This is a genomic window from Microbacterium sp. C-MGS6 (assembly GCF_058140415.1).
This window is the reverse complement of the sequence record NZ_JBYLRT010000002.1, coordinates 1-52365: the sequence shown is the minus strand read 5'-3', so window position 1 is coordinate 52365 and position 52365 is coordinate 1. Positions and strand designations below refer to the sequence as shown.

69 protein-coding genes and 2 pseudogenes (1 of these 71 only partly in view) are annotated in these 52365 nt (G+C 66.4%); 26 read left to right on the top strand and 45 right to left on the bottom strand.

The annotated features are described in order from the left end of the window. From AC3B5L_RS17545 to AC3B5L_RS17530, 4 genes are all read right to left on the bottom strand, one after another. Positions 1-2380: the 5' portion of a helicase-related protein gene (locus tag AC3B5L_RS17545; protein WP_490096483.1), read on the bottom strand. Its footprint begins 908 nt before the window's first position; only the first 2380 of its 3288 coding nucleotides appear in the window; the start codon lies at positions 2378-2380; the stop codon falls past the left edge of the window. A 149-nt stretch (positions 2381-2529) separates the two neighbouring features. Beyond that, the gene (locus tag AC3B5L_RS17540) at positions 2530-2994 is read right to left on the bottom strand and encodes a hypothetical protein (protein WP_490096482.1); all 465 of its coding nucleotides are present in this window, start codon (positions 2992-2994) and stop codon (positions 2530-2532) included. A 128-nt stretch (positions 2995-3122) separates the two neighbouring features. Further along, positions 3123-3356 carry a hypothetical protein gene (locus tag AC3B5L_RS17535; RefSeq protein ID WP_490096481.1) on the bottom strand — a complete coding sequence of 78 codons (234 nt, stop codon included), beginning with the start codon at positions 3354-3356 and terminating at the stop codon, positions 3123-3125. Then, entirely contained in the window at positions 3346-3885 is a 540-nt protein-coding gene (locus tag AC3B5L_RS17530; RefSeq protein WP_490096480.1) for a hypothetical protein, read from the bottom strand. Before AC3B5L_RS17530 ends, AC3B5L_RS17535 begins: the two co-directional genes overlap by 11 nt. Before the next feature lie 152 nt (positions 3886-4037). Between AC3B5L_RS17530 and AC3B5L_RS17525 the strand changes: the two genes are divergently transcribed. The 3 genes from AC3B5L_RS17525 (at position 4038) to AC3B5L_RS17515 (ending at position 5843) form a co-directional block, all read left to right on the top strand. Beyond that, the gene (locus AC3B5L_RS17525) at positions 4038-4361 is read left to right on the top strand and encodes a histone-like nucleoid-structuring protein Lsr2 (RefSeq protein WP_490096479.1); all 324 of its coding nucleotides are present in this window, start codon (positions 4038-4040) and stop codon (positions 4359-4361) included. After that, on the top strand, positions 4361-4846 hold the full coding sequence (locus AC3B5L_RS17520) for a hypothetical protein (RefSeq protein WP_490096478.1): 486 nt from the start codon (positions 4361-4363) through the stop codon (positions 4844-4846). Before AC3B5L_RS17525 ends, AC3B5L_RS17520 begins: the two co-directional genes overlap by 1 nt. A gap of 85 nt (positions 4847-4931) precedes the next feature. After that, entirely contained in the window at positions 4932-5843 is a 912-nt protein-coding gene (locus tag AC3B5L_RS17515; protein ID WP_490096477.1) for a hypothetical protein, read from the top strand. Between the two features lie 21 nt (positions 5844-5864). Here AC3B5L_RS17515 and AC3B5L_RS17510 read toward each other — a convergent pair whose 3' ends face one another. Continuing rightward, on the bottom strand, positions 5865-7088 hold the full coding sequence (locus AC3B5L_RS17510) for a hypothetical protein (RefSeq protein WP_490096476.1): 1224 nt from the start codon (positions 7086-7088) through the stop codon (positions 5865-5867). Beyond that, positions 7085-7873 carry an HNH endonuclease family protein gene (locus AC3B5L_RS17505; protein WP_490096475.1) on the bottom strand — a complete coding sequence of 263 codons (789 nt, stop codon included), beginning with the start codon at positions 7871-7873 and terminating at the stop codon, positions 7085-7087. The genes AC3B5L_RS17510 and AC3B5L_RS17505 overlap by 4 nt, the downstream gene beginning before the upstream one ends. Before the next feature lie 388 nt (positions 7874-8261). Between AC3B5L_RS17505 and AC3B5L_RS17500 the strand changes: the two genes are divergently transcribed. Together AC3B5L_RS17500 and AC3B5L_RS17495 are read left to right on the top strand one after the other, a co-directional pair. Then, positions 8262-8657: a LexA family protein gene (locus AC3B5L_RS17500; protein WP_490096474.1), complete on the top strand. Its 396-nt coding sequence runs from the start codon at positions 8262-8264 to the stop codon at positions 8655-8657. Between the two features lie 308 nt (positions 8658-8965). Beyond that, positions 8966-9226: a hypothetical protein gene (locus AC3B5L_RS17495; protein ID WP_490096473.1), complete on the top strand. Its 261-nt coding sequence runs from the start codon at positions 8966-8968 to the stop codon at positions 9224-9226. Positions 9227-9228: 2 nt separating this feature from the next. Here AC3B5L_RS17495 and AC3B5L_RS17490 read toward each other — a convergent pair whose 3' ends face one another. The 4 genes from AC3B5L_RS17490 to AC3B5L_RS17475 all read right to left on the bottom strand — a co-directional run bounded on the left by AC3B5L_RS17490 (position 9229) and on the right by AC3B5L_RS17475 (position 12005). Further along, positions 9229-10086, bottom strand: a complete 858-nt coding sequence (locus tag AC3B5L_RS17490; protein WP_490096472.1) for an SDR family oxidoreductase — start codon at positions 10084-10086, stop codon at positions 9229-9231. Then, positions 10086-10526 carry a MarR family winged helix-turn-helix transcriptional regulator gene (locus tag AC3B5L_RS17485; RefSeq protein WP_490096471.1) on the bottom strand — a complete coding sequence of 147 codons (441 nt, stop codon included), beginning with the start codon at positions 10524-10526 and terminating at the stop codon, positions 10086-10088. The genes AC3B5L_RS17490 and AC3B5L_RS17485 overlap by 1 nt, the downstream gene beginning before the upstream one ends. Before the next feature lie 7 nt (positions 10527-10533). Further along, on the bottom strand, positions 10534-11166 hold the full coding sequence (locus AC3B5L_RS17480) for an NAD(P)-dependent oxidoreductase (protein WP_490096470.1): 633 nt from the start codon (positions 11164-11166) through the stop codon (positions 10534-10536). Between the two features lie 134 nt (positions 11167-11300). Further along, entirely contained in the window at positions 11301-12005 is a 705-nt protein-coding gene (locus AC3B5L_RS17475; RefSeq protein WP_490096469.1) for a TetR/AcrR family transcriptional regulator C-terminal domain-containing protein, read from the bottom strand. Between the two features lie 424 nt (positions 12006-12429). On the opposite strand from AC3B5L_RS17475, the gene AC3B5L_RS17470 reads away from it, so the two are divergent. The 5 genes from AC3B5L_RS17470 (at position 12430) to AC3B5L_RS17450 (ending at position 15914) form a co-directional block, all read left to right on the top strand. Then, positions 12430-12813 (top strand): hypothetical protein, encoded by a 384-nt coding sequence (locus AC3B5L_RS17470; protein WP_490096468.1) that lies wholly within the window; start codon positions 12430-12432, stop codon positions 12811-12813. Positions 12814-12870: 57 nt separating this feature from the next. Then, positions 12871-13680 carry a DUF2382 domain-containing protein gene (locus AC3B5L_RS17465; RefSeq protein ID WP_490096467.1) on the top strand — a complete coding sequence of 270 codons (810 nt, stop codon included), beginning with the start codon at positions 12871-12873 and terminating at the stop codon, positions 13678-13680. A gap of 150 nt (positions 13681-13830) precedes the next feature. After that, entirely contained in the window at positions 13831-14607 is a 777-nt protein-coding gene (locus AC3B5L_RS17460) for a mechanosensitive ion channel family protein (RefSeq protein ID WP_113680280.1), read from the top strand. A gap of 181 nt (positions 14608-14788) precedes the next feature. Continuing rightward, positions 14789-15211 (top strand): YsnF/AvaK domain-containing protein, encoded by a 423-nt coding sequence (locus AC3B5L_RS17455; protein WP_113680279.1) that lies wholly within the window; start codon positions 14789-14791, stop codon positions 15209-15211. Positions 15212-15227: 16 nt separating this feature from the next. After that, on the top strand, positions 15228-15914 hold the full coding sequence (locus tag AC3B5L_RS17450) for an HAD family hydrolase (protein WP_113680278.1): 687 nt from the start codon (positions 15228-15230) through the stop codon (positions 15912-15914). 63 nt (positions 15915-15977) lie between these two features. Here the strand turns inward: AC3B5L_RS17450 and AC3B5L_RS17445 are convergent, their stop codons facing one another. From AC3B5L_RS17445 to AC3B5L_RS17375, 15 genes are all read right to left on the bottom strand, one after another. After that, positions 15978-16850 carry a phosphatase PAP2 family protein gene (locus AC3B5L_RS17445; protein WP_490096466.1) on the bottom strand — a complete coding sequence of 291 codons (873 nt, stop codon included), beginning with the start codon at positions 16848-16850 and terminating at the stop codon, positions 15978-15980. Continuing rightward, on the bottom strand, positions 16847-17266 hold the full coding sequence (locus AC3B5L_RS17440) for a DUF7882 family protein (RefSeq protein WP_490096465.1): 420 nt from the start codon (positions 17264-17266) through the stop codon (positions 16847-16849). The genes AC3B5L_RS17445 and AC3B5L_RS17440 overlap by 4 nt, the downstream gene beginning before the upstream one ends. 86 nt (positions 17267-17352) lie before the next feature. After that, complete coding sequence (locus tag AC3B5L_RS17435; RefSeq protein WP_490096464.1) at positions 17353-18294, bottom strand: diacylglycerol/lipid kinase family protein; 942 nt, start codon at positions 18292-18294, stop codon at positions 17353-17355. A 79-nt stretch (positions 18295-18373) separates the two neighbouring features. Beyond that, positions 18374-18580, bottom strand: coding sequence for a hypothetical protein (locus tag AC3B5L_RS17430; RefSeq protein WP_490096463.1), 207 nt, complete (start codon positions 18578-18580; stop codon positions 18374-18376). An 84-nt stretch (positions 18581-18664) separates the two neighbouring features. Continuing rightward, entirely contained in the window at positions 18665-18835 is a 171-nt protein-coding gene (locus AC3B5L_RS17425; protein ID WP_490096462.1) for a CsbD family protein, read from the bottom strand. A 56-nt stretch (positions 18836-18891) separates the two neighbouring features. After that, positions 18892-19053 (bottom strand): hypothetical protein, encoded by a 162-nt coding sequence (locus AC3B5L_RS17420; RefSeq protein ID WP_490096461.1) that lies wholly within the window; start codon positions 19051-19053, stop codon positions 18892-18894. 186 nt (positions 19054-19239) lie between these two features. Next, positions 19240-19788 (bottom strand): hypothetical protein, encoded by a 549-nt coding sequence (locus AC3B5L_RS17415; RefSeq protein WP_490096460.1) that lies wholly within the window; start codon positions 19786-19788, stop codon positions 19240-19242. Between the two features lie 51 nt (positions 19789-19839). Further along, entirely contained in the window at positions 19840-20106 is a 267-nt protein-coding gene (locus tag AC3B5L_RS17410; protein WP_061015498.1) for a GlsB/YeaQ/YmgE family stress response membrane protein, read from the bottom strand. A gap of 33 nt (positions 20107-20139) precedes the next feature. Further along, the gene (locus AC3B5L_RS17405) at positions 20140-20409 is read right to left on the bottom strand and encodes a hypothetical protein (protein ID WP_484992180.1); all 270 of its coding nucleotides are present in this window, start codon (positions 20407-20409) and stop codon (positions 20140-20142) included. A gap of 14 nt (positions 20410-20423) precedes the next feature. Then, positions 20424-20618 carry a hypothetical protein gene (locus AC3B5L_RS17400; protein WP_484992178.1) on the bottom strand — a complete coding sequence of 65 codons (195 nt, stop codon included), beginning with the start codon at positions 20616-20618 and terminating at the stop codon, positions 20424-20426. Positions 20619-20637: 19 nt separating this feature from the next. Further along, positions 20638-21252, bottom strand: a complete 615-nt coding sequence (locus AC3B5L_RS17395) for a hypothetical protein (protein ID WP_490096459.1) — start codon at positions 21250-21252, stop codon at positions 20638-20640. Next, entirely contained in the window at positions 21249-21833 is a 585-nt protein-coding gene (locus AC3B5L_RS17390; protein WP_490096458.1) for a DUF6286 domain-containing protein, read from the bottom strand. The genes AC3B5L_RS17395 and AC3B5L_RS17390 overlap by 4 nt, the downstream gene beginning before the upstream one ends. Beyond that, positions 21830-22132: a hypothetical protein gene (locus tag AC3B5L_RS17385; RefSeq protein ID WP_490096457.1), complete on the bottom strand. Its 303-nt coding sequence runs from the start codon at positions 22130-22132 to the stop codon at positions 21830-21832. The genes AC3B5L_RS17390 and AC3B5L_RS17385 overlap by 4 nt, the downstream gene beginning before the upstream one ends. Before the next feature lie 107 nt (positions 22133-22239). Beyond that, positions 22240-22428, bottom strand: a complete 189-nt coding sequence (locus AC3B5L_RS17380) for a DUF2273 domain-containing protein (protein ID WP_490096456.1) — start codon at positions 22426-22428, stop codon at positions 22240-22242. Beyond that, a complete protein-coding gene (locus tag AC3B5L_RS17375; protein WP_490096455.1) occupies positions 22425-22907 on the bottom strand; it encodes an Asp23/Gls24 family envelope stress response protein in 483 nt (160 codons plus the stop codon). The genes AC3B5L_RS17380 and AC3B5L_RS17375 overlap by 4 nt, the downstream gene beginning before the upstream one ends. Positions 22908-23046: 139 nt before the next feature. Here AC3B5L_RS17375 and AC3B5L_RS17370 point away from each other — a divergent pair, with 139 nt between their 5' ends. From AC3B5L_RS17370 to istB, 6 genes and pseudogenes are all read left to right on the top strand, one after another. Then, positions 23047-23610, top strand: coding sequence for an RNA polymerase sigma factor (locus tag AC3B5L_RS17370; RefSeq protein WP_490096454.1), 564 nt, complete (start codon positions 23047-23049; stop codon positions 23608-23610). Next, on the top strand, positions 23601-24200 hold the full coding sequence (locus AC3B5L_RS17365) for an Asp23/Gls24 family envelope stress response protein (RefSeq protein ID WP_490096453.1): 600 nt from the start codon (positions 23601-23603) through the stop codon (positions 24198-24200). Before AC3B5L_RS17370 ends, AC3B5L_RS17365 begins: the two co-directional genes overlap by 10 nt. Further along, positions 24197-24541, top strand: a complete 345-nt coding sequence (locus AC3B5L_RS17360) for a hypothetical protein (RefSeq protein WP_490096452.1) — start codon at positions 24197-24199, stop codon at positions 24539-24541. Before AC3B5L_RS17365 ends, AC3B5L_RS17360 begins: the two co-directional genes overlap by 4 nt. Before the next feature lie 78 nt (positions 24542-24619). Continuing rightward, positions 24620-25852 (top strand): annotated as a pseudogene (locus AC3B5L_RS17355) (cation:proton antiporter). A 993-nt stretch (positions 25853-26845) separates the two neighbouring features. Next, positions 26846-28174, top strand: coding sequence for an IS21 family transposase (gene istA / locus AC3B5L_RS17350; RefSeq protein ID WP_490096451.1), 1329 nt, complete (start codon positions 26846-26848; stop codon positions 28172-28174). Then, entirely contained in the window at positions 28171-28977 is an 807-nt protein-coding gene (gene istB, locus AC3B5L_RS17345) for an IS21-like element helper ATPase IstB (protein WP_490096450.1), read from the top strand. The genes istA and istB overlap by 4 nt, the downstream gene beginning before the upstream one ends. 417 nt (positions 28978-29394) lie before the next feature. On the opposite strand, the gene AC3B5L_RS17340 is transcribed toward istB, so the two are convergent. Next, positions 29395-30135, bottom strand: coding sequence for a TetR/AcrR family transcriptional regulator C-terminal domain-containing protein (locus AC3B5L_RS17340; protein WP_490096449.1), 741 nt, complete (start codon positions 30133-30135; stop codon positions 29395-29397). 115 nt (positions 30136-30250) lie between these two features. Between AC3B5L_RS17340 and AC3B5L_RS17335 the strand changes: the two genes are divergently transcribed. From AC3B5L_RS17335 to AC3B5L_RS17315, 5 genes and pseudogenes are all read left to right on the top strand, one after another. After that, the gene (locus AC3B5L_RS17335; protein ID WP_490096448.1) at positions 30251-31987 is read left to right on the top strand and encodes a DUF2306 domain-containing protein; all 1737 of its coding nucleotides are present in this window, start codon (positions 30251-30253) and stop codon (positions 31985-31987) included. 18 nt (positions 31988-32005) lie between these two features. Beyond that, positions 32006-32185: pseudogene (locus AC3B5L_RS17330) on the top strand (Y-family DNA polymerase); the annotation flags it as partial. Positions 32186-32345: 160 nt separating this feature from the next. Beyond that, the gene (locus tag AC3B5L_RS17325; RefSeq protein WP_259981722.1) at positions 32346-33464 is read left to right on the top strand and encodes a tyrosine-type recombinase/integrase; all 1119 of its coding nucleotides are present in this window, start codon (positions 32346-32348) and stop codon (positions 33462-33464) included. Beyond that, positions 33454-33789: a helix-turn-helix domain-containing protein gene (locus AC3B5L_RS17320; RefSeq protein WP_058631822.1), complete on the top strand. Its 336-nt coding sequence runs from the start codon at positions 33454-33456 to the stop codon at positions 33787-33789. Before AC3B5L_RS17325 ends, AC3B5L_RS17320 begins: the two co-directional genes overlap by 11 nt. Before the next feature lie 683 nt (positions 33790-34472). Continuing rightward, positions 34473-35744, top strand: a complete 1272-nt coding sequence (locus AC3B5L_RS17315) for a hypothetical protein (protein WP_490096447.1) — start codon at positions 34473-34475, stop codon at positions 35742-35744. Here the strand turns inward: AC3B5L_RS17315 and AC3B5L_RS17310 are convergent, their stop codons facing one another. Genes AC3B5L_RS17310 through cmtR form a run of 5 tightly spaced genes read right to left on the bottom strand, consistent with a single transcriptional unit; the run spans position 35745 to position 39481 of the window. Beyond that, on the bottom strand, positions 35745-36062 hold the full coding sequence (locus tag AC3B5L_RS17310) for a hypothetical protein (RefSeq protein ID WP_058631820.1): 318 nt from the start codon (positions 36060-36062) through the stop codon (positions 35745-35747). Positions 36063-36073: 11 nt separating this feature from the next. Beyond that, positions 36074-36604: a signal peptidase II gene (locus tag AC3B5L_RS17305; RefSeq protein WP_036297873.1), complete on the bottom strand. Its 531-nt coding sequence runs from the start codon at positions 36602-36604 to the stop codon at positions 36074-36076. Next, positions 36601-37209: a cadmium resistance transporter gene (locus AC3B5L_RS17300; protein ID WP_036297875.1), complete on the bottom strand. Its 609-nt coding sequence runs from the start codon at positions 37207-37209 to the stop codon at positions 36601-36603. Before AC3B5L_RS17300 ends, AC3B5L_RS17305 begins: the two co-directional genes overlap by 4 nt. Beyond that, positions 37209-39125, bottom strand: a complete 1917-nt coding sequence (locus tag AC3B5L_RS17295; RefSeq protein WP_490096446.1) for a heavy metal translocating P-type ATPase — start codon at positions 39123-39125, stop codon at positions 37209-37211. Before AC3B5L_RS17295 ends, AC3B5L_RS17300 begins: the two co-directional genes overlap by 1 nt. Further along, positions 39122-39481 carry a Cd(II)/Pb(II)-sensing metalloregulatory transcriptional regulator CmtR gene (gene cmtR / locus AC3B5L_RS17290; protein WP_036297877.1) on the bottom strand — a complete coding sequence of 120 codons (360 nt, stop codon included), beginning with the start codon at positions 39479-39481 and terminating at the stop codon, positions 39122-39124. Before cmtR ends, AC3B5L_RS17295 begins: the two co-directional genes overlap by 4 nt. 43 nt (positions 39482-39524) lie before the next feature. Between cmtR and AC3B5L_RS17285 the strand changes: the two genes are divergently transcribed. Beyond that, positions 39525-40625, top strand: a complete 1101-nt coding sequence (locus AC3B5L_RS17285; RefSeq protein ID WP_490096445.1) for a DinB/UmuC family translesion DNA polymerase — start codon at positions 39525-39527, stop codon at positions 40623-40625. A gap of 72 nt (positions 40626-40697) precedes the next feature. Here the strand turns inward: AC3B5L_RS17285 and AC3B5L_RS17280 are convergent, their stop codons facing one another. Both AC3B5L_RS17280 and AC3B5L_RS17275 read right to left on the bottom strand, forming a co-directional pair. Beyond that, on the bottom strand, positions 40698-41189 hold the full coding sequence (locus AC3B5L_RS17280) for a hypothetical protein (RefSeq protein ID WP_490096444.1): 492 nt from the start codon (positions 41187-41189) through the stop codon (positions 40698-40700). 401 nt (positions 41190-41590) lie between these two features. Then, entirely contained in the window at positions 41591-43174 is a 1584-nt protein-coding gene (locus AC3B5L_RS17275) for a hypothetical protein (protein ID WP_490096443.1), read from the bottom strand. A gap of 157 nt (positions 43175-43331) precedes the next feature. Between AC3B5L_RS17275 and AC3B5L_RS17270 the strand changes: the two genes are divergently transcribed. From AC3B5L_RS17270 to AC3B5L_RS17255, 4 genes are read left to right on the top strand one after another with little or no spacing between them, the layout of a single operon-like run. Beyond that, a complete protein-coding gene (locus AC3B5L_RS17270; protein WP_490096442.1) occupies positions 43332-43988 on the top strand; it encodes a hypothetical protein in 657 nt (218 codons plus the stop codon). 11 nt (positions 43989-43999) lie between these two features. Next, positions 44000-44404 carry a hypothetical protein gene (locus AC3B5L_RS17265; protein ID WP_490096441.1) on the top strand — a complete coding sequence of 135 codons (405 nt, stop codon included), beginning with the start codon at positions 44000-44002 and terminating at the stop codon, positions 44402-44404. Between the two features lie 37 nt (positions 44405-44441). Beyond that, a complete protein-coding gene (locus AC3B5L_RS17260) occupies positions 44442-44906 on the top strand; it encodes a hypothetical protein (RefSeq protein WP_490096440.1) in 465 nt (154 codons plus the stop codon). An 8-nt stretch (positions 44907-44914) separates the two neighbouring features. Continuing rightward, positions 44915-45439, top strand: coding sequence for a hypothetical protein (locus AC3B5L_RS17255; RefSeq protein ID WP_490096439.1), 525 nt, complete (start codon positions 44915-44917; stop codon positions 45437-45439). A gap of 17 nt (positions 45440-45456) precedes the next feature. Here AC3B5L_RS17255 and AC3B5L_RS17250 read toward each other — a convergent pair whose 3' ends face one another. The 12 genes from AC3B5L_RS17250 to AC3B5L_RS17195 all read right to left on the bottom strand — a co-directional run bounded on the left by AC3B5L_RS17250 (position 45457) and on the right by AC3B5L_RS17195 (position 51960). Further along, positions 45457-45984, bottom strand: coding sequence for a hypothetical protein (locus AC3B5L_RS17250; RefSeq protein ID WP_490096438.1), 528 nt, complete (start codon positions 45982-45984; stop codon positions 45457-45459). A 196-nt stretch (positions 45985-46180) separates the two neighbouring features. Beyond that, complete coding sequence (locus AC3B5L_RS17245) at positions 46181-46405, bottom strand: hypothetical protein (protein WP_490096437.1); 225 nt, start codon at positions 46403-46405, stop codon at positions 46181-46183. Between the two features lie 2 nt (positions 46406-46407). Next, entirely contained in the window at positions 46408-46596 is a 189-nt protein-coding gene (locus tag AC3B5L_RS17240) for a hypothetical protein (RefSeq protein ID WP_490096436.1), read from the bottom strand. After that, positions 46593-46865, bottom strand: coding sequence for a hypothetical protein (locus tag AC3B5L_RS17235; protein ID WP_490096435.1), 273 nt, complete (start codon positions 46863-46865; stop codon positions 46593-46595). The genes AC3B5L_RS17240 and AC3B5L_RS17235 overlap by 4 nt, the downstream gene beginning before the upstream one ends. Continuing rightward, positions 46862-47014: a hypothetical protein gene (locus AC3B5L_RS17230; protein WP_490096434.1), complete on the bottom strand. Its 153-nt coding sequence runs from the start codon at positions 47012-47014 to the stop codon at positions 46862-46864. The genes AC3B5L_RS17235 and AC3B5L_RS17230 overlap by 4 nt, the downstream gene beginning before the upstream one ends. Positions 47015-47192: 178 nt before the next feature. Next, a complete protein-coding gene (gene dprA / locus AC3B5L_RS17225) occupies positions 47193-48116 on the bottom strand; it encodes a DNA-processing protein DprA (RefSeq protein WP_490096433.1) in 924 nt (307 codons plus the stop codon). Positions 48117-48284: 168 nt separating this feature from the next. Next, on the bottom strand, positions 48285-48488 hold the full coding sequence (locus AC3B5L_RS17220; protein ID WP_490096432.1) for a hypothetical protein: 204 nt from the start codon (positions 48486-48488) through the stop codon (positions 48285-48287). Next, positions 48485-48835 carry a hypothetical protein gene (locus AC3B5L_RS17215; RefSeq protein ID WP_490096431.1) on the bottom strand — a complete coding sequence of 117 codons (351 nt, stop codon included), beginning with the start codon at positions 48833-48835 and terminating at the stop codon, positions 48485-48487. The genes AC3B5L_RS17220 and AC3B5L_RS17215 overlap by 4 nt, the downstream gene beginning before the upstream one ends. A 54-nt stretch (positions 48836-48889) precedes the next feature. Next, positions 48890-49897: a DUF4192 family protein gene (locus AC3B5L_RS17210; RefSeq protein ID WP_490096430.1), complete on the bottom strand. Its 1008-nt coding sequence runs from the start codon at positions 49895-49897 to the stop codon at positions 48890-48892. 167 nt (positions 49898-50064) lie between these two features. Next, positions 50065-50625 (bottom strand): hypothetical protein, encoded by a 561-nt coding sequence (locus tag AC3B5L_RS17205; protein WP_490096429.1) that lies wholly within the window; start codon positions 50623-50625, stop codon positions 50065-50067. 70 nt (positions 50626-50695) lie between these two features. Beyond that, positions 50696-51181 (bottom strand): hypothetical protein, encoded by a 486-nt coding sequence (locus AC3B5L_RS17200; RefSeq protein ID WP_490096428.1) that lies wholly within the window; start codon positions 51179-51181, stop codon positions 50696-50698. Between the two features lie 149 nt (positions 51182-51330). Further along, positions 51331-51960 carry a hypothetical protein gene (locus AC3B5L_RS17195; RefSeq protein WP_490096427.1) on the bottom strand — a complete coding sequence of 210 codons (630 nt, stop codon included), beginning with the start codon at positions 51958-51960 and terminating at the stop codon, positions 51331-51333. Between the last annotated feature and the right edge of the window lie 405 nt (positions 51961-52365).

The window sequence follows — 52365 nt, the reverse complement described above, 5'->3', positions numbered from 1 at the left end:
CCTGGAGGTTCTGCCCTTCGGAGAGCACGTCGGTGGCGACCAGCACGCGGTACTCGGCGCTCGGGTCGATAACCTTCGCCGGGTCGATGGCCTCGAGGGCTGCGGATCCGAGCATGTTGGACAGGGGGGAGAAGCGGCGTGCGATCTCGGTCGGGTTGTTCGTTTCGCCGCTGGCGATGCCCACCCGGTTGATGCCTGCGGCCTGGAGGGCGGAGGCGACGTAGTTGGCCGTGTCCTTGTACTCGGTGAAGATCAGCACCTTGTCGTTGGGGTGTGTTTCCGTGAGCAGCTTGACGAGCTCGTCGAGCTTGGAGTCGACTGCGGGGGTCCATTCGCCGAAGTCGGCCATCAGCGCCGTCAGCGCCTCAGTGTCGGCGCGGAGGTCATCGAGCAGCTGGGGTGTGAACACGCTTGAGCGGATCCACCTCACGGACTTTGGTGCGGAAGCCCGCAGCGCCTCGTACTCGCTCTTGCCGTCGCCGACGACCGGGGGCTCGGCACCCTCGTAGTCCTCCTCGGCATCGTCATCGGTTTCGCTGGCAGTCAGCATCACGTCGAGGAGGGTTCCCAAGGGCACCTCGAGGTCGTTCTCGACGGCGTAGAGGTAGAGGTTGTTGCGCGCGATGTGCCGCTGCAGGGAGAGCATGAACGAGTAGCCGCAGCTCGACAGGCGCTTGTAGAGGCCGCTGCGGACGAATCCGATCAGGTGGCCGCTGCCGCGCTCGAAGCGCTCGATGATCCGCTTCTCCTCCGGCGTCGGCGTGAGCGCCTTCTTGAGGTACGCAGCCAGGTTGTATCGCGGCAGCAGCAGGTGGTCGATGGTGTCCAGGGTCTCGACCGACTCCATCTTCGCGGCGGGGTCGTTGGCGCCGAAGGAATGTACGAGCGGCTTGGGTACTCGGGCGGGGAAGGTGAAGCGGGCCCCGTTGGCGAAGGTCAGATACTCCTTGCCGTTCTCGTCGACGAGGGCGTAGTTCTTGCGGACGAATGAGCGGGTGCGGCGGATGAGGTGCTCGCTCATCAGTCGCTTCCAGTCGTCCGGCTCTTCGCTGCGCTTGAACGCCTCGAGCGTGCTGGTTTTGCCGTCCAGGCGCTCGGCGAACCGGTCATCTTTGGACATCGCCACGACGGGCTGCAGCCCGAGGTCGTCATCCGGGTCGATGTAGAGCCCGAGCTGGTTGCCGACGTCCTTGAACCGGATGTTGTAGGGCGTGGCTGTCAGCAGCAGCACCCGGCAGTCGTAGTTGCGGATGTACTCGGCCATGGCCTGGTAGTCCTGCCGGGTGTCGTTGCGCAGCGTGTGCGACTCGTCGACGATGACGAACTGGTAGCGACCGAGCTCGGGGAGTCGCTTCGCGGCCATGCTGTAGGGCACGACTGTGGCGTTCAGCTCGTACCGCTCTCGGTAGTCCTCCCACATCTTGACGAGGTTCACGGGACACACGATCAGCGTGCGGTAGCCCTCAGCCTCGTTGAGCATCATCGCGGTCGCGGTGGCAGTGATCGTCTTGCCGAGACCAACGACATCGCCGAGCATCGCCCCACCCTTGGTCATGATGCGGCGAGACAGTGTCTTGACGGCGCTCTCCTGGTACTCGAGCAACTGATTCCGCATCGACGGCGGCAGCGTGTACTCGATGAGTCCCTCGCGAACGTCGCGAGAGAGGTGCCAGCACACCTTGAGATAGACCTCGTAGGGAGTCAGCGGGGTCTCGCTGGCCCACGACTCATCGATGACCTCGATCAGATCCTCTGTGACATCGATCGAGAACTTATCGTTCCAGCGCTCCTCGAACCAGTCGTCCAGTTTCGCAGCGCCGCCGGAATCGACGACATCCACGTTGAGCTCGTAATTGTTCGATAGACCGGCGGTGGTGAGATTTGACGATCCGACGTAGGCGACGATGGGCGTGACATTGTCCGTACGGTGGCAGATGTAGGTCTTGCCATGAAGAGGTCGGCGAGTGAAGAGCTTGATAGCTACACGGCCATCGGAGAGCTGCTCTCGGAGTTCGCGAATGGTCGCCTCATCTTGGGCCGAGGGCGCTCCGCGCATTAGTTGCTGGCGGAACTTGAGCTTCGCCTGCTGCTGACGAGCCTGAGCTGTCTTCCGGTCGATCGGATCCTCGAGCGGCGCCCCCTCCAGTGTGCGCTGGAGGTAGTCGAGCACCTGATCCTCCGGCTCCCCATGCACCATTCCGATGAGCACCCGTGCGATAGGTGTCTTTTGTGGTTCCCGCTCTGTGATGACGTCGCCAAACAGCTTCCATCCACGGATGTTGAAGTAGCCAACGGCCGCGTCGATGCGGTTGGACTCTCGGAAGGTCTCAACGAGTTGGCCACCGAGACTCAACTCGATGTTGTCGAAGATGCGGGTCACAGCTCTCCTTGCTCAGCGGTGCGAACCGCACCCGGCGCTCGCGCCTCTCAGGCTAGCGGCCCCCGAGGACCTCGATAGCTAGCACCAAAGGGGATAGGCATCGCGGGCGATCTCTCCACGTTCATAAGCCCCCCATAGCACCAGCTGTCTCACTTCGTTTTCAGGAGCCGCCGGATCCACTCGGAAGAGATCCCCGCATCATCGGCCACGTCCTGCTGCGGCAGCTTGTACCGCCCCATCGCCGGCGCCAATGCCCGGATGAGATCATCCCGCAGCGTCCGTGCCTCGGCGAGCTCCGGCTCGTGCCGCTCCAGCGCTTCGCGGATCTCGCGGATCCTCGTGACGGCAGCCTCACGCCGCCTTGGGTCCTTCTGTGTGGCAGGAAGCTCCGGGAGGCGCGGTGTCGCCTGCAGCAACCATGTGCGGCTCAGGCCGCTCTCGCGTGCCGCCTGGCTGACGCTTTCTCCGTGCTGCAGAGCCACGACGACCTGGTCGAGCTGCTCCTGCCGGAGCTGCGCACGATCGGCCTCCGCGCGTGCGATCGAGCTCGCGACGTCGCGAAGGCGTCCTCGCAGCGCGTCGATCTCTTCGGTCGACAGCTCTTGTGCAGTCATCGTCACTCCCTGATCCAATCGTGCCCTGTCCCGGGGCTGCGGCTTTCATATATGAGACAATGGGGTGGTGCGACGCCCCCCGTCGCCAGGCCCCGGAGGTGCTGCATCCTCCGGGGCCTTTCTCGTCTTCAGCGGTCCTGGAGGGCATCCACGATCGAGGCGATCGCGATCACCAAGAGCACCGCCGTGGACACGGTCAGCAGCAGCAGCACGGTGAAGTGCCAGAGCCACTCTCGAGCGAACCACGCGAAGGCGATCGCTCCCGCGCTGATGAGCAAGAAGACCAGCGTGCGGATGACCTTCTGCGAGCGGCGCACAAGCTCGTCGAGCTCAGGGTCGTCCTGAAGGATCTCAACGGTCATCGCGGCCTCCGGCGTTCGTGGCGCCAGCCGCTTGCGATGAGCCCGAGGTGCGGGTCCAGCGACCGTCGAGCTCACTGAGGCCGCGGTGCTCGAGCACGCCGGCGTTCTCCGGATCCGGCTCCAGCGGCCAGTCGCGCAGGCGTCCCGACAGCGCGGAAGCCAGGCGATCCATGAACCGCTCGGCGAGGCTGCCCTCCCAGCCATCGTGCTCGCGCGAGTTCTCCACGACGAGCAGCTGACTGCGCTCGAGCTGCAGCGCCTGTTCGTCGGTGACCAGGTCGGCACGGTCCTCTCGCCAGAGAAGATCGAAGACCGGAGTCCACTGATATCGGGGCGCCGGGAACGGGACGCCTCGCGCCGCTGACACCGATGCGTGATTCTCGTCGACGAGGCTCTGGCCGTACCTGTCGGCCAGCTCAAGGATCTGCTGGGGCTGCGCGGCCGCACGCGAATCATCGGGGCGGAACCCGAGCATGGCCGCGGTGATCAGCAGATCGATCGTGTCCGTGGGGACGATGACGACTTCCATCTCAACCTCCTGTGAAATGTGTAACCTGACAGCGCTAAATATACGGGTTTGGGAGATGTGCTGTCAACACAGTTGGGGTAAAGGTCTCGACATCGGTCTTGTGGCCGGTATGGATGCCGAGCGGGGGTTGCGCGCTGGGATATCGTGACCGCATGGCGCGCCAGATCATTCACCAGCTCATTGACGACCTCGACGGTGCAGAACTTGGAGTCGAAGGGCGGACCGTTCGTTTCGGGCTCGACGGCCGCGACTACGAGATCGACCTGAGCGCCGCGCATACCGACGAGCTCGCCGCCGCGCTCGCTCCGTATGTTGAAGCAGGCCGTCGTCTGACAAAGGCCCGCTCCGCCGAGTCGGCGAAGTTCATGGCCGGCCAGCTCGAGGAGATCCGGCAGTGGGCGCGCGCCAACGGCTACACGGTCGCGGACAAGGGCCGCATCTCCCGGGAGATCAAGATCGCCTACGCGACCCGCTGATGGTCGTCGACGCGCTGCCGCTGCCGGCGTCCTGGGATCGGGCGTCGCTCGAAGCAGTCGGGTTCAAAGGCTTCGTCGCCTTCGGAGATCTCGCGAGCTCAGAGGTGCCTCGGGAGGCGGGGATCTACATCGTGCTGCGCACGGCTCTCACGCCGCCGGAGATCCTCGAGGTGACGCGCGCTCGAGCGGGCTCGGCATACCCGTTGGACGATCTCGAGGCGCGATGGGTGCCAGGGACTCCCGTGATGTACATCGGCAAGGCTGAGGCCAAGGTCGGCGGCCTTCGCAAGCGCCTGGGCCAATACGCCCGGAAGGGGTCGAGTCATCAGGGCGGGCGCTCGATCTGGCAGCTGGCGGATCAGGACGAGCTCCTCGTGGCGTGGGCGCTGACGCCCGGTGAGTCCGCCGAAGACGTCGAGATCCGCTACCGGTCGGCATTCGCAGACGTCTATGAGCGATGGCCGTTCGCGAACAGGAAGCGTTAGACCCCCATACGCCCCGCTGCCGAACCCCTGGATCCTCGGTCACAATGAGGGTGTTCGTGCCCCCGGAGTAGAACGGCCGCTGCATATGACTGCTGGACCCGAAAAGAAACTCGGCGCCGCCGAGCTCGCAGACCTGAGCGATACCCTCGTGGCCGCCTGGCGCCTCCTCGCCCAGCAGGTCGGCACGGGCGCCCGCCCGGGTTCGCCGGCGGCCCGCGACGCGGAAGAGGCCCAGCGTGAGCTGCGGCCGGACGTGCCGCACGTCGGGCATGCGGCCGGGCAGATAGCGGGCCGGATGGTCGATGCGATCGCGCTGCTGCTTCATGCGGTCGGGACCCAGTTGCGCGCCGAGCCGATGGTGCCGTTGGCGGTGTGGCCGCTGGTGCGTGCCGAGCTCGAGCATGCTGGTCGCGTGGCGTGGCTGCTTGAGCCGATGACGGGCAGCGGCACCGCGTCGCGTCGAGCGGCCCGGGCGCTGCTGGAGCATGCCTCGGCGCTGCAGCGGGAGAAGTACACCGCGAGCAAGTATTCAGGTCCGCGCGAGAAGGCCCTTAAGCGCCTGCGAGACGACCTGCTGCGCCGGATCGGTGTGCTGTACGCCGACGTGCACACGCCTCTCGAAAAGCCCGACCAGATCGGGGAGTGGAGGATCGGCGGCCAGTCGATGCTGGGTCTGGGGCAGGCGATTGATCTCTTCATCTCGCTCAACTTCACCAAGGGCAGCGGCATCTACGACGTCCTATCTGACCGGTCGCACCCGTCGGTAGTCTCGCTGGCGACGCAATCGATGGCGGAGGAGTCCGAGGGCGTGACGTCATGGTCATACCCGGTCGACCTCGACATCCTCGACTTCCAAGTGCGACTCGGATGCCTGATCCTCTACAAGAGCGCCCACGCGATCGCCGAGTACTACGGCCTCGATGCGACCGTGCTCGAGGTCTGGGCAGACAGGACTCCCGCGCACTGGCTCGATGAAGATCCAGCTGCAGCTGCGTGAGGGGTTCGGCCGGTCGAGCAATCAGGTGAGATCGAGGAGTTGCGTCGCCTTTGTGGCGTCGATCTTCACCGCCAACTCGCCCTTGCGTGCGCCCGAGCGCCCGTACAGCAGCGTGCCGAGTCCGGACAGGGAGATCTCCGCCTTCGCAGCGATCGTCTTGAGGCTGTAGCCGTTGCTCATGAGCGCTCGAACGTGCTCCCGCACCGGTTGCGCGTCGACGCGGGGCGGCTGCTCCGGGATTCCGGCTTCACGCCGCCGGCGCCGTTCCTCTGCGATCGATGCGTCGGAGCAGGTCGGGGACGCGGGGCAGCGCTCGCGGTCGTGGCAGCCCAGCTGGTATCCATACGCGGTTCCGTGATTCTCCGCGGGGATCCCCTCGGACCGCCGCCGCGCGACATACTCCCGGTGATAGGTCCGATGCGCCTCCTCGCAGGCGTCGCAATGGCAACCGCGTACGTAGGCGGCATTCGTCCCGCAGGGCTGCAGTTCGACGCCGTCCCACTTCGAGCGGGTGCGGCGATGCGGCTGGAGCTTGAGCTCACGACGCAATGCGCCGATCCAAGGGGCCGAGACTCCGAGCTCGGCCGCGATCTCAGCATCCGTGTACCGGAGCCCGTGCAGCCGGCTGATCTCGCCGCGCATGTCGACGCGCCGCGCGCGAGGCGCCTCAGCGGCTTTCGGCCTCCGGGCTCTGTTGGCGGAGAGCTGCAGCCTCCGTCGTCGGCTCGCTGCCGTGCTCGTTGCGACTCCGAGCGCCGCGGCGATCTCCGGGTCCGTGCGCTTGTCCGCGTGGAGCTGCCTCAGCTGCGGAGCCCAGGCCGGCTCCCCGCCGGCAATAGAGCCGCCTGTGCCAGATGCCGGCGCGGAGGACCTCGGCGCCGGCGTAGCCCGGTGCGGCCGCACTGGCTTCCGCGTGGCCTCGGCGGTGGTGCGCTGGGGTGAGGGCTTCCGTACCGGCGCCGACGCCCGCTGCGGAGCATCTCCGCTCTCCTCATGCCGTAGAGCACGAGCGGCTTCGCGGTCGCCCGCACGCCAGGCGGCACGACGCTCCTCGTCGCCCTGCAGGATCTCGTCGAGCGTGGCGCCGGCATCGATCGCCTTCTTGAACGCGAAGTCGCCGCTGTACCTGCGGTGGACGTCGCGGCAGGAGATCAGGGCCGGGCACTGCGAGCTCCGGCATCCGTCACGGTATCCGTCGAGGGTGCCGTGCGGGAACGAGTCCTCGAGCCGGTCCGCGGCGTTCATGACGGGTCTCCGCAGGCGATGAGGGTGCGCACCAGGGCGTCCCGATCGGCACCGTCCACCGCGAGACCCCAGTGCTGAACGATCTGGGTGTACTTGAGCACGTACGTGCAGAGATAGCCGGTCTCTGCCGGCGGAAGCCATTCGGCCGGGCCGTCGTCGCCCTTCGACTCATTGGCGCTGCCGTCGACGGCGATCACGTTCTCCAGGGTGTTCGCGAACTCGAGGCGCTGCTCCGGGTTCCACGCCCAGGCGCCGCCGACGTGTGCAGCCTTGAGGCTGACGATGTGCTCGATCTGCACGCCCTGCGAGCCTCGGTTGCCTGGCTGGGTAACCCGATCGTGCTGGAAGGTGATCCGCTGACCTGTGTACGGATCGTGCTCCAGCACGCCGGAGAGGACTGTGCACCCCTTCGCGTCCCGGACCACGTCGACCAGGTCACGAGCGAGAACGTCGTCACGCTGCCGGCATCCGTTCCCGTCGATATCGATCCAGGCGTCGCCGAAGGACGCCCGGCGGTACTCGGGAACCATGGCGAGCTCCTCCGGGGTGATGAGGGGCAGCGCCGCGGCGGAAGCTGCCGCCGCGGTGTACTCGTTCGCCGGCGAGGAGGGTTCCGCTGCGGCCGGCGGTGCTGGGGTGGCCGTCGGCGTCGAGGTCGACGAGGGAGTGATCGGGCTCGGCGCGGGCGCGGGGGAAGGCGCCCAACTTGGCAGCAGCACGGTGGTTGCCACCACGGCGATCGTGAGCGGGATGAGGGCTGCGAGGCTGGTCTTCTTGCGAGACATGGAACTCCGTTCGTCACTCACCATGGGTGAGCGGGCGCGGAAAGATCGGACGGCGAACCCGCAAACCTGCTGAGGGGCGGCAGTGTCCGTACTCTCCTATTGTGTAACCTGACAACACTAAATATACGGTATCGGAACCCGCCCATGCAAGGGAAAAGGCGCCCAGCCGGATTGTGGATGTCAGGTCACACAAACATTGGAGTTCATCTGGAAGACCAACGGGCTGGACGCCACGAGCCATGATACCGAGCCACCCCTTGGGCGAGCCGGGGGCAGTTGATGGCGCAGGGTCACCGATTACACTTATCGGATACTCGTTCGAGTATGAGAGGAGATAGACGCAATGAATGTAGTACATGCGTACCCTCTCCGAAACCCGCCGACGACGATGGAGCTCCGTGAACTGCTCGACGCTGTCGCGTGCGGTTTCCCCAGCCCTGCGCAGGACTATGAGCAGGGGCCGATCGACCTGACAGAGCTGCTCGTCGAGGACGCGGCCGCGACCTTCTTGGTGAGGGTGTCCGGCACCTCCATGATCCTCGCAGGCATCGACGACGGCGACGTGGTCCTCGTCGACCGCTCGAAGGTGCCGCGGGCTGGCGACATCGTCGTCGCCGTCCTGGACGGCGATTTCACGATCAAGCGGTTGATCCGGGAGCGGGGGACCTGGGCGCTGCACGCGGAGAGTTCTGAGTGGCCGGATATCGTCGTCGACGAGCTCTCAGAGCTCGTCATCTGGGGTGTCGTCACCGTTAGCTTCCGGTTCCACAGGCCACGGAAATGATCGGTCACGTCGACGTCAATTCCGCTTACGTCAGCTTCGAGCGAGTGTTCGATCCGACCCTCGAGGGAGTGCCCGCCGTCGTTGTCGGGAACGCATTGCGATGACACAAACCGACGTTGGGTGACACAGGTGGGAGCGTCCGTGACACACGGTGTCAACACAGCCCATGGCTCTTAGGGCTTGATGCGATGAGTTGGAGCTGGGTGACCGCTGTTCGACGCCCGGCTCGGTCCGGATCTGGTTTCCCAGGGTCGCCGCGCGGAAGCCCTCGTTGAAGAAGCCGCCGACATGACCGACCGGTGGGAGGCATGATCACCGCCGAGCTCGGGGACCCGATCCTTGCCCGAGTGGTGCGGCTGGTCGGTGACGAGCTGATCGTCAACGCCATCGTCTCCCCCGGTGCGCCCACGATGACGCCGAAATCGATGAGTCCTCGTGGCGCGTCTCAGCACCGGTACCGTAAAGAGATCGATCCTCCTCTGCATCACCCTGATCTTGATCGGAGTCGGTGTGATGTCGGTGCCGTTGTGGATCGAGAGTGTCGTGTAGGCGTGCTCGTCTGCGGTTGAGCTCAGGCTTCCCAGATGTCGGCGTAGTCGTTGACGAACTGCCGCAGGGTGGTTGCGGGGTGCCCGGTGAGCTTCTGGATGGAGCGGTTCGGGAACGCTGAGAGGTTCAGCCGTACCACCTTGTGGATCATCTTCTGGACAGCGATGTAGTCCTCGGGGGCGCCGTCCTGTCTGAGTTGCGCTAAGTAGGCGGCTTCTGTGGGACGTTCGTATCGGATAGGTCGGCCGAGCACGTCGGTCATGATCGTGGCGACATTCCGGTAGCTGAGGCTCTGCTCGCCTGACAGGGTGTAGGCCTTTCCGATGTGTCCCGGCGTGGTGAGGGTGGCCGCGGCGGCTCGGCCGACGTCGCGTGCGTCGATGAACGCGGTGCGGGAGCGGCCGGCGGGGACGAAGATCTCGCCGCGTTCGCGAATCGTGCCGGCGTACGTGGTGGACAGGTTCTGCATGAAGAAGTTCGGCCGCAGGAACGTGTACGGGCTGCGCACCTGCCGCATGTATTTTTCCACCGCATGGTGGGGGGTGTTCCGGTTCGCCTGTACCCCCTGGAGCGAGAGGAACACGATCTGACGGATACCGCGGCGCACTGCTGCGCCGATGACCGGGAACAGCTTCGCCTGCACATCCGCGATCGCCGGTGGACGCATCAGGAACAGCCGATCTGCCCCCTCCAGGGCGTGCTCGATCACGTCCGGTGCGTCATCGAACGAGAACGACCGCGCCTCCACCGCGCCCGGCACCGACTTGTCGTCGTGCAGGTCACGGATGCCCGTGATCACCGGCTGCCCTCGCTGAAGGAGGTGTTCAACGACGGCGGAGCCCACCGTACCGGTTGCGCCGGTCACGAACACCGCGCCCATCAGTCGGCACCAATCCTGCGCAGAAGGGTGCCCAGCTGGTCAAGCTCCTCGGCGGACAAGGACGCAAACCATGGCGCGGTGCGCGCAACGGTCGCTGCCTCGAACTCAGCCACCTGCCCGGCTGCAGACTCGGTCAGCTCCCACATCCGCACCCGGCCGTCAGCTTCAGAGGACGACTGCGCTACGAGCCCTTTGTCGCGCAATTGATCCATGGTCTGAGTGATCGCACCCGCGGTGACCTTCATTGTGGCGGCGAGTCGGCCAGGGGTAACGGGTCCGTTGTGATGGGAAAGGACGAACAGGATGTCCAGCTGAGTGCGGGTCAGCACCGCGTCGCCGAACGGGGTCGACCGGGGAGCGCCCAGAGCGCGGGCCAGTGCCACGACCCTTTCCAGAACGCTGCCGATTTGGCTCGCACGATCCGACGTGAGGGTCTGCATGGCTTGGCTACGCGCTCACAAACGGCAACTGACCGACGAACGTCCGGTCAGCGACCTGAGTGAGGATGAAATCCGCTAGGTCGTCACGGCTGATCTGCGTGCTCGCGTTCACCCCGACCCACCCCACCCGGTACGTGCCCGTGCCCGGCCGCTCGGTCAGCCGCGGACCACGGACAACTGTCCACTCCAGGCCGGAGGTCTCCAGCACGGACAGGTGCCCCTTGGCATCCTCCAGCACATGCCCGGACAGTGTCTTGAGAAGGAAACGGATGATCTTGTCAGGCACCCCGGGCCGATCCCGCGGGGCTGGCAGCCCGCCACCGGAGAGTGTCACGATACGGGTCACACTGTGCCGCTTCATCGCTGCGACGATCAGCGCGGTCCCGTCTGTCTGCAACGTGGGCGGCGATCCCTTCACCTGCCCAAACACGCTCAGCACGACATCCGCACCCGCTACCGCCTCCTCCACCGCCGCAGCATCCAGAACATTTCCCTGGATCACCGCGAGTCGTGGAGAGGACACCGTCAGCTTTCCCGGGTCGCGGACAAGCACCCGGACGTCGTGACCTTGATCCAACGCCCGGGTCAGCACGCGGCGGCCGGTCTTCCCTGTCGCTCCGAAAAGCACGATAGGGGTCACGCAAATAGTTTAGCCACTAAATTGTGCGGTCCGCCACGATTGGAGGTGCAGCCTCGACGTCGCTAGGGAGATAAGGCTGCATCGAATGCAATGAACCGATTGGTGCGCGCCCGGACGGGGGAGCGACCATCCACCTATTGGGAGAGCTGACGGTCGAGCCGGTCCAGCAGCGTCTCGAGAGATACCTCGAACTCTTCACGGCTTCGGTCTTCGCTGAGCAGATCCCGAAGTCGCTCTACTTCGGGGGCGTCATCGAGCGTGACGTTGCCGTCGCGGCCGGGGAGGTCGGCGTCGCCTTCGTCGAGTGGTTCTTCCATCGGTCCTGTCTGTGCGCCGCGGATGGCGGACTCGAGGAGCAGCTGGCCGAGCAGGAAGCTGCTGAATGATCGGTAGGCGTCGACGGCTTGAGCATCGGTGAAGCCTTGCTCGATGAGGGCGCTGAGGAAGGTGTTCACAACTTCGACACTTCGCAAGGGAGGCCTCAGCCAGGGGGCGGCGGGGTGTCGTGTGGCGACCAGAGGGAACGCCAATGGGTGGTCGGTAGCGATGCGGCGCACTCCGTGTGCAACAGCTTGCAGAAACGGTTGCCAGTGCTCGCCGGACTCCTTCTTGATGGTCGCGGTGAGGTCGGTCATCAGTAGTGCGACGACACCTTCGAGGAGATCTTCGCGTCCGTGGACGTGGCGATAAAGCGACATGGCCTCGACGTTGAGTCGCTGTCCGAGGGATCTCATCGACAGGCCCTGCGCTCCGACGCTGTCGATCATCTCCAACGCGCTTCCGATGATCAGCTCACGGCTGAGCTTGGGCGCCGCAGGGTCGTTCGAGCGTCTACTCACAAGTGCCTCCGATGTCAATCTTCTCTCGGAAATGCCCGAATGGGCCCACGCTTACGATGTAAACATCACTTGCAGTGGCCGAACGTGCGATCGAGCTTTTCGGCAAGTGCCACCGCGCTCACTATTCGAGGAAAGGCAGTGACATGTCAGCAAACCGCGACGACAGTTCCGTCAATCGCCGGGACGTTCCGGTCAGACAGGACGGTTCCGACACGGCCGCCTATTCGGTGACTGGTGGCGATACCACCCGTGATGAGGTTCTGGAGCGGGAGAAGGCGCGCTACGGCGGGATGAAGTTCGGGTCCGCGTTCTTCGGGTGGCTGACTGCCACCGGAACGGCCGTCATCCTCACCGCGGTCCTCGCGGCCACCGGCACCGCGGTCGGACTGGGCAGCGAGGTCAACCCAACGAGGCGGCAGAAGCCGTGTCAGAGAACGCGGGCACCGTCGGAGTCGTCGGCGCCGTCGTGCTGGCTGTCATCCTGCTCGTCGCCTATTTCTGCGGCGGGTATGTGGCCGGCCGGATGGCGCGATTCGACGGCGTGAAGCAGGGCGTCGCGGTGTGGTTGTGGGCGCTCATCATCGCCGTGGTGCTTGCGGTTCTGACGGCCGTGGCGGGAGCGCAGTTCAACATCCTCGGCACATTGAACAGCTTCCCCCGGATTCCCATCAACGAAGGCGAACTCACCGCCGGGAGCATCATCACCGTCATCGTCGCAGCGGTCATCGCCCTTGCCGGAGCGATCCTGGGCGGGGCCGCGGGAATGCGGTACCACCGTCGCGTCGACAAGGCCGGCCTCGGCCGCTGATCCACCCTACCCCTCACGTCCCGGGCGCCCGTCCTGGGAGGAAAGAGAACCATCACCATGATTGACACCAACAGAATCAACGACCTCATCGGCGCTGACGTGTTCGGCAGCGACGACGACAAGATCGGATCGGTCGGACAGGTATACCTGGACGACAAGACGCAGGAAGCCACCTGGGTCACCATCAAGACCGGGCTGTTCGGCACGTCCGAAACGTTCGCTCCCCTCCAGGACGCGTCGTTCGACGGCGACCGGGTGCGGGTCTCCTACCCGAAGGACATGGTCAAGGACGCGCCCCGGATCTCCAGCGACGGGTCCATCACTCGCGAAGAAGAAGCGGCGCTCTACCACTACTACGGCAACGGCACACCTGAACCGGCCGCACCGCTGTACGACCAGGACGCTGACCTCGAAGCCGACAGCTCGGGACGGACCGACCGCGGCGACGCGGCCGAAGGCTACGACACTTCCGGGCCGAACACCGACGATGCGATGACCCGCTCCGAGGAGCAGTTGCACGTCGGCACGGAGAAGGTCGAGACCGGCCGTGCCCGTCTGCGCAAGCACATCGTCACCGAACAGGTCACCAAGACCGTCCCGGTCAGCCATGAAGAGATCACCGTCACCCGCGAACCCATCACCGACGCCAACCTCGGCGACGCGATGAGCGGCGGGGAGCTCACCTCGGAGGAGCACGAAGTGGTCCTCACCGGTGAGCGAGTCGTCACCAGCAAGGAAACCGTTCCCGTCGAGCGAGTGCGCCTGGGCACCGAGACGGTGACCGAGCAGCAGCAGGTGACCGCAGATGTGTCTCACGAAGAGATCGAACTCGTCGACCCTGACGTCGACTCGGATCCTTCGAGGTAGACGCCCACAGTCGTGCCGGTCAGTTTCAGAGCGGGCTCCTGACCGGCACGACCCCACCCATCTGAGCCCGCCGCCTCAACCGAAATCACCTGACACCCCTCGAGCCCACTCGGTGTGCGTCACCAAACCATCTGAAAGAGAGTCACCATCATGAATTTCCTCCAAGCACTGCAAGACGCCCTCGCGGTCGTCATCGCCTTCGTCCCGCTCGCCCTGCTGTTCCTGCTCATCCTCATCGTCGGCCTCATCGTCGCGAAGCTCATCTCCAAGGGCCTGGAAAAGCTCCTCGAAAAGGTGGGCTTCGACCGACTCGTCGAACGCGGCGGCATCAAGAAGGCGCTCGCGCAGTCGAAGCTCGACGCCTCCGACATCGTCGGGAAGATCGTCTACTACACCCTCGTACTGTTCGTCCTGCAGTTCGCGTTCGGCGTCTTCGGCCCCAACCCGGTCAGTGACCTGCTCGAAGGCATCATCGGCTTCCTGCCGAAGATCATCGTCGCGATCATCATCGTCGTCATCGCCGCAGCCATCGCCGCCGGCGCGAAGGGACTCATCCAGAACACCCTGGGCGGACTTTCCTACGGCAAGATCCTCGGCAACATCGTCGCGATCTTCATCCTGTTCCTCGGCGTCACCGCCGCGCTGAACCAGATCGAGGTCGCCACGACCGTCACCACGCCGATCCTCATCGCCGTGCTCGCGATCATCGCCGGCGTCATCATCGTCGGTGCCGGTGGCGGACTGATCAAGCCGATGCAGCAGCGCTGGGAAGCGATGCTCACCAAGGCCGAGGAAGAAGCGCCGAAGATCCAGCAGGAAGCCAAGAACGCGCCCAGCGTCACTGAGCAGGCCAAGCAGGCGAAGGAGCAGGTGCAGAACGCCACCCGCAACCAGCCGCAGCGCCCGCCGCTGCCGCCTCGCCGCTGATCCACCTGCACCCACCCGGGTGCGCTGGCCTCGCCTTGAGCGGGGCCAGCGCACCCGTCACGCTTGAGAGGAACCCCATGATTCGCACGCTGATCCGCTTTCTCCCCATCATCTTCCCCCTGGCCGTGAAGTTCTTCCGATCCCGGAAGGCGAATAGGCCCGGCCCGCAGAATCCCCGGCGATGATCTCTTCCGACGACGACAGCACTGCCGCCGCGGTGGTGCGGCACGAAGAGATCCTGCACGTCGCCACAGAAACAATTGCCCTCGAGACGGTGCGCATCGAGAAGTACATCATCACGGAGCGGCGAACTTTCACCGCCGATGTCCGACGCGAAGAGATCCGCATCACCCGCACCCCTGTCATCGATCCGGATGAGTTCCGCTCCCGCATGGACACCGACCCGGCCCCGCCCATCACGATGGTCCTCCACGAAGAGCAACTCGCCATCACCACGGCCATCGTCCCCGTGGAAACCGTCACGATCCGGGTGACCTCCGTCCCCAGCGAGCACCGTATTGACGACGCCCTTCGGCGGGAGGAGGTTGACATCGACGAGCACGCCACCACCGGCGGGCACCAGCCGAACCCCGCTGTCACATAACCGAAGGACGAACGCCATGCCAGACACCGTCATCTTCGACGTCGACGGAACACTCGTCGACAGCAACTACCAGCACACCCTCGCCTGGTACCGGGCGCTACGCCGAAGCAACATCACGGTGCCGATCTGGCGCATCCACCGAACCATCGGTATGGGTGGCGACAAGCTCATCACCGAGCTCGCCGGCCCCGACGCCGAAAAGGCCCACGGAGATGAGGTACGAGGCTCATGGGATGAAGAGTTTCAATTGCTGATAGACGAGATCCAACCCCTTCCGGGCGCGCACGAGCTGCTCGCCGAGGTGAAGCGACGAGGATTCCAGATCGTGCTGGCAAGCTCCGGAAAAGCAGCCCACGTCGAGCACAGCCTGGAACTGATCGGCGCACGGGAACTCGCTGACGCGTGGACCACTTCCGATGACGTCTCCGACAGCAAACCCGCACCCGAACTCGTCGAAACAGCGCTGCAGAAAGTCTCCCGGTCCTCCGCCATCATGGTCGGAGACGCCACCTGGGATGTCATCGCAGCCGTGAAACTCGGCGTGCCCACTATCGCCCTGCTCACCGGTGGCTCCTCACGCGCGGAGCTCATCGACGCGGGCTCGATTGCCGTATTCGACTCACCCCAAGACTTGCTCGATCACCTTGACATCACTCCGCTCGCGCACCCCTCAGACGAGACAGGACGCAACGCCGCGCACTGACGTGCGCCCTTTGCCGCGGACAGCGCGGACATCCACCGCGAGCTCAGGGTTCTAGCGAGCGTGTCATCCCAAGGCGGACAGCTGGTCCGACGACGCCGGCCCCGCCGGACGGTGAGCGCGGGCGGTGAGATAGATGCGGTGCGCGGTAATGACGATGGCGAGCCACGCGGCACCGAGCAGCCAGCCGGCGAGCACGTCGGTGAACCAGTGGTGACCGAGGTATACGCGGCTGAGCCCCACCACGACGGCGAACACCACGCCTCCCGTGATCGTGAGCACGCGGGTTCGGCGGGAGTGCTGCCGCAGCAGGATGAGGTAGACGATGATCCCGACCACGACGACGGCGTTAAGGGTATGACCGCTCGGGAACGACGGCGAGTACTCGTACGGCGGCACGGCGTCGACCAGCGGAGGACGCTCGCGCCCGATGAGCTCTTTGCCGGCGACCGTCATCAGCAGCGAGCCTGCGGCAGCGACCGTGATGAGGATGACGGGCGTCCACGAACGTCGACGGATGCCGAGGATGAGCATCGCGCTGATGGCGATGATCGGCATCCCGATCGTTCCCGCCGCATCGGTGATCGCGGTGATGACGGCATCCGTCGTCGGATTCCTGAACTGCAGAGACAGATCCAGGAGCGGGCGGTCGAGCCCCGCGACGCCGTCTTCGTCAGTGACCGCGTCGTAGACCTCGACGGCGACGACGCTTAACCCGAAGGCGATCGCGAGCCCGACCGCGAGGCTGATGAGCAGCGCCGCGTACGGACCGAGCTTCTCGGCGAGCCAGCAAGCGGATGCCGCGAGTCCCGCTCCGAAGCGGGTAGGCCAGTGCGTCAGATCATCGTCGCCGATGCGGCGGTCTTGGGCAAGCTCGCCGGCGGCGCCATAACCCCGCGCGACAGCGTCATCGTCTGGTGGCGTGAGAATCGGGGTCACGTCGACCATTCTGAGTCATCGAATATTTTGACCTCGGACTCCAGGAGAGGTGCATCGGAGCGCGGGGGCGGTAAGCGATCCCGGTGGGATTGTTTCCGCTCTGTACGGTGTCGACCGCGGAGCGCGCTACCCGGTTCGGGGAGGAGGCTGAGTCCGTTAGCGCTGTTCGCGGCCCGCATGAGCTCCTCTATCCAATCGCGATTGATGCGTGGTTCGCGGCTGCCATGGAAGTGAAACTGTAGCGGCACAGCGGGGTGGATCCACAGTGCGCGGCGCGCAGCTACCTCACCGGTATCAAGGTCCAGCATGAATGGTTCACTACGCCGCAGCTTGTTCATCGCAACGATCCGCAGGTGCGCGAGGATCCGGTCTTCTAAGGGGATGCTGGGCATGGTGCCGTAGATGAACAGACCCAAACTCTTCTCTCTTCCTCCGTTTCTCGTCAGCGTATCCGTGTCGCGACTGGGCGCGTTCTGCGGCGGTGATCGACGGCCACGCGTGGCTATCGGATGTGGAGGGCCGCGGGCTGGACCGTGACGGTGAATGAGTCGGTGTCGCCGATCTGCTCGCCGTCGATTTCAAAGGGGCGCGGGCCGGGGAGGGTCACTTCAAGTTTTCGGGCACGGGCATGGGTGACGGTATCGGTGCTGGTGGTCTCATCAGTACTGCTGATGAGGCGTTTGAGTCCGTTGTCCCACAGCATCGTCTTCAGTGTTCCCGCCCATTGCGCGACGCCTTCTGCGCTGAGCAGCAGGTAGTCCAGTTCACCGTCGGACGGGTCCGCGTCGGGAAGCAGGGTGAACCCGCCTTGGAGCGTGCCGCAGTTGGCGATGAGGAGAGTATGCCCTTCTTCGTCGCGGGCGGGCTGGTCATCGACGGTGATGTGGAAGGGGACGACATCGCTGGCGGCGAAAGCACGACCGAGGGACTCGACGTAAGCGAGCCAGCCGGCTTTGTCTTTGAGGTCATCGTCGGTCTCGGCGATCATGTGCGCGTCGATCCCGAATCCCACCATCACCACGAACCCGTGACGCTCTTTGCCGTCGGTCAGGTCCACGTCCACCCAGCCCATGTCCACGTCACGCGGGGTGCCGGTGAGTGCTCGAGTGAAGGCGGCGGGAATGTCGTTCAAGGGGACGTCGAGGTTTCGGGCGAGGAGGTTCCCGGTGCCCAGCGGGACGATGCCCAGTTCGATGGGCGACTGGATGTCGGCGAGGTGCTCGGCGACAGCACGGACGGTGCCGTCGCCACCGGCGACGACGATGAGGTCCGGTTCGGAAGCCACCGCGCGGCGGCTAGCGTCTCCGCCGGGATCGCTTTCGGTGGTCTCCCACCAGGACACCTCGGGAGTGGTGTCGTCCTGAAGGGACGCGGTGAGCCCTTCGCTGAGGGTGTCTTTGTCCGTTTTGGACGGGTTCCACACGATGGCGAGTCGACGGGTCATGGGTGGGTCCTTTCGTGGGAACGGCGCAAGCCGGCCGCGCCTCGGGTTGGCGTGCGACCGGCTTGCGTGTTCCGAGTGCCTATTCGGCGTGTTCGTCTTCTTCGGGTTCGAAGGTGGACGCGGTGCCGGTGTGGCCGGCGGCGATGCCGCCGGGGTGGTTGGGGATGGTTCCGTCGCCGCCGAGACCGCCCGGTTTGGTGGTGCCGTCGGAGTCGTTTGTGGGGGTCTCCACGTCGGGACCTTCCGGGGAGGTGTCCTCTGGCAGCGGCTTGTCGTTCTCGGTCATCGTGGGATCTTTCTGGACGTTGATATTCTCGAGGGGAAGGTGGGGAGGACCCGCGGGGGGCCACGTTCCTCCCCACCCGGCTAGTTACTTGAGTTCGTCCTTGACGTTCTCAGCAGCCTTCTTGACCTTCGCCTCTGCCTGGTCGGCGGCGCCTTCGGCAGCGAGCTTGTCGTTGTCGGTGGCGTTGCCCAGCTTTTCCTTGGCCTTGCCGGTGAGGTCCTGTGCGGCGTTCTTGATCTTGTCGTCGATTCCCATGTCGGGTTCCCTTCCCTCGTTGGTGGTGCACCGCGTGTGCGGGGCGTGTGTGGTGGTCAGTCGTCGTCGGAGTTGATGACGGCGTCTTCGGCGGCATCCATCGCCGCCTGGCCCTCTTCAGGGGATTCGGATCCCGCTGATGCTGCGGAGTCGTCTTCTACCGAGGTGTAGTCCTCGTCATCGCCCTGCGTGGAGCGGTCTGTGCGCGAATCGTTCATGCGGTCTCCTGTCAGTTGTTGTGGTGATGAGCGGGTTTGCGTGCACGCCGGCTCAGCCCGAGGGGTTTTCGAGCGGGCGACCTTCGTCGTCCGTGGTCTCGGGGAGAGGCTCGCGAGGCGTGTTGGAGTCCTGTTCCTTGCCGGCATCGTCAGCGGGTTTCGGGTCGTGCTCTTGGCTCGACATGCTCAGCTCCGGTGGGTGAGGCGGTGCAGGAGCCCGGCGACAGGACGTTGCTGTTCGCCCTGTTGTGCGCCGAGCGCGATGAGGACACCGGTGAGGGCGGGAAGGATCCACTGAACGACACGCTGTTGACGCTGCGCGGAGGTCAACTCCGGTGACGCTACCTCGTCAGCTTCGGTGACGCCCTCGCCGCCTTCGTCTGCATGCTTGGCGATCTTGGTGCCGAGTATCCCGGCATACAGGGTGGCGGCAGCCGCGGCAGCGGTGAGAGCGAACTTCACGTTCGTGTTCGTGCGGGATCCCGGCTGAGCGGCCAACCGTGACTTGTTCCCGAGGATGAGGCCGGCCCCGCCGATGCCGTGCGCGATGATCGCGGCCAGTTGGACGGGCGCCCACTTAGCCCACCCGATGGAGGACAGTCGCAGACGCTCCGCGGGATCGGCAGCTTTCGCGGTTCCGCCGTTGAGGCCGACGGCGCCCATCAGGGTGCCCCCGAACCATGCGGCCAGACCCATGTCGTGCAGGGATCGAACAAGAGTGTTGCGACCGGTCATGGTTTGGTTCCTATCGGTGAGGATTGTGAGCTGTGAGTGGGGTGGGTGCGGTCAGGACTTGGCTTTGCGGCCGACGAAGAAGCCGTAGATGAGGAGGACGATGAGCGATCCGCCGATGGCGAGGAGCCAGGTCTGTAGGGAGAAGAACTCCTCGAGCGGGGCGTTGAACAGCACGCTTCCCAGCCATCCGCCCAGGAGGGCGCCAACGACGCCGAGGAGGAGGGTGATGAACCATCCGCCGCCCTGTTTGCCGGGGAGGATGAGTTTGGCGATGGCGCCGGCGATAAGGCCGAGGAGGAGAAATCCGAGGAATCCCATGGGGTGTCTTTTCTGTGAGTGGTCGCGGGTAGGTCAGTTGCGGCGGGCGAGGGTGGTGAGGATGGCGATCAGGCCGGCGAGGGAAACCGCGCCGATGGTGAGCACCCGTGCCGGGTTGTCGTGGTAGGCGGTGCGCAGCTTGTCCAGCCCGTCGTTGATGAGGATGCGGGCCTTGTCGACGGTGTCGGTCAGGGCGGGGCCGAGATCATCTGCTTTGTCTTTCGCGGCGTCCGCGGTCTTGTTGATGGCGTCGCGGGCCGTGTCGGCGGCGTGGTCGATGGTGTTGTCGGTGTCTGAGGCCATGGGGTTTTCCTGACTTACTTGGCGAGGGCTCGGGTCAGCTTGCGGCTGCCGGCTCTGGTGGTCTTGCGCGCGGAGCGCACGCCGCGGGTGTTCCACGCCTTCTTCGCGTTCTTTTTGATGGAGCGGTACCGGCCACGGCCGGCGCGAGCGCCGAGCGTGTAGGCGCCGAACGCGATGGCGGCGACGAACAGGATGCGGAGGTAGGTCATGTCGATCCTTTACGGGCGGTCAGGACAGGCGGCGCTGGTCATGCGCGAGCTTGGCGCGCAGGCCGGAGTGCACCGAGATGTAGGTCTGGACGTTCTTTCCGGTCAACGTCGCCAGATTAGACACGAGCCGGTCCACGTCCGCGACCACCTGGGCTGGGGACGTGTTCTGCCGCGGTGTCACGCTGACGTGCATGACCGGGGTCTTGCGGATGTCGTTGGCGGTGACCGAGGAGAACAGGATCTCGTCGCGCTGGTCCAGGGAGTGCTTGAGAGCGTCGGACACGAACGATTCCTGCACGGTGACGCGTCCAAGTGAATTCTGCGCTCCTGTGGAGCGCAGAACCGTGTGGGAGCGTCCTCCACCGACTCGGGTGAGCGCGACGATGAGGAGGATGACGAGGAACAGGATGAGTGCGAGTGCTGCGACAGCGATCCAGCTGATGGTGGTGGCCCCGACTGTGGTGGTGGCGATGGCGTTGTCCAGCCATCCCTGCCCGGCCTTCGTGGCCCCAGTCCAGTATTCTGCGCCGGCGGGCCACACGATGATGGCGACCAGAACGGTGCCGATGGCCAGGAACAGGATGCCGACGATGAACAGAACGATCCTGTTCAAGGCACGGTTGGTGCGGTTCATTGCTCGTCCTCGTTTTGTTTCGGGCGCTCCACACGCACGCGGGTCTTCACCTTGGGTGTGAGCTGGTAGCTGTCCACCTCGGTGGCCGCGAGCTGCTGGATCGGGCCTTTGTCGAGGGGCACGCCCACGGCGGGGCGCACGGTGACATCGACGGTGCGGTGCGAGACACCGACGGTGATGTCCTCGCGGGCGATACCGGTCTCCTCACTCAGATGCTGGGCGACAGATGCGGCGATCACGCCGTTGTCCACGAGCACAGCACGGCTCTCGTGCTGCATCTGGTGTTTGGACAGCCGCCCGGGGGCTAGGGCGAGGAAGACGAAGATGACGCCGAGCACGGCGAGCACGACCCCGAAGACGCCCACGAGCCATCCGGGCTGCGCGGTCGGCAACCCGATGAGCCACGTCGCCGCGGCCGCGGGCCCCAGCAGCAGCGCGGGCTGTGCGAGCAGGAACAGCACGATCTCGGTACCGATGTAGATCAACACGACCAACAGCAGCACGACCGCGATGATCATCGCGACGGTGCGGGGCGAGTGTGTCTCGCGCCGCAAGACGCGACGGAACGCAGGGGAGCTCATTTCACTCTCTTCTTCTGCTCGGCGATGACGGCACCCGTGATGGTGATGTTCACCCGGGTGACCTCACGTCCGGTGACGTGCGCGATGCGGTCCCGGAGTTGCTCCTGCGCGGTCTGCACACGCTCCAGGACCGGGGCGCCGGCACGAATGGCGGCTGTGTCGTCCAGGTGTGGGATCGGGAGGGGTGTGCGGATCGTCAGGGCGATTCCGCCCCGCGCTTCCGACACCCCCACCGATACGTCACCGCGATCCACCCGAAGGGTGGTGGCAGTCGCTTCCTCAGCGACCTTCACGAGCACGCGCTCCTTGATGGTGATGCGGCCAGGGTAAGGCGAGGCGTCGTGCGACGCCCCGGCGGCGACCCGCGTGAGGTCGCCGCCGGCCTGGCCGGCTCCAGCCGCACTCATCACGAGGTGCGCCGGCCGGAGAACGCGTTCGCGAGACCGCGCACGTCGAGCTGGCCCGACATGATCCGACCGACGAGCGCGCCGATTCCCATGAACAGGGCCACGAGGAGGAATCCCCAGAACCCGAACAGCAGGATCGAGACGGCGAGGATGACGCCCATCAGGGCGCCGGTGACGGTCGGGCTCATGAGACGCGCGACTCTTCCTCGTCCTTGTCATCCGACGGCAGGTGCACGTCGTTGACCTCGACGTTGACCTCGACGACCTCGAGACCGACCAGCTGGCTGATCGCACCGCTGACCGCAGCGCGGACGTTGGAAGCGACGTCCTGGACCGGCATCGGATACTCCACGACGATGGTAATGTCGGCGGCAGCCTGGGTCTCGCCGACCTCGACCTTGACGCCCTGAGACTTGTCATCCGCGTTCACCACACTGCGGATCGCACCCAGCGCACGGGCGCCACCGCCACCGAGCGCGTACACGCCGGGAACCTCACGGGCAGCGATGCCAGCAACCTTGGCGACCACGCCGTCGGCGATGGTCGTCTTGCCGGCCGCGGTGTCGTCCGCGGTGGGCCGGGCCGGGGTGGTGCGGTCCACACGCGAGCCGCCGAGAGCGGGCGTGGGAGCACCGGGGGTGGTGGGGGTCTGGTCTTCGGTAGCCATTGCAGTCCTTCTAACGGTTGGAACGGGAGAACGCAACCACCTCACAGGCATCGCGCTCAGAGCGATATGTTCGCTCTACAAGTAAGAGTCCCGTTCCGGCCGATTCGTCACAAAATAGTTTGAGAAAGTTTTCAGACCCATGACCTCACCACGGAGACAGGGCCTGGCAGCTGCACCGGATGAGATCCTCGTCGAACGTGCATCCCAGGGCGACGCGGCCGCATTCGAAGCCCTGATCCGCAGGCACTCGCCGCTCATGCGCGCGTACGTCAGCCGCATCGTGGGGTCCCTCAGCGAAGCCGACGACGTCGTGCAAGAGTCTCTGTACACCGCGTGGCGGCGCCTGCCCGAACTGCGTGACCCGAAAGCGGTGAAAGCCTGGCTGATGCAGATCGCCAGCAGGCAGGCGTTCAAACACCTCCGCCGCCGCCCACCCGAAGACCCGCTCCCCCTCCTGGAAGCCGCCCACCCATCCGAGACGCAACCGGAGAACGTCGCGATCCGAAACGCCCAACTCCAAGCCCTGGCCACCGCACTGGACACCCTCCCCCCGGACCTCCGACAAGCCTGGCTGCTGCGGGAGATCGCTGAACTCAGCTACGACGACATCGCCAAACAACTCAACATCCCCCGCACAACCATCCGCGGGAAACTATCCCGAGCACGCGCGTCGATCTACGCGCAGATGGAGGAATGGCGGTGACTGACACGACACCCCGCACGCTGGACTGCGGAAAGACCATCGAAGAGCTCAGCGACTACCTCTCCGCTGACCGCATCCCCTACAACCCATCCATCGAGACCTGCCCGGAATGCCTCAACGCCCTTCAGGCACTGAGCGGCGTCTCGCAGCTCAGCCGAGACCTGCTCGCCCAAGACGCGGCGAACCTTCCCGCGCCACCGGCGAACTGGATGGAACAACTCATGGCAACCATCCACGACGAAGTCCGCGCCGGCAGGTCCGTGCCGCTACACCACCCCGACCCCCGCGTGACCCTCACCGTCACCGAAGGCGCCCTGCGCGCCCTGATCCGCAGCATCGGAGACGACGTGCCCGGAACCATCATAGGAAAATGCCAGTTCGACGGAGACGTCGAAACCCCCGGCGCACCCATCGATATCACCGTGACCGCCAGCATCGCCTGGAAATACCCGATCCCCGAAGCCGCCAGGGAACTGCGCGACGCGGTACGTGAAGCACTCACCACCCACACCCACCTCAACGTCATGTCCGTCAACGTCACGGTCGAAGATCTGCACGGCTACAACACCACCACCCAGGAGATGCCATGAGCAGCGACATCGACACCCCCCTGCCCCCTGATGCCCTCGACCCGGAGATCCTCACCGCGGCCGTGCTCGACATCGACAGCGTCATCGACATCTACCCGCCGGCACCCACCCTCACCCAGGCGCCCCAGTTGGTCGCCGCGCTGATAACCGGCGCCCCATCCCGCATCAACCGGGTCGACGTGCGAAGCGACGGAACCGCGCACACCCTCACTGCCCGAATCGGCACCGACCGCCACACCCCCGCACCGCAAGCCGCAGCCCACGTGGCGGACGCCCTCCTCGCCCGCATCCCCGACGGCCACGATGCGACCGTGACCATCCAGATCTCCCGCATCGCCTAAGACGAGCCGCCTCCCTTGTCGCCCACAGCGGCGTTGGAATTCACCGACGACACCCTCCTGTTCGCCGCCATCGGCGTGATGACCCTCGCCGCAGCCCTCCTCCCGCGACTGCTCGGCAAACTTCCCATCTCGATCCCGATGGTGTTCCTCGCCGCAGGCATCATCGTGTTCGCCCTCATCCCCGACCTCCCCGACCCACACCCGAGCGATCACCCCGACATCACGCTGCACCTGACCGAGATCTGCGTCCTGGTCTCCCTCATGGGCGCCGGTCTTGCCATCAACCGGCCACTGCGCTGGCGAACCTGGTCCACCACATGGCGGCTGCTGGCCATCACCATGCCGCTGTCCATCGCCGCCGTGGCCGTCCTCGGATGGGTGGGGCTCGGACTCGGAGCCGCCAGCGCACTCCTCCTCGCCGCAGCTCTCGCCCCCACCGACCCCGTGCTCGCCACCGAGGTGCAAGTCAGCGAACCCGTCGACGACGAAAACGCCGACGACGAGGTGCGGTTCGCACTCACCTCCGAAGCGGGACTCAACGACGGCCTCGCCTTCCCCTTCACCTAAGCCGCCATCGCCATCAGCATGGTCGGCCTCGCCCCATCGGCGTGGTTCACCGACTGGTTCCTCATCGACGTGCTCTGGCGTACAGTCATCGGCACCGGTTGGCTCTTCGGCAAACTCTTCTTCTCCGCGCACCTCGCCGGACGCAAAGTCGTCGACCAAGCCGAAGGATTCGTCGCCATCGCCGCGATATTCCTCGCCTACGGCATCGCCGAAACCGCGGAAGGATACGGGTTCATCGCCGTATTCGTCTGCGCCGTCACCATCCGGGCATCAGAACGAGGACACGGCTACCACCAAGTCCTCCACAAGTTCGTCGAACAGATCGAACGACTCCTCACCATCGCCGTCGTCGTCCTCCTCGGTGGCGCCATCGCCCGCGGTCTATTCGCCGACATCGGCTGGATCGAAGTCCTCGTCGCCCTGCTGATCCTGCTCATCATCCGGCCCCTCGCCGGATGGATCGGGCTCACCCCCGGAAAGACCGGACCCCGCGAACGCAGCGTCATCGCGTTCTTCGGCGTCCGCGGCGTCGGCTCGCTGTTCTACATCGCCTACGCCACCCAGAACGGCTACTTCCCCGACGGCGACCAGCTCTGGTCCATCGTCGGACTCGTCATCGTCGGCTCCATCATCATCCACGGCCTCGCCGCCACCCCCACCATGCGACTCATCGACACCACCCGCCACCGGATCACCCGCCGACGCGGCGGCGACCACACCGACGTAGCGACGACACCGGTCTGAGCGTCGCTGAAGCAAGGACGAATTGCTCCGTCGCGTCGGCCGCTTCGGGTTCGAGGGTGAGGCACTCACCGCGGGAGACGATAGCCAACAGCGACCACACACTCGGGTGGTTACTCCCAAGGTGCAACCCGTGAGGTCGCGCGGGAACCCAGAGGGCGAACGTTACTCCTCGAGATCCGCGGGGGATTCTGCCGCGGCTTGGGTCTCCGGTAGACGGTCGCGCAACTGATCCGCCATCGCCGCAGCGCCTTCCCCCGCATGCTCTTCGGTGACCTCCTCGATGAGCTGCCTCAAGCCCTCGTCACCAGCTGCCACGGGTTCGCTATCGTCATCTCGCTCATCAGGATCGTTTCCCACTCTTCAGGCGTTCCTTTCACTTGATCTGTTCAGCCGACGCAGTCGGACCGGGTCCCTGCGTACGCTCGATCTTCGACGAACCCGACGCGGACGGCGAAGGAATGCTGCCCAGCGAAGCACCAGACAAGCTTACGGTGTAAACTTGCTGAATGTCTGGCGACGAACAATCCATAGAACATGGTCACGCGAACTCACAGGCGCAGCCGACGAGCGAAGCTCCTGACGCAGAAGTCCCATCCAATCAAGGCCCCCCTCCTGGCGCCGCCGAAGCGGCTGCTGAGGATGCTCAGGACCACCCGACGTCGTCCATCGCGCGAGCTCTCAACGACACCGAAGCCACCCCCGGCGACCACTGACTTACCATTTCGGTTTATGGAGACTCAGAATGATTGACCGTCTCGCGCATACGACGACAGACAAGTGCCAGTTCGTCCGGTAGAACTATGACTCCTCGTCTACGTCGGCTGGGCCACGACGGATGTACTCGTTTCGCGGTGATGACGGCGCTCACTGAAACTCCCCACTTCTGCTCACTGAAATTCCCCACCCTGGGTCGCTCCGTCTCATGAGGCGGGCCTCCCTCGATGCTGGTGGTCTCTGACCACACACCAGCTTCCGAGGGAGGCCCTGTTCCTCATGCTTTCAGAGAGGAGCAGCGTGGACATCCACGCTCTGAAACGGCAGGGGATGACGATCAGTGAGATCGCTCGTCGCACCGGCCATGACCGCAAGACCATCCGTTCATACCTGAACGGTGACCGTGTCCCCGGGGTTCGCCGCAAGAGCGACCCGGACGCGTTCGCACCGTTCGTCCACTACGTTCGTGAGCGTTTCGTCGACGACCCGCACCTCTGGGTCGCGACGTTGTTGGACGAGTTGCGTCCGCTCGGGTTCGCGGGGTCCTATCCGACGTTGAGCAGACAGATCCGTGACCGCGGCCTTCGGCCGCCGTGTCTGGAATGCGCGCACGTCACGAAGCGACCGAACGCGATCATCGAGCACCCTCCCGGAGAAGAGACGCAGTTCGACTGGCTCGAGTTGCCTGACCCGCCGGCGGGATGGGCGTTCCCGACGAAGAGAGCGTTCCTGTTGGTCGGATCCCTCGCCCACTCCGGGGTCTGGCGGGCGGTGTTGTCTCCATCGATGGATCTACCGCATCTGCTGGCGGCGATGACCACACTGGTCGCCCTGCTTGGCGGGGTGAGCAAGGTCTGGCGGTTCGACCGGATGCGCACCGTCCTCCGCGCCGGCAGCGACGATCTCACTCCCATGTTCGCGGCGTTCGCGAAACACTACGCCGTCCAGGTCGTCGCTTGCCGTCCCCGCAGCGGCAACCGGAAGGGCGTGGTCGAGAAGAACAACCACACCGCCGCGCAACGCTGGTGGCGCACCCTCGCCGACGAGGTGACGTTGGAACAGGCCCAAGCCAGCGTCAACGCATTCGCGAAAGGGCAAGACGGTCGGGCGCGGGAGAGCGAGACCGGGACGACGACAGCGGCGGCGATGTTCGCGGCAGAGCGACTACGCCCGCTGCCACTGGCGGTGTTCCCCGTGGTGATCACCGAGGAGCGCACCGCGACCCGGCAGGCCCTCATCGATTGGCGCGGCAACCGTTACAGCGTCCCACCGGAGCTGGCCGCGGCGAAGGTGACCGTTCAGCAACGCCTCGGCGCCCCCACGATCGATGTCGTCACCGCCGCCGGCGCGGTCGTTGCTCGACACCAGGTCGCGGAGCCCGGTCTCGGCGTCACGATCCGCGACACCGGGCACGTCACCGCCCTGGACGCGATCGCGATGGCATCGGCACCGCCGGGACGTCCGCACCGCCGGAAGGAACGCATCCCGCCTGGACCCGCCGCTCTCCGCGCCGCGCAGGCGCTCACCGGCACTGAACAGCCCGTCTCGACCGTGATCGATCTGGCCGCTTACGAGCGGGCCGCGAAGAACAGGAACACCCTCCGATGACCACCTCCACGAAAACGGCAGCGAGCACCTACCAGCAGCTCCGCAACCACCTCACCGATCTGAAACTCGCCGACGCCGCCGATGCCCTCCCGAAGGTCCTTGATCAGGCCCACGCCGAGGGCTGGACCCTCACGACGGCGCTGGAGCGGCTGCTGCAGATCGAGGTGACCGCGACGGACGCGCGGCGTCTCGCGGGCAGGTTCCGGTTCGCGAACCTTCCCACCGGACAAACTCTCGACGACTTCGACCTCGACGCCGCCAGCGGCATCGACCACAGCTTGCTTGCCGAGCTCGCCACCTGCCGCTACCTCGAAACCGCCACCAACGTCCTCCTCATCGGACCGCCCGGCGTTGGAAAGAGCCACATCGCAACCGGCCTCGGACACGCGGCCGTCACCGCCGGCTACCGCGTCTACTTCACTTCCGCCGCCGACCTCGCCGCCCGCTGCCACCGCGCCGCGATCGAGGGCAAGTGGGCGACGATGATGCGGTTCTTCGCCGGACCCACCCTGCTCATCATCGACGAACTCGGCTACCTGCCCCTGCCCGGAGAAGCCGCCTCAGCCCTATTCCAAGTCATCAACCAGCGCTACCTGAAAACCTCGATCGTTCTCACCACCAACCGACCCGTCGGCGCCTGGGGCGAGATCCTCGGCGACACCACCGTCGCCGCCGCGATGCTCGACCGACTCCTGCACCGCTCCGTCGTCGTCACCCTCGACGGAGCGTCCTACCGGCTCCGCAACCACCACGCCGCAGCCGACGAACTTCGCCGCGCAACCACCGGCACTAACCTGCGCTAGCGTTACCCCGCGACCTGGGGAACTTCGATGAGCAACTCTGGGGAGATCCGCCGAGCGCCATCAGTGAAAGACGTTGGGTGCTGAAATGACGGATCTGACTCAACCTGTCGACCTCTCGTTAAGGGGGACGTCGCTTGGCTTACGTTGAATCGCCCGGACGAAGCCATCGCAATTAATCTCGAGACGGCAGAGGCGCTTCTCCGCCATGTCGGACTGATCTCAGCGGCGGCGTCACGGGTAGTCGTCATCAGCGGTACCGGCGGCCACTTGGGGGCACGGGACTCGAGGTCCGCGTCACCGACGATGAGAGACATCATCCCGGTCGCCTGCACCACCAATGAAACGCACTGCTCACACCCCCCAGCAACCCCGCCGAGAGCCCGTCGGGAATACCTCCGACGCCGAGGCTGATTCCGGCTAGCGGCTGGCGTTCCGGACTCCCGCGACAGCTGCGGAGTTCCAGCCCCGCACGTGTAGGCGCTCGAATCCATCGAGCATCAGATCAAGCGTGAACGCGAACTCGAACTCGTCGTCACAGCCGTAGCCGACGATCGAGTCCGTGTGGGCAGCACTCGACGCCATAAGCACGAGGTTCGGGTAGTCCTGAGCCATCTGCTGCAGGGTGCCCGCCCGCTGCTCTGAAGAGACATCCCTCGCGGTCGTCTTCGCCTGCATAGGTGCTCGGGATTGGTCGAACAACTCTTGCGTGAAGCCCCAGACGCGCCCACCGATCGCATGCATCACGTGGTGGGTGAGATCAGGCGAGAACCCCCCTGCCAGAAAGGTGCCGGCGATGGACTCCAGGTAGCTCAGCACGGGCGGGGTCATGATCGTGCGGGACTCGATGACCTGACGCGCCCACACGTGCCGCTGGAGCGCATGTCGGGCGGACATCACGCGATGCCGCACGGTCGTCTTCCAGTCAGCCCCCTCGAGCTGCGGCTCGATCTCGCCGACGATCAGCTCGACCATGCCGTCGAACAGCTCTTCCTTGTCTCTGACGTGCTTGTACAAAGCCATCGGCGTGACCTGGAGCTCGTGCGCGAGTCGACGCATGCTCAGGGCGTCGATGCCGATCGCATCGGCCAGGGCAACGGCGGTACGCAGGACGAGCGCGCGATCGAGACGCGCACGGGGTTTCGGTTCGGCCTGGGCCATTCGCCACCTCATCGCCGGTGAATTCGGGGTTTCGGTGTTGACAAGCGTACACCGTACACCTAGAGTTCAATAGGTATACAACGTACACCCCGAGCTATTGCAGGAGACGACAGCCATGGTGATCACCACACCCGCCCCGCCAGTCGGCCCGCGCGCACGTACCTCCCGTCGGCAGTGGCTCGTGCCCGTCTGGCTGATCATGTTGAGCCTCGTTCCGATGCTCGCGGGCGTCTTGCGCCTGACCGAACTGACGGGAGGAGGAACGGTCACCGAAAGCAACGCGCGGTTCTTCGGGTCGCCTGCGCCGGTCGTGATCCACATCGTCGGCTCAACGGTGTTCTGCCTACTCGGTGCGTTTCAGTTCGTGCCGGCGCTTCGCGGCAGACGTCGCTGGCACCGCCTCGCGGGCTTCGCGCTCATTCCAATGGGGCTGGCCTCGGCGCTGTCGGGAATGTGGATGGCGGTCGCCTATGATCTTCCCGCTTACGACGGCGTCGCGCTGATCTTCGTGCGGCTGTTCTTCGGCGCGTTCATGGCCGCCAGCATCCTGATCGCAATTCGAGCGATCGTACGCCGTGACTTCGCCGGGCATGGCGCATGGATGACGCGGGCCTACGCCCTCGCCCTCGCCGCCGGCACCCAGGCCGTGCTGCTGACAACGATGGGTGTCGCGTTCGACACGACCGATCAGCTCGTGCGCGTCGTCGGCATGGGTGGCGCGTGGATCATCAACCTCGGCATCGCGGAGATCGTCATCCGGCTGCGCCGAGGACGTGGGCACCGGCGCGGCGCAGCCGTTCCGACGACGATGCGGGCCGCGGTGTATCGCCGATTCGGGGGTTCCGGCGTCGTCAACGTCGAGTCCATCGAGGCACCCACCCCGGCCGCGGGCGAATTGCTCATCAGAGTGCACGCCAGCACGGTCAGCGCCGCCGACCACCGCGCACGCAGTCGCGACATACCTGCCGGACTCCGGATGCTGGCCGGGCTCACCCTCGGCTTCCATCGGCCTCGCCGCCCCGTTCTCGGCATGGACCTCGCGGGTGTCGTCGAGGCCGTCGGCACCGGTGTCACCAGTTTCGGCGTGGGCGACGAGGTGGTCGGGATGCGCGGCTCCGCCTACGGCGGGCACGCCGAGTACACCGTCATGCGCGCCGATGGTCCGGTCGCGCGGATGCCAAGAAACATGAGCTTCGATCAAGCAGTGACCCTGGTATTCGGCGGCATCACCGCGCGCGGCTTCTTGAACCAGGTCGAGATCGCGGCGGGCACCACGGTGCTCGTCAACGGCGCGTCCGGCGCGGTCGGAACGGCGGCCATCCAACTGGCAACGCACTTGGGCGCCGAGGTGACCGCGGTCACGAGCGGACGGAATCGTGAGCTCGTCAACGAACTCGGTGCCGACCACGTGATCGACTACACGATGGAGGACTTCTGGTCATCGGGCCGCAGGTACGACGTCATCGTCGACTGCGTCGGCAACCTACCGTTCGCGCAGCTCAAGGCGACCGTCGAACCCGGCGGCGCGGTGCTCCACGTCATCTCGGACTTCGCCGCCGTGTTCTTCTCGCCGGTGCGGAGCCGTGCAGCCGACACGCTGTTCACCGCGGCGGTCGGGCCCTACCGCGCCGATGACCTGCGGTACCTGGTCGAACTCGCCGAGGCCGGCCGATATCGCGCGGTGATCGACCGCACTTATGATCTCGCCGACATCACGAAAGCGCACCGCTACGTCGACACCGGCCGAAAACGCGGCAACGTCGTCATCCGCATCACCGCAAGCGGTGCTAGAAAATGTCACGACAAAGACGCCACGGTCGCGCCACGAGCGCCTGTCCGAGGTGACATTTAGTGTCACCTCGCCGCGTTCCCGACAGTCGTCTTGTCGAACAACGACGGCATGATCGTCGCCTCGAGCAAGGAGGCGAAAGCGCTGGGGCTCGATCTCGGCCGGCCCTGGTTCGAGCTGCGTCCGCAGGCGGCCCGCCTGAATCTGGCTGCGCGGTCGAGCAACTACGAGCTCTATGGCGATATGTCTCGCCGCGTGATGAACCCTCGCATGTTGCAGTGAATGCAACTGTCCGTGCTTGCAATCGATACCTATTCGGCTCCTTCGGTGTCGAAGTGTTCCGACCATAACAGCGTGATCTCGCGGATGCGGAGATCTGGGTTGACACAGTGATGCACTGTCCCATACTTTGTTGCATCTAATGCAAGATTTTGAGGCTTCTCCAGCGGCGCTTCGGCTGATCACGTCAGCATCGAACGTCGCACTGGCGAACCCGGAAGCGCAGGTTTTCAGTGCGATGATCGATGGTTGGCGGAACCAGCAGCTGTCGCGCGGGCTCCGTGAGCAGACGATCCGGAACCGGACGGCGACGGTGACACGGTTCCGTGATTTCGTGGACAAACCGCCTTGGAGGTGGACTGTCGCGGATGTGGATGAGTTCACTGCTCAGTCTGGCGGTCGCACTCGGACGTTGTCGACGATGCGCGCCAACCATGGGTCTATCCGTGGGTTCTGTGACTACCTCACGAACCCGTTGTACGACTGGATGGAGATCTGCGATCGCGAGTTTGGGGAGGTCCCTTCGCAGGTGTGCCTGCCGTGGAACACGGTGGCGCACCGGTTCGAGTTCGAAGGCGATGGGAAGCGTCGCCCGTTCACGTACGACGAGATCGAGCGCCTGTTCGATACGGCCGACGCCCGCGTCGAGCTGCTCGTGAGTTCCGGGCGAAAGGGTGCGCTCGGCGCGTTGCGGGATGCCCAGTTGCTGAAGACGGTCTACGCGTTCGGTCTGCGCCGCACTGAGGCGGTGATGCTCGATACCGTCGATTTGCACCACAACGCGAAGATGCGCCAGTGGGGCCGCTACGGCGCGGTCCACGTGCGATGGGCGAAGGCGGCGGGCGGTGGCGCGCCACGACGTCGCACGGTGCTGCTGGTGCCGGAATTCGACTGGTGGGTCCCCGGCATGCAGCAATGGCTCGAGCAGGCCCGGGCCCGTTTCGCGCCCGGAGACGACCTCGACGCGCTCTGGGTGACCGAGCGCCGCACGCGTCTGTCTGCTGGGTATCTCGATCGGAGGTTCGCAGAGTTGCGTGATGAAGCCGGCCTGTCGAAGGACCTGACGTTGCACAGCCTCCGGCACTCCTATGTCACGCACCTTCTGGAGTTCGGGTACGCCGATCGATTCGTCCAAGAGCAGGTCGGGCATATGCATGCCTCGACGACCTCGATCTACGCCTCCGTCAGCTCGGACTACAAGAACCGTGTGCTCGCCGAAGCGCTGAAGGCCCTCATCGAAGGAGAAGCTGATGACCGTTGAGCTCGACACCGGCTGGAATCTGCGCAGCGTGATGGCGTCGCGCGGGATCTTCCAGACCTCCAAACTGAAACCCCTACTCGAAGAGCGCGGCATCGACCTGTCCCGGGAGCAGGTGTATCGGCTGGTGACTCAGCCGCCCCAGCGGGTGCGTCTCGACGTGTTGGCGGCGTTGTGCGATGCGCTGGAGTGCTCGCTCGACGATCTCGTGACGATCACTCGCCGGGAGGCCTCGACCCCGGTGGCGGTGGGTGAGGAGGCGACACGGGGGGCGATCGGTGATCTCCGTCCTGTTCGCGCGGCGATCCGTCGGCCGCGTACGAAGTAGCCGCGGTGGCCAAGCCTCCGCAGCTGCCGCGAGTCGCTGAAGTCGTCGCTCTCGTCCGCCCTCTCGTTCCCGAGATCTCTCCCGAGCGACTCACTGAGATCGTGCATACGGTCGCGCCAGTACCCCTCACGCAGCGGCTTCTTGAGCTCGCGCTGATCAAGCAGCCCGGAGTCCTGGAGGGGCAGCATGCGAACGTGCCAGCGACCGTTCAGAATCTGGCCCATGCGCTGGTCAAAGAAGGGGCGAGCCGGGTGGTGTTGCCGACGTGTGAGTCCTGCGGACGCGCGGTGAGAATGCCCCACAAGACGCCGGGCGGTGGTCGGCACTGCTCCCGATGCGAGCGGAAGGCCCGGTCCGTCTCCTGCGCGTCCTGTGGCCGGGTCCGGCCCGTGCAGCGCACCATCGACGGACAGCGTTTCTGCCGTGACTGTTGGCGAGCCGACCCTCGATCGTTCGGCGACTGCTCGCGGTGCGGTCAGCACGCGACCATCATCGTCCGTCGCCCGGAACTCGTCTGCCTGGCCTGCTACACCGCACCGATCAAGACCTGTGGTCTTTGCGGAGAACCTGGCCGCGTCGCCTCGCACCTCGACGGACGACGAGTATGCGCGCGCTGCTACTACGCGATGCGCAGACCCCAACCTTGTCCCGAGTGCGCGCGCAGAGTGTTCCTCACCGGGTTCATGAATGGCCAGAAGGTCTGCGCCGACTGCGCGGGCACTCCGATCACGATGGCCTGCCCTGGATGCGGCTCGATCGAGGAAATCCGCAAACATCACCTCTGCGTCGAGTGCCGCCGGCCCGTCGCGATCCAACAGCTGCTCGCCGACGATGCGGGAGAGATCCGTGAGGATCTCCACCCGCTTGCTGACTATCTGCTCACGCACCATGGCAAAGCGGCGTCGCTCGAACGCTGGCTGCACAAGAGCAAGTGCGCGATGGTGCTCCGCGAGCTCGCGGACGGGACCCTGCCGCTCACCGCCGAGGCGATCATCACCCGAGCCCGGTCGGGACAGTCGGTCGCGTTCCTCCTCTCACTGCTGGTCCGTTCCGGCGTGCTGCCGGAGCTCGACGTCGAGGGCACGCGCTTCGACCACTGGCTCAACGACTGGCTCGGTGGCATCGACCATCCCGAGGACCGGCTGATCCTGCGCCGCTACTGCACCTGGGAGCTCCTCCGATCCACTCGGACACTGCGCAGCGCGTCCAGCCCTGCTTCCGGCTTCCAGAGGCAGAGGGCTGCACTGAAGTACTGCGCCGCGTTCCTCGGGGAGATCCGGGCGCAGCAGGAGACACTGGCGACGTTCCCGCAGCGCCTACTCGACGCGTATCTGACCGATTCGCCTAGCCAACGCGACGCGCTGGCACCGTTCACTCGCTGGCTGCGAAAACACCGGCTGAGCACCCTTCGGGGCGAGTTTCGAGCCCATCGCCTCGAGGGGCGAGACTACGCCTCTGATCACCGATGGCAGATGGCCCGCAGGTTCCTGTCCGATGCCGACATGGACCCGAAGACCCGGGCCGCGGGTCTCCTCGTGCTGCTCTACGGGATCCAGCTGACCCGCATCGTCACGATCACCCGGGCACAGGTCGACACGAGCTCGCGGCCCGTGACGCTCACCGTCGGGGCCGAGCCGATCGAGGTCCCCGCGATCCTCGGCGACGCCATCGTCGAGCTCGTCGATGCCACAAAGGGCCATCCTGAAGGGTGGTTGTTCCCCGGCCGGAACCCGGGCCGTCACCTCACCCCGGGGCCGCTCAGCCGTCGCCTTCGCGCCGAAGGCCTGCTTGCCGGGAGCGCCCGCACGACAGCGCTCATCGAGCTCACCCGGCAACTGCATCCCCGGATCGTCTCGGATCTCCTCGGCATCACGACGGCATCCGCTGCCTCATGGTCGCGTCTCGCCGGTGGCGAGTGGTCCGATTACCCGGCTCTCCGCTCCACCCACCCCTGATCAAGCATCACCCGTCAGAGCCGGGCCGGAAATCGCTTCGCGCAGTTGCTCGACGGTCGGAGAGCCTCCCAGCCCGGCAGGGGTACGGAACACCCGGCAGGCGAGCCCGACCGGCGTGTGCTCGTCGGCGAAGGGATCGACGCCGTCGACGAGGACGGTCGGTGACCCGTGGAATCCGAGGCGCTCGGCGTCCTCGGCGGTCTCGACCAACTGTCGTGTGACGCGGATATCTGATCGACCGTCGAGCAGCTCAGCAAGCCGGCGGTCGAGTACTTCCCAGTTCGGGCAGCCGTCGAAGTACTGCAGGGTGATCTCCATGGTTGGCCCTCTCAGTTCTCGGTGCCGCGGAGCATCAGGAGCGCTCCGGCAATCGTAGCGGTGACGATCACGATGTCGGCGAGGTTCCCGATGAACCAGTTGCCGTAGGCGAGGAAGTCGACGACGTGCCCCCGGGCGAATCCTGGTTGGCGGAACAGCCGGTCGCCGGCGTGCGAAGCAGCGGCCCCGCCGAGCGCACCGATCACGATCGCCCACCCGGGGCGTCGGACCCGGAACGCGAACACGATCGCGGTGGCCGTGGCCGCGACGGCGATGAGAGCGAACACCCAGGTGAAGCTCTCCCCGAAGGAGAACGCCGCGCCGGGGTTGTACGCGAGCTGCAGGCCCAACAGGTCGCCGATCAGCGGGATGCGCTCGTGCTCCGACAGGGTGGCCTCGGCCCACACTTTCGTTCCCTGATCGATCACGACGACGACCACGGCGATCAGAAGCGCCCAGGCAGTGAGCCGCCAGCGTCCTCTCTGCGGACGCTCTCCCGACGCCGATGCCGACTCAACGTCGGTATTCGTGTCCGGGGTCATGCGAGGGCCTCGAAGAGACGGACGATAACGCCGGATTCAATGAGGATGAACAGGCCCAGGCCGATGAACACGACGGGGACGAGCCAGTGCTCGACACGTTCGAGCGTTTCGGTGACGGCCTTGTGGGTGCCGATCAGTCGCCCGGCAGCGCACCAGACGGCGACGAGGATCAGGAACACGACGATCATGACCGCGACGTCGCCGGGCGAGCTGGTGCGGAAGATCGGCGTGTAGAGGGAGATGTTGTCGGCCCCGTTGGCGATCGTGATCCCGGCGACCCCCCATAGTCCGACCGCGGTGATCTTGGAGTCGTCATCATCGTCGTCGCCGTTACGGCGCAGGCCGCGAATGAGCGTCCAGATGCCGATGCCGAGCGGGATCAGACCCAGGAAGCCGACCCATTCGTCCGGGACGATCGTGAGACCGAGCGCGGCGATCACGCTGATCACGACGAGTGTGATGAACCCGAGGTACTGGCCTGCGACGATCTGCCACGGTCGCGGCTTTCCCCGGCTGGAGGCGAGGAACAGCACGGTGAGCACGACGATGTCGTCGATGTTGGTCGCCGCGAACAGGCCGATCGCCGACCCGATGGTTGCGAGCATCAGCTTTCCATTCGTGGTGTGCGGGTGCGTGCGGCGCGCAGGCCGTTGAGGATCACGATGACCTCCGCGACCTCGTGGACCAGGACGACAGCCGCGAGCCCCAGGACCCCGAAGAGCGCGAGCGGGAGCAGTGCGGTGATGATCAGCAGGGACAGGATGATGTTCTGGTTGATGATCCGCCGGCCCCGCCGCGCGTGATCGAACGCCCGCGGGATGAGCCGCAGATCATGACCCGTGAAGGCCACGTCCGCAGACTCGATCGCCGCATCGGAGCCGGTCGCTCCCATCGCGATGCCGATGTCCGCGGACGCCAGGGCCGGGGCGTCGTTGATGCCGTCACCGATCATCGCGACCGATCCCGCCTTCGACAACTCGCCGATCGCGGTCGCCTTGTCCTCAGGGCGCAGCTCCGCGCGCACATCAGCGATCCCGGCCTGCGCAGCCAGCGCACGAGCGGTGCGGGCGTTGTCCCCGGTGAGCATCGTCATGCCGACGCCCTGATCCGCAAGCGTGCGGACCACCTCGGGGACTTCCGGACGCAGCTCGTCGCGGACGCCGATCGCCGCGACCGGTGCCTCGTCGCGGTGCACGATCACGACAGTCATGCCCTGCTCCTCAAGCCCTGCAACCCGGTCGCCGAGCTCGCCGGCGTCGAGCCAGCGGGGGCTGCCGACCGTGATACGAGCGCCATCGACGGTGCCGTCGATGCCGTGCCCGGCCTGCTCGGTCACATCCGCGGCCACGGGAACACCCGGGGCTGCAGCGGTGATCGCCGCCGCAAGGGGATGCGTGCTGTGCTGCTCCAGAGCCGCCGCCCAAGCCAGCGCCTGCTCCTCGGCAATGCCGTTCGCAGTGAGGACCGCGGTGACCGCGGGCTCGTTACGGGTCAGGGTGCCGGTCTTGTCGACCGCGACGTGCCGGACCGTGCCGAAGCGCTCGAAGACCGCGCCGGACTTGATGATCACGCCGAACTTGCTCGCCGCGCCGATCGCGGCAACGACCGTCAACGGCACCGAGATCGCCAGCGCGCACGGAGAGGCCGCTACCAGCACGACGAGCGCACGAGTGATCCATACCTCCGGGTCGCCCAGCAGTGACCCAATGATCGCGACGAGCGCTGCGAGAATCAGCACACCGGGTACGAGCGGGCGGGCGATCCGGTCCGCGAGACGCGCACGCTCGCCCTTCTCCGTCTGCGCTTTCTCGACCAACTCCACGATCGTCGTAAGCGAGTTATCGGTACCGGCCGCGGTCGCCTCGACCTCCAGCACGCCGGAGCTGTTAATCGCGCCGGCCGACACCGCGTCCCCGGGCTCGACCTCGACGGGGATCGACTCCCCGGTGATCGCCGAGGTGTCCAGGCTTGAGCGGCCAGAGCGGACGATCCCGTCGGTTGCGATCCGTTCGCCCGGGCGGACCACCATGACCTGGCCGACCGTCAACTCCCTCGCCGGCACCTGCGCAGAGACGCCGCTCTGCAGCACGGTCGCCGTCTCCGGCACGAGCTTCAGCAGCGCCCGCAGGCCGCCACGGGCACGGTCCATCGCCTTGTCCTCAAGCGCCTCAGCAATCGAGTACAAGAACGCCAGAGCAGCGGCCTCCTCCACATAGCCGAGGATGACCGCGCCGATCGCGCTGATCGTCATCAGCAGCCCGATCCCGAGCTTGCCCTTGAACAGCTTCCGAATCGCGCCAGGAGTGAACGTCGACGCGCCCAGCAGCAGGCCGATCCAGAACAGTACGAGCGCCGGGATCTCGAGCCCGGACCATTCAAGGATCAGACCAGCCAGGAACGCGACACCGGAGAAGACCGGCACCATGATCCCACGGTCCCTCCACCAGGGCCGCACAACCTCTTCGGTCTCATCCTCCGCCGCAGTGGCAGGCTCGTGCTCGCAGCTACACGCCGCGCTCACGCGTCCGCCCCTGTACCGCAGCAGCCCGGCACCGTGCACGACGAGTCCACACACGGCGCGTGCTCATCGACCGCCAGCGTCACATCCACGAGCGCGACCAGCGCAGCCGCAAGATGCGGGTCAGCGATCTCGTAGCGCGTCTGGCGACCCTCAGGCTCGGCGACCACGATCCCGCAGTCACGCAGGCACGTCAGGTGGTTCGAGACGTTCGAGCGGGTCAGCTCCAGCTCGCGCGAGAGCACGGCCGGATAGCTCGGGGCGTTCAGCAGAGTCATCAAGATCCGGGAGCGCGTCGGGTCCGCCATGGCCCGGCCGAGCCGGTTCATGACGTCGAGGCGCGAAGCAATAGTCAGCATGTACTGAACTATACAGCAAGCGCTGATCAATCATTGGTGATCAGTGCCCCACCATTCATTGGGAGAAGAGTCGGAAGCCGCTGAATACGCAACTCAGCAACAATCGGCGCTACCAGTAGAGATCCTCGCCCGGTTCACCCCCGATCTGCAGGTCTATTCGATCGACGAGGCTTTCCTCGAGGTGAGTCCGCGGATTGCGCGTGACCTTGAGGCGATGACCGCGCTCGGCCACGAGATCAAAGACACGCTGCGCAGGCTTGTCGGCGTGCCCGTCTGCGTCGGGATCGCGCCGACGCGGACGTTGGCCAAGCTCAGCAACCGCGCCGCGAAACGGGTGAACGCCTTCGGCGGAGTGTGCGTGTGGCCAGCGACCCGCCCTGAATGGCGGGAAGCGCTCCTGCAGCGTCTGCCCGTCTCGGAGGTGTGGGGGATCGCCTCGCGCCTCGAGCGGCGCCTCGCCAGCATCGGGATCACGACGATCGCGGATCTCGCGGCTGCGGACCCTGTGCTCGTCCGCAAGACCTTCAACGTCACGCTCATGCGTACGGCGCTCGAACTGCGTGGCGTTCCGGCGATCACCGCCGAGGAAGATCGCACCGGCAAGAAGGATCAGCTGATCGTGTCCCGGAGCTTCTCGGAGAAGATCACCACCAGAGACGGCATGCGCCAGGCGCTCAGCATCTACGCGCAGCAGGCATCGACCCGCCTGGTCCGGCACAACCAGGTGGCCAAGATCCTCACGGCGTTCGCGGGGACGGCGTACTCGTCCGAGCAGACCCGGTTCCCCTCGCAGATGGTCCGGCTCCCTTTCCCCACCGCGGATCCCGTCGAGCTCACACGAGCCGCCCATCAGCTGCTGCCGCAGATAGACGAGGGTGTGCGCTGGGCGCGGGCCGGCATCATGCTCACCGATCTCCGGCCGGCCGAAGTGATCCAGCCGCTCGAGCTGTTCCGGCACCCGCACGAGGATGCGGGCATCGCCACCTTGATCGACAAGGTCCAGAAGAAGGCCGGCGGCCGCGAGATCATCGGGCTCGGCTGGGGAGGAATGCGCCCCGGCCCGAACTGGCAGATGCGGCGGGGCATGCTCTCCAAGAGGGCCACCACGCACTGGGATGAGCTCATCGTCGCGCACGCCCGCTGAACGCGGACGAGGGCGCCCCCGGGAGATCCCAGGAGCGCCCTCTGCGCAATCCGTGAAGGGGTGGGTTGCGGGTTATGCAGCGGTGGTCGTGCGCCGGCGCCGCGGCGGATTCGCCTCGATCCACGCCTGGACCGCGGCCTTCAACCGCAGAGGCCCCTGCGCCGTCTCGATGACCGCCGGCGGGAACGTGGGATTACTGCCCCACAGGCGCGCAGCCTGGCGGCTCACGCCGGCCATGTCGGCGATCTCGGAGTATCCGACGACGTCGGGATAGAGCGGCTGCAGCAACTCGTGCTCGACCGCCGCCTCGCTCTTGATCTCCACCCCGGTGAGCTCCGCGGGGCCGATCGTGTCGTGGGCGGCGGCGAGCACGAGCTCGCAAGCCAGGGACGCCGCTTCAGCCGGCGTCGGTGCGTCCACCGTGAGCGTGACCGTACCCGAGAGGAGATCGCGCGCGACCCCTCCGATCGCGGCGTGCTCGAGGAGACGCTCGATCAGATCGAACGCGCCCTCCTCGGTCTGCGGTGTGGGCACGGCGTAGCTGACGCGGGCCTGCCAAGCCATGTTCTTCCTTTCCTCGTTCTGTCGTTGTTGTCGTCGACAAGGTCTGTGAGGCGATCGGCTGAGATGTTAGGTTGAGGGGGAACCGCCCCTTCCAAAGTTTGGTTCCCCCGCAACTCGATCCCCTTCACTGGATCACTCGCGGAACCCTCTTCTCCGCAGTTCGCTCATCAGGTTGTTCCACGCTCGGTGGTCTGAGGGCGTTCCGTGGATCGTGACTCCCGAAAGCTGCTTGTCGGGTGGGTAAGCGATCCATCCGCTTCGCACGGGTGCGATTCGCCACCCCGCCTGCTCCAGCTTCTTCAGAAGGTTCTTGATGTCCTTCTTGATGCCGATCTCCTCTCTTTACTTGTCACTGACAAGTGTAGCACAGAAATTGTCAGCGACAAGTAAAGAGTTTTCGGTCAGTCCTGCAGAAGGTGGAGGAAGTCGGGCCACGCGAGGGTCTGGGGGCGTGTGGTGGTGGTTGCGCGGAGCAGCTGCTCGAGCGGCGCCGGTGTCCTCACTGGATCCAGCCCGAGCGCCCGGCGCGTGAGGGGGATCAGCCCGAGGAGCGCCTGCTCGCTCGGCATCGGGCTCAGCCGGCCATCCGCTGACGCCGTCCAGCACACGGGCTGATTGCTCCGGCTGTCGCGGGTGAGGAGCACCTCAATCGCATCTTCCCGCCATGCCGCCCGCAAGTCGTCGACGTGCTCGCTCGTGTATCCGTTCCAACCCAGCCAGGTGAGGTGCTGCGCCGTCCATGCGAAGACGTGCTGATCCACTAGCCGCACATCGGGGAAGGCGCCGCCGGCGTTGGCGATCGCCTCACGCTGCAGCCGCTGCAGACGCGCGGTGCGCAGCTGCTCGACGGTCGCCTCGGGGCCGGCGCTGCGGGCAGCCTCGAACCGGTCGGACCACGGGGAGGAAAGGTGGGTGAGCTCGATCGTGTGGGGGCCGGAGTACTTCCAGTCGCCGAAGTACGACAGCAGGGTGTCGGCGACGTAGCCGGGGGCGTCGAGAGTGCTGACGACATCGTCGACGGCAGGGATGAATGAGACCTCGAGCTTCGTGTCCTGCGGCTCGGGCAGTGTGAGCTCTGCCGCCCACTCGCCGCCGTCGGGGAGCGAGGAAGGGGCGAACAGCTGCTCGTTGCGCATCGAGTTCAGCACGGTCCACCAGACGCTGAGATAGCTGTTCGCGAGCTCGGCATCCTCGGCGATGTCGGTCATCCGCAGCGCGTACTGGGCGGCGGTCCAGCGGGCCTGCCACGCGGCCGGGATGGTCACCGTCACCGGCCGGCCTGGCGCCCAAGCTGCCACCGCGCTGGCGGAGTTGGTGCCCTTCGGCCACACTGGCACCGCCGGCCATCCGAGACAGCGGGCAACGTCCCTGTAGGGCGCGTGATACGACGGCTCCGAGGGGGAGGGTGTCAACACGGGAACGCGCCAGAGATCCGCGTGCTCCTCGACCACAGGCATCACCACCGCCGGCGGGCACTCCGCGTCGCGGGGAAGGCCTGAGCCCTGCTTGAACGACTCGAAGAGGGCGGGAAGCGCCATGCGGATGCTCCCCGTGGTGGACGGCCACAGCGGCGTGAGTACGAGGAGCAACTCGTCGACGTCGAACGCCGCGGCCTCGAACAGCTGCACCCACGCTTCGACGCGATCGCCTCCGTCATTGATGCTGACGACCTGCTCTGGCACGCCGTACGGGCGATACCGCGGGGCGCCGTCGGGACGCGGGAGCAACGGGGGGATCGGGGTGCGCATTGAGCGGCCGTGGTGCATGCCGTACTCGAGAACACGCCGAAGTGGCCAGCGCCCGCCTCTGACGCCCTTCTCGAGTCGCGGAGGCCCGAGCAGGGGATCCGGGGTCTCTCGTGTGCCGGAGATCTGCCGGAAGCGTGGCCCGGACAGACCGAGGATTGCGGCCGCTTCAGCGGCGTTCACCTGGGCGTCGTGCAGGTAGTCGTCAGGAGCGAATCGGAGCGATCGGGAGGAGGCCATGCGCAACCCTAACATTTCGACGCCTGAAATGTTCGACAGATTTACACCTAAGGGCGTGTCCGATCTTCGGCCTCTACGACACCCACGACAGATAGCAGATACCGACGAAGGGAATGGCAATGGCGAACAGAATGATGCTCGACGTCGAGGTGCGATCGTGAGCGAGGCGGCCCGGGTCTCGGTCTCGGAGTCGTTCGTCGATGTGTGGGACCCCTCAGAGGTACCGCACCTGGAGATCACCGGGCAGCACGGGAGTGGGAAGAGCGAAGCTGTCCAGCGGATCGCGGCCCAGGCGATGGGTGACGGTGCCGAGGTTCGGCTGATCCTCGACGTGGCGTTGGCGCCCACGTCGCTTTGGGTTGCTACCAGCCCTGAGGAGGCGCTCGGTGCGATCGAGAGCACTCTGCGTGATCTCAACTGGCGGCTGGCTGAGCTCGAGGAAGAGCGACTGACCGGCGCGAAGGCGCCGGCGGTCCAGCCGATCGTGCTCCTCGTCGACGGATTCACTGCGCTCATGGAGCGACCGACTTCGAACCCGACTGTGCCGGCACGGATCCGCGAGTACCTCGGCGACCTGCTCGCCTTGGGCGGCAACGTTGACATCCACGTCGTGCTGACGGGCATCTCGCCGAGCTTCACTCGCCACGGCCACCGCGACGGCATCGGCCAGGTCGTGCTCGGACCGATCAGCCCCGCCACCAGGGTGCAGCTCTCCTCCGGCGACTACCTGGTGGCAGAGCTCCCGATCCGGCCGATCGGGTCTGGGTGGTACTTCCGCTCCGGCGGGCACATGCCGCAGCCAGTGGGTTTCTGAGGAAGGACGCTATGAGTCCCGAGCAGCTCTCCCGCTGGGGGCGGTCCGTCAACTCCTGTGCGGACCGCCTCCAGCGCTTCAACAACGCCCGCGGCCAGCTGATCGCTGGCTTTGGTGGTGCGATAGGTCTGGGGTTCTCGCTCATGGCCGGCACCTTCGTCTTCTGGGCGTTCCTTTCGCTCGCTTTCCTTCTTCTCGTGATCGTGCTGTGGATCGTGCAGCAGCGGGACCTGCGTCGCGTCACAGCGGGAAGGTGGGCCGCTCTCGCAATCGCGCCCTTCTTCAACCAGATCGCGTTCGTGTCGATCGAGATCTACATGCTCATCGCTGTCGGCACCCTCCTGGGTATGTTGCTGCCGGCGGTCCTCCGCGGAGCCGGTTGGGTCCTGCTCACCGCCGGGGATGTCGCGCCGTAGCCAGGCGTCGTAGGGGCAGACCTGGGAGGCTGGAGGCATGTCGATGCTCGCCGCCCACCCCGTTCAGCAGGAACAGGACTACGTCTCGCCGTTCGATGGCCGCACTCCCGGCTTCCGATCGCACTGGTGGGTCGACTCGTTCCTGCACGTCCGAGACTCCCGTCATCGGGCGTACTCCTTTACCGATGAGACCGGCGCCGAGGCTGCCCGTGCCCTGCTGCGCACGCGGGCAGGGTTCACCGACCTCGAGGGCGCCGGCATCTCGCTACCCTCGAGCGCGGTGGCGGTGGACCGCATCGAGGTCCGCACGGATCTGCTCTACCCGCGCCGCGGCGTCGGTACCAGAGTGATCCGGATGCTCGAGGCCCTGCATCCGGACGAGACCCTGTATGCCTTCTCCGAGGGCGCCGATGACTTCTGGCGGTCGACCGGATGGGAGTTCGCACCTCGAGTAGACGGAGACACCAGCTACCGGCCGCTGTTCGTCCTGCACCGGGACTAGTGCCGGCCATGACAGGTGACCAGTTCCTTGCAGCGTTCGTCCCGCAGCTGCTCGCGACGATCGCAGGTGGCGCGATCGGCGTCCTCGGCGTCTGGCTGGCCTTCTGGTGGCAGCAGGGTGCATCCTCCCGCGATGCCGTCGACCGGGCCGTCGAGAATCTGCTGCTGAGGATCGGCGAGTACGTCGCAGACATGGACGCCTACCGCCGCGACTTCGACATGGTGAACTGGGCCGCCGGCGGCCGACCCCAGCGGCAGATGCCGCATGCCGCCGTGGTATCGATCGCTGTCGAGCTCGTGCGCATGCGCACCAAAGGCGCCGAGCGTGCGATCGCCGACGAGATCGGGAACGCCTGGAGTCTGGTCGCCGGCGCAGATCTCGATAAGCGCGGGACAGCATGTGCGTTCCTCGCCGAATCGATCACCCTGTGGCGCAGCGGCGCGCCGGCGGCTGCGGTCACCGATCGTCTCGAGACGGCACGGCAGCTTTCCATCGCCGACGGCGAGCTCGAGGTCACTCCCGACGAGAGCTGACGCTCGTTCGGCCGTGCCTAGTCCGCGTCGAGCCCGCGCAGCTGCGCCGCGATCCGATCAGCAGCATCCGCCGGCGCGGCGCCGGCGTCGCGTGCGTCGCGGTACTGCGTCGACGTCGCCGCTCGCACCGCGCCCTCTCCAAGCTCGCGGGCGAGGATCCGGCGGGTCTCTGAGTACCAGGGGTGCCAGTCATCCATGCGGGGTACGTCCTGCCGCAGGTCGCGCAGCATGGCGGCCCGATCGGCATCCGTGATGACGGACAGGCCGGGATCGTCCGCGAGCGCGTCGACGACGGCGCCGAGGGTGGGAACGGGCTGCTCGAGCTCGAAGCACTCGGCCCGCAGCGCGCTCATGAAAGAGACCATGGCGGTCTGCTCGCTCCCAGGATGGATGAGCCGAGACCTCGCGATCAGATTGACCGCGGCCGCAGGGAGCACCGCCGTGCCGTGCCGCGCGATCGTCCGGGCGGCTTGCCAGCCATGGCGCTCCGCTGCGGCCCGGTTCAGCGACGAGTACTGCTCGAGCGTGAGAGTGAGCTGCGTCATGATCGGTTCCCCTCGAGGTGGATCGGTTATCGGTCTGCGTTCATCCTGCGACACCGGGGTGACAGGGAGCGGTCCCGCATGCGGCGAGCGCGGCGCGTCTCGACGCGCGTTCTGAGGGAACGGCCGCATTCGGTGAGTGGCGATGGTCGGTAGTCGGAGCATGCTCGGCGGGCGGGCTGCGGCGAGCGCGAGAGGGTCAGAGATCGTCGGACGTGTGCTGGGGGCGTTCGCGCTGCGCGCGTACGGCGACCCCGACCGCGAGGGATCGGGCTGTGACGACGCGAGGGCGGCCGACGACTTCGAAGGGCATGCGCTCCTCCCACTGGTCGGCGCGATCGCGGGAGGAGAAGGGGACGGCGACGACTTCGCCGCCGGCGAGTTCGACGAGGAGGACGACCTTGTCGTCGGTGGTGTCGGCCATGGTCAGGGGATCCTCTCGTGGGGCTGATCGGTCATGATCTCGATGTCGAAGCGGGCGGTGCCGTGCGTGCGGGACATGTGGAGGGAGAGCGCGGCGATCGCGTCGTCGAGGGTGCGGCCGACGTCGATGAGCCAGCACTGCTCGCAGAGGGTGCAGCCGAGTCCGCGGATGTCGTCGAGGGCGATCGTCATTGGTTCCTCTCCCAGATCCGGTATGCGCGGTGGAACTCGGGGCTGTCCTCGCGGCCCTGGCGGACGAGCGCGTCGAGGTAGTCGTCCAGCTCGGCCTGGGACATCTCGCGCGGGTCGGGCTGTTCTCGGCGGCGTGCGCGGGCGCTGCAGGCGCGATCGTTGGCGCACTCCCAGCCCTCGGAGCCGTACGGGACGAAGCCGCGTGTGCCGATCCGGTGGCAGCGCCGGCACTCGAGGCTCAGCCCCGGCCGCCGGTCGCCGGCGCTCACGGCGGCCCCTCACCCGCGGCGGCGAGCGCGGGGGTCTCCTCCCAGGTGCCGTCGGGGTTGAGCGGCGGCCGGCCGGCGTCCTCCCAGCGGCAGAGGGTGGCCCATTCGGGTGCGCCGGCGGGGTACTGGGTGATGAGCTTGCGGGCCATGTGCTGCGCTCCTTCCTGGTGCCGTTGCTTTGCTTTCCTGATGTATCTAAATATACGGGGTGCCACAGACATTGTCAACCCAGTTGGGCTAAGAATGTGGCGGGTTCTCGTCAGGGTTTCACGGGTGGGGGACGTTGCCCTGCGGCGGGCCGGAGCGTTCGCCCCGGCCCGCCGGGGTTCAGTCGCCGAGGAGGGCGAGGACGTCGGCCGCGCCGGTGATCGCGACGGCGCCGTGCTCCCGCAGGAGGCGGTGGCATCCGGCGGATGCTGCCGAGGTGATCGGGCCGGGGACGGCTCCCAGCGGACGGCCGAGAGCGGCGGCGTGACCGGCAGTGTTCAGCGATCCGGAGCGCCACCCGGCCTCCACGACCACGGTTGCGCGGGAGAGGGCAGCGAGGATGCGGCCCCGAGCGAGGAAGCGCCACTTGGTGGGGGCGGTGCCGATGGGGGTCTCGCTGATCAGCGCGCCACCCCGATCTGCGATGCGGCCGAACAGCTCGCTGTGCCCCACCGGGTATGCGCGATCCACGCCTCCGGCGAGCGCGGCGATGGTCGGGATGTCGGCACCGAGGGCGGCGCGGTGCGCGCTCCCGTCGATGCCGTACGCGCCGCCGGAGAGGATGGTGACGTTGTGGGTGCGGAGGTCGTCGACGATCTCGCGGGCGACGAACTCTCCGTATCCGGTGGATGCCCGAGCGCCGGTAATCGTGATCGGGGTGGATGCGGCGAGCGCGGCCGCGTTTCCGCGGACGTAGAGGGCGACGGGGCGGTGCTGGCCGAGGTCAGCGAGCGCGGGGATGGTGTCGGGGTCGATGACGGTGATGCCCGTGCGCTCGATGTCGGCGCGGTTCTGCTCGATCGTCGTGTTGCGCAGGCGCGGGAGCCAGCGGGTGAGGGCGTCGCGGGCCTCGGCTGCGCCGATGCCCGCCTCCACGAGGGCGGCGTGGCGGTCGCCGCTCGAGGTGAGTGTCTCGAAGGCGGCAATGGGGCCGAGGGCGTCGATCAGTGCTCCGGCGGTGCCGTCTCCCGGCTCGATGAAGGTGGTGATTGCGGCGCGTGCGGCGAGGATGTCGGTCGCGGTGCCTGCGGTGGTGGTGCTCATGGTCTCCTCCAATGAATGTGTAACCTGACATCACTAAATATACGGGTAGCCACGGACACTGTCAACCCAGTTGGGCTAGAAAGTTTCGGAGGGAGAAGAGGGCGACCCCACGGCGAGCGCTGTGCGCCGTCGCCGTGAGGCCGCCCCGGTGTCGGCGGCGGCAGGGTGTCAGGTGAGCCCCGCCGACAGGGAGTGCAGCTCGGGAGTGGAGTCGAGCTGGGGAGGGAGTGCGTCGAGGTAGGCGATCCTGTGCCTTCCGCCCTCGGAGTACTCGATGAACAGGCTGCCGCCCTGCGGACGGTTGTCGGTGATCGTGGCCGGATGCACAACCCCGTCTGAACCGGCGTAGGCGGCCCTGTACGCGGCGCTCACGGCTTCCCCCGTGCGGGAGGCTCACCAGGGCGGAGAGCGGCGTCACAGGCCGCGCAGAGTTCGCTGCGCGTGCCCTTCGGATCGGTGTTGTCGAGGATCGTGACGACGTAGGCGTCAGCGGTGCCGCTGCCGCACTCGGCACACACGAGCGCCCCTGCTTCCTCGGGCGAGCGCTCGCCGCGTTCGGCGCGGACGGCCCGCGCGCGCCGGAGGGTGATCTGTCCCGTCTGGATGCCCTCCCAGAGGTCGGCGGGCCAGCCGGGCGGCGTCTGCTGCGCGCTCGGGGCGGTGGTGATGTCGATGTGCCGGTGGCGGGCGATGACGGCCCGCAGGGTCGTGGTGCTCATGGCAATCCTTCCGGGGAGGGGAGCGGCGGGGGGTGCCCGCCGCTCCCGCGCCGGTCAGGGGCGGGTGAACGCCCAGTCGGGGAGCATCGAGGCACCGATCACGCGAGCCATGAGGCCCGCGAAGCTCAGCTCGGGGTCGATCTCCAAGGCCCGCTCGATGTAGCCGGATGCCTCGGAGGAGCGACCCAGCGCCCAGGCGATCCATCCGGCGCTGACGAACGCGGCCGCCGCGTGAACATCCGCCGTGTGCACGGCGAGGTGGCGGCAGACGGCCAGCGCGTTTTCGAGGCGGGCGACGTCGGGGCGCTCGCCGCGTCCGAGGAGGGTTTCGGCGACCTGTGCGTCGGCGCTCTTGCCGGTGAGCGAGTAGTCCAGCTGGGTGGCCAGGGCGTCGGCGCCGCGCTCGGCGGTGCGCGCCCACTGGATGAGGGCGACGTCGCGCAGGGCGGGGCGGACGAGCACGGCGAGCAGCTGCGCGGCGTGCTCCGAGCGCAGCTGCTCGGGCGTGGTGGTCGCGATCCGCTCGATGACCTTGAGCGGATCGAACGAGGTCACCGAGGCGTAGTCGCCGAGGCATCCGGCGATCCCGGCTGCGATGACCTCATCCCGCTCGGGGAGGGCGTGCACGGCGGTCAGCGTCGGGATGCTGGGATCGGCGTGCTCGGACGCGCTGATCCACGCGGCGGGCTGCGGCTCCTGCTCCGGGCGGAAGTAGTTCCCCCACGAGTCCCCGGTGACGTACAGCGCTTCGGGGACGGGCACGCCCGCTGCCTCGAGGCGGATCGCCAGCAGCTTCGCCACGGCGGCGGATGCTGCGGGGTCGCTGTCGGTGTAGACGATGACGATCGCGGCGGTCACGTCCGGGATGCGATCGATGTAGTCGGCCATGAGGTTGGTCTGGTCGACGTTCGGCTCTGCCGGGAGATCGAACCGCATCACGCCGTGCGTGCGGCTGCCGTTGAACGGGACGACGACGATCGACCGCTCCGGCTGGAAGCCGGCGAGGCGGGGGATCAGTGCGAGGAAGTCGGCCGGGGAGGTCGCCTTGAGAATCTGAACCATCTGAATCACTCCTTAGAATGTGTAACCTGACAGCACTAAATATACGGATATTTGAAAGGGGTGTCAAGTGGGTTTGGCTAAGAATTTTCGGCCGACGTGCGCGGCCTGAATCGGGGGTCGTCGAGTGCCGTGCGACCGGACCGGGGAGTACCCGGCCCGGTCGTGGCTCAGGCGGCGTTGAGGTAGCTGCAGGCGACCTGCTGGCCGTGGTGCCAGCCGTCGCACTCGATGCGGCCGAGCTTGCGGTCGTCGCTGCGGCAGGCGCGGCGTGCGTCGGCCTCCTCGCGGTCAACGTGGTCGGCGTGCAGCGCTTCGAGGTGGCCGAGCTTCTCGGTGAACCCGTCGTGATCGGGCAGCCCGACGGCGACCCACAGCCGCGCGCAGAGCGCGAACCCCTCGTGAGAGAGCGGCGCACGCTCCGCGGCCGCCAGGAGTCCGATGATGACCTCTACGGCGGTGCCGGGGCGGGTGTCGTCTCCGTGGGCGACCCGTTCGAGGATCTCGCGAGCGTGTGCCCGATAGACGGGCTCGACGCTCATGCGCGAGGCGGCCTCACCGCCGCTGAGCAGCGCGAACGAGTGATAGAGCGTGTCCGCCTGCTCGGGGTGGCGGCCCTGCGCCTGTGCGATCTCATCCTCGGCCCAGCTCATCCGCTCGAAGATCGGGTCGAGGTTCTGCTCGACCCTGGCGACCAGCTCGGCGGCGCTGGGGGTGATGGTGTCAGTCATCTTCTGCTCCTGTTCTCGGATGCCTCGGGGAGGGTGGGCGGGGCGTGTGCCCCGCCCACCCGAGAGGGCGCTAGGAGCGCTCGGCCTCGGTCGAATCGAAGGTGATCTCATCCCAGCCGCGTGCGCGCAGGGCTTCGATCACTTCCTCGGTGTCGAGGGCTTCCTCGGCGCTGGAGGCGGCGTCCTCGGAGGTGCGCGCCGTGCGGGTGAGGTAGACGCGGAGCGAGATCGTCACATCGAGGGTGACGTCCCACTCGCGCTCGCGGGGAACCCCGTTGAGCTCGTCAGCCAGCCGGTCGTACTCCTCGCAGAATCCGGCGTAGTCGGCGATCCGTCCGGCCTTGTCCCAGAAGGCCACGAGGCGCGGGTCGCCACCGTCGAGAATCTGCTCGGTGCGGAGCCGACGAACCTCGTTTTCGAGTTCGACCACGCGCGCCTGCGCGGCGTTCGCGGCCTGCTCGGCGCGGGCGATCTCACCCACGGCAACCCGGCGGTTGTCGGTGAGCACGATCTCCGCGACCTCGGTGGCCTCGGGGGTGGTGGTGATGTCAGTCATGATGATCCCTCCTATGGATTGTGTAACCTGACATCACTAAACGTACGGGTGGCCTCCGACATTGGGACTTGTGTCCCCCGAATGGGGGACACAAAACGTCAGAGCGGCGGGCCTCCCGAGGTGAGAAGCCCGCCGCTCTGGCCGGTCGATTACGCGCTCGCCGCGTCGGCTTCCGCCCATGCCTCGGGGTCGGCGTCGGTTGCGCGTTCGCGCACCATGGTGGCGATCTCGGGGTGTGCTGCCGCCTCGAACACCGCCGCCAGTGCCTGCGCCTCTGCGTACTGCCAGTGCTCCCAGAAGTCCTCTCCGACTCCGACCTCGGCGAGCATCTCGCCCAGCTGCTCTACGGCCTCGCGGAGGGCCGTGTGAGCCTCGGCAAGCGGCTTGCCGTCGATCACCGGCTCCAGCGGCCCCGCAGAGTCCTTCGCGGCGACCACGGCCCCGCGCTCCCACTGCTTCCGCAGGATGTTCGGGTCTTCCCCTGTCCACTCCTCCAGGGTGTAGATCGTGGCATCCGGGTAGGCGAGGGATGCCGCCTGCGCGAAGTCTGCGATGCCCGCGGTCTCCCACCTCCACGGGTACTCGATGCTCGCGATCTCCCCGTCGAAGTGCAGGCCGGTGAAAGCGCGCTCCACGTTGCCCACGGTCTCGCCGTCCCGCTCGATCTGATGCTCGGCGTCTACGTGCAAGTTCCACAGCGCGATGAGCCGAGCCGCTACCGCATCCCGATCTGTCACCGGCTTCGGAAAGTGCGCCTCGACCGAGATCCACATGTTCATGACTGCCTCCAATGGGTTGAATATGTAACCTGACAACATGTAAACTACGGATAGCCTCAGACATTCACCCCGAGCACCGCGCGCAGCGCGGGGCACACCCGGACCGGGCAGTCCGAAACCCTCCACTCAGCAGCCCTCAGAAGCCCCAGGAACGCACCGAGGGCACCAGGTGCGGGGGAGAGGGGCCACCAGGGGCCGGCTCCCCTGAGAGCAGCCCAGAAACCAGAGGGAGCGAGAGCCGGCTAGAGGGGCCGGGGGGCCTCCTCAGAGAGGGCGGAAGGGCAGGCCGGGAGCCTCGGTAGACCCCGATCCGCAACCGGCGCAGAGGTGGCGCGCAGCGCCGCCCACGAGCGCATGCGCCCGGCCTGCCGGGCGCCCCGGGTGGAGCGCGTGAGCGCTCCTACC

Bases quoted from the DNA above. Each gene is read 5' to 3' on its own strand.
- AC3B5L_RS17540 (WP_490096482.1), bottom strand. From the start codon at position 2,994: ATGACTGCACAAGAGCTGTCGACCGAAGAGATCGACGCGCTGCGAGGA.
- AC3B5L_RS17535 (WP_490096481.1), bottom strand. From the start codon at position 3,356: ATGACCGTTGAGATCCTTCAGGACGACCCTGAGCTCGACGAGCTTGTG.
- AC3B5L_RS17530 (WP_490096480.1), bottom strand. From the start codon at position 3,885: ATGGAAGTCGTCATCGTCCCCACGGACACGATCGATCTGCTGATCACC.
- AC3B5L_RS17525 (WP_490096479.1), top strand. From the start codon at position 4,038: ATGGCGCGCCAGATCATTCACCAGCTCATTGACGACCTCGACGGTGCA.
- AC3B5L_RS17520 (WP_490096478.1), top strand. From the start codon at position 4,361: ATGGTCGTCGACGCGCTGCCGCTGCCGGCGTCCTGGGATCGGGCGTCG.
- AC3B5L_RS17515 (WP_490096477.1), top strand. From the start codon at position 4,932: ATGACTGCTGGACCCGAAAAGAAACTCGGCGCCGCCGAGCTCGCAGAC.
- AC3B5L_RS17510 (WP_490096476.1), bottom strand. From the start codon at position 7,088: ATGAACGCCGCGGACCGGCTCGAGGACTCGTTCCCGCACGGCACCCTC.
- AC3B5L_RS17505 (WP_490096475.1), bottom strand. From the start codon at position 7,873: ATGTCTCGCAAGAAGACCAGCCTCGCAGCCCTCATCCCGCTCACGATC.
- AC3B5L_RS17500 (WP_490096474.1), top strand. From the start codon at position 8,262: ATGGAGCTCCGTGAACTGCTCGACGCTGTCGCGTGCGGTTTCCCCAGC.
- AC3B5L_RS17495 (WP_490096473.1), top strand. From the start codon at position 8,966: ATGATCACCGCCGAGCTCGGGGACCCGATCCTTGCCCGAGTGGTGCGG.
- AC3B5L_RS17490 (WP_490096472.1), bottom strand. From the start codon at position 10,086: ATGGGCGCGGTGTTCGTGACCGGCGCAACCGGTACGGTGGGCTCCGCC.
- AC3B5L_RS17485 (WP_490096471.1), bottom strand. From the start codon at position 10,526: ATGCAGACCCTCACGTCGGATCGTGCGAGCCAAATCGGCAGCGTTCTG.
- AC3B5L_RS17465 (WP_490096467.1), top strand. From the start codon at position 12,871: ATGATTGACACCAACAGAATCAACGACCTCATCGGCGCTGACGTGTTC.
- AC3B5L_RS17460 (WP_113680280.1), top strand. From the start codon at position 13,831: ATGAATTTCCTCCAAGCACTGCAAGACGCCCTCGCGGTCGTCATCGCC.
- AC3B5L_RS17455 (WP_113680279.1), top strand. From the start codon at position 14,789: ATGATCTCTTCCGACGACGACAGCACTGCCGCCGCGGTGGTGCGGCAC.
- AC3B5L_RS17450 (WP_113680278.1), top strand. From the start codon at position 15,228: ATGCCAGACACCGTCATCTTCGACGTCGACGGAACACTCGTCGACAGC.
- AC3B5L_RS17435 (WP_490096464.1), bottom strand. From the start codon at position 18,294: ATGACCCGTCGACTCGCCATCGTGTGGAACCCGTCCAAAACGGACAAA.
- AC3B5L_RS17430 (WP_490096463.1), bottom strand. From the start codon at position 18,580: ATGACCGAGAACGACAAGCCGCTGCCAGAGGACACCTCCCCGGAAGGT.
- AC3B5L_RS17425 (WP_490096462.1), bottom strand. From the start codon at position 18,835: ATGGGAATCGACGACAAGATCAAGAACGCCGCACAGGACCTCACCGGC.
- AC3B5L_RS17420 (WP_490096461.1), bottom strand. From the start codon at position 19,053: ATGAACGATTCGCGCACAGACCGCTCCACGCAGGGCGATGACGAGGAC.
- AC3B5L_RS17415 (WP_490096460.1), bottom strand. From the start codon at position 19,788: ATGACCGGTCGCAACACTCTTGTTCGATCCCTGCACGACATGGGTCTG.
- AC3B5L_RS17410 (WP_061015498.1), bottom strand. From the start codon at position 20,106: ATGGGATTCCTCGGATTTCTCCTCCTCGGCCTTATCGCCGGCGCCATC.
- AC3B5L_RS17405 (WP_484992180.1), bottom strand. From the start codon at position 20,409: ATGGCCTCAGACACCGACAACACCATCGACCACGCCGCCGACACGGCC.
- AC3B5L_RS17400 (WP_484992178.1), bottom strand. From the start codon at position 20,618: ATGACCTACCTCCGCATCCTGTTCGTCGCCGCCATCGCGTTCGGCGCC.
- AC3B5L_RS17395 (WP_490096459.1), bottom strand. From the start codon at position 21,252: ATGAACCGCACCAACCGTGCCTTGAACAGGATCGTTCTGTTCATCGTC.
- AC3B5L_RS17390 (WP_490096458.1), bottom strand. From the start codon at position 21,833: ATGAGCTCCCCTGCGTTCCGTCGCGTCTTGCGGCGCGAGACACACTCG.
- AC3B5L_RS17380 (WP_490096456.1), bottom strand. From the start codon at position 22,428: ATGAGCCCGACCGTCACCGGCGCCCTGATGGGCGTCATCCTCGCCGTC.
- AC3B5L_RS17375 (WP_490096455.1), bottom strand. From the start codon at position 22,907: ATGGCTACCGAAGACCAGACCCCCACCACCCCCGGTGCTCCCACGCCC.
- AC3B5L_RS17370 (WP_490096454.1), top strand. From the start codon at position 23,047: ATGACCTCACCACGGAGACAGGGCCTGGCAGCTGCACCGGATGAGATC.
- AC3B5L_RS17365 (WP_490096453.1), top strand. From the start codon at position 23,601: ATGGCGGTGACTGACACGACACCCCGCACGCTGGACTGCGGAAAGACC.
- AC3B5L_RS17360 (WP_490096452.1), top strand. From the start codon at position 24,197: ATGAGCAGCGACATCGACACCCCCCTGCCCCCTGATGCCCTCGACCCG.
- istA (WP_490096451.1), top strand. From the start codon at position 26,846: ATGCTTTCAGAGAGGAGCAGCGTGGACATCCACGCTCTGAAACGGCAG.
- istB (WP_490096450.1), top strand. From the start codon at position 28,171: ATGACCACCTCCACGAAAACGGCAGCGAGCACCTACCAGCAGCTCCGC.
- AC3B5L_RS17340 (WP_490096449.1), bottom strand. From the start codon at position 30,135: ATGGCCCAGGCCGAACCGAAACCCCGTGCGCGTCTCGATCGCGCGCTC.
- AC3B5L_RS17335 (WP_490096448.1), top strand. From the start codon at position 30,251: ATGGTGATCACCACACCCGCCCCGCCAGTCGGCCCGCGCGCACGTACC.
- AC3B5L_RS17325 (WP_259981722.1), top strand. From the start codon at position 32,346: ATGCAAGATTTTGAGGCTTCTCCAGCGGCGCTTCGGCTGATCACGTCA.
- AC3B5L_RS17320 (WP_058631822.1), top strand. From the start codon at position 33,454: ATGACCGTTGAGCTCGACACCGGCTGGAATCTGCGCAGCGTGATGGCG.
- AC3B5L_RS17315 (WP_490096447.1), top strand. From the start codon at position 34,473: ATGAATGGCCAGAAGGTCTGCGCCGACTGCGCGGGCACTCCGATCACG.
- AC3B5L_RS17310 (WP_058631820.1), bottom strand. From the start codon at position 36,062: ATGGAGATCACCCTGCAGTACTTCGACGGCTGCCCGAACTGGGAAGTA.
- AC3B5L_RS17305 (WP_036297873.1), bottom strand. From the start codon at position 36,604: ATGACCCCGGACACGAATACCGACGTTGAGTCGGCATCGGCGTCGGGA.
- AC3B5L_RS17300 (WP_036297875.1), bottom strand. From the start codon at position 37,209: ATGCTCGCAACCATCGGGTCGGCGATCGGCCTGTTCGCGGCGACCAAC.
- cmtR (WP_036297877.1), bottom strand. From the start codon at position 39,481: ATGCTGACTATTGCTTCGCGCCTCGACGTCATGAACCGGCTCGGCCGG.
- AC3B5L_RS17280 (WP_490096444.1), bottom strand. From the start codon at position 41,189: ATGGCTTGGCAGGCCCGCGTCAGCTACGCCGTGCCCACACCGCAGACC.
- AC3B5L_RS17275 (WP_490096443.1), bottom strand. From the start codon at position 43,174: ATGGCCTCCTCCCGATCGCTCCGATTCGCTCCTGACGACTACCTGCAC.
- AC3B5L_RS17265 (WP_490096441.1), top strand. From the start codon at position 44,000: ATGAGTCCCGAGCAGCTCTCCCGCTGGGGGCGGTCCGTCAACTCCTGT.
- AC3B5L_RS17260 (WP_490096440.1), top strand. From the start codon at position 44,442: ATGTCGATGCTCGCCGCCCACCCCGTTCAGCAGGAACAGGACTACGTC.
- AC3B5L_RS17255 (WP_490096439.1), top strand. From the start codon at position 44,915: ATGACAGGTGACCAGTTCCTTGCAGCGTTCGTCCCGCAGCTGCTCGCG.
- AC3B5L_RS17250 (WP_490096438.1), bottom strand. From the start codon at position 45,984: ATGACGCAGCTCACTCTCACGCTCGAGCAGTACTCGTCGCTGAACCGG.
- AC3B5L_RS17245 (WP_490096437.1), bottom strand. From the start codon at position 46,405: ATGGCCGACACCACCGACGACAAGGTCGTCCTCCTCGTCGAACTCGCC.
- AC3B5L_RS17240 (WP_490096436.1), bottom strand. From the start codon at position 46,596: ATGACGATCGCCCTCGACGACATCCGCGGACTCGGCTGCACCCTCTGC.
- AC3B5L_RS17230 (WP_490096434.1), bottom strand. From the start codon at position 47,014: ATGGCCCGCAAGCTCATCACCCAGTACCCCGCCGGCGCACCCGAATGG.
- dprA (WP_490096433.1), bottom strand. From the start codon at position 48,116: ATGAGCACCACCACCGCAGGCACCGCGACCGACATCCTCGCCGCACGC.
- AC3B5L_RS17215 (WP_490096431.1), bottom strand. From the start codon at position 48,835: ATGAGCACCACGACCCTGCGGGCCGTCATCGCCCGCCACCGGCACATC.
- AC3B5L_RS17210 (WP_490096430.1), bottom strand. From the start codon at position 49,897: ATGGTTCAGATTCTCAAGGCGACCTCCCCGGCCGACTTCCTCGCACTG.
- AC3B5L_RS17205 (WP_490096429.1), bottom strand. From the start codon at position 50,625: ATGACTGACACCATCACCCCCAGCGCCGCCGAGCTGGTCGCCAGGGTC.
- AC3B5L_RS17200 (WP_490096428.1), bottom strand. From the start codon at position 51,181: ATGACTGACATCACCACCACCCCCGAGGCCACCGAGGTCGCGGAGATC.
- AC3B5L_RS17195 (WP_490096427.1), bottom strand. From the start codon at position 51,960: ATGAACATGTGGATCTCGGTCGAGGCGCACTTTCCGAAGCCGGTGACA.